Genomic DNA, 54,677 nt, shown 5'->3' on the forward strand with positions numbered 1-54,677 from the left:
CAGCCGTACCCCAACCAAGGGCGGCATGACCACGCTCATTTCATGGCCTACTGTCAGGTGATAACCATCTCAGCACAAGTAGATGTTTATTTCGGACAGCGATCAGTGATTTTTTGTCGGGCTTCTTAAAGCCCCTCCGGAAATTTTGGGGTTGTGTTGAAGTCAGGAGGGGGGCGTGCTGTACGGGGTGGCGTTAATGCTAGAAAATCTGGTCGCGATAGATCGTTTCCGCAATGAAAAAGGTCGTTGGAATTTCTTCCAACGACCTAAATTTCTTGGCGTCCCCAAGGGGATTTGAACCCCTGTTGCCGGCGTGAAAGGCCGGTGTCCTGGACCAGGCTAGACGATGGGGACTAAAAAAATGGCTGGCGGACAAGGACTCGAACCTTGACTACAGGAGCCAGAATCCTGCGTCCTGCCAATTAGACGATCCGCCAGCAGGGAAAAAGGGAATTACAGTCTCGCAATGGGACTGTCAAGCCCTGATTCGACGTTGTGTGTCGCGCCCTACGCGTTGGCCGCGGACAGGCGGCGGGTGCGCTTCTTGAGCTTGTTGATCTTCTTGCGCAGGATCTCGCGCTGGGCGCGTTCCTTGGACTCGGCCTTGGCGGTGCGCAGGCCGTTGATCTTGCGCTTGATGCCCAGGATCTGGTCCTTGTAGGGGTTGGACTGCTCGCCCTCTTCCTCGACGATGCCCAGGACCTCCTTGATGGCGGGAAGAAGCTCTTCCTTGCTCATGCCCGAGGCGCCGGTGATCTGCGGGATCTTCTCCATGCACAGCTCGCGCAGCTCCTTTTGGGTCATCTTGTCCAGGGGCTTCTTGAGGTCCAGGCTTTCCAGGGTGAGTTCGTCACTCATGTGTATGTCCTCCTTGGGGAATGTCGTTGTTGGGCGGCTTTGGGCCCGGCCCCTCTTCCTTGCGGGCGAAAAAACCCACATAGGCCCGGTAGCACCGGCCTATGGGGGAATCGGGGTCCAGCCGTTCCAGGAGCCCGCCCAGCCGCGTCGGACGTTCGGGCTCCGGGGACCACGCCCCGGGCGCCTGCCCGGGAAGCGAGTCCAATGAAACGTGGTTTCCTATCAGGTCCACGTGCACCTTGTCAAAGAAATTCATGCCCAGGTACGCGTTGGCCTGCTCCATGAGGGCCGGGGAATAGTAGACCATCTCCTGCATCAGCATCTGGTCCTCCACGCCGATCAAGAGCGTGGTGCCCCGGTGGCCCATGGGCCGGGCCACGTCCGCGATCTGCGGGCCCACGGCTTCGGCCCAGTTCCGCCAGAGCCTGCTCAGGTGGTACTGGGTGCCTTTCTCGTCCCGCTTGGACAGGAATTCGCCTATGGCCGAGGAAAACCGCTTCATGTCCGCTCCCGCGCTGCGCGCGCCATCAAAAGCATAACATGGCCCCCTGGGCAAGGCGAATCCCTCGCCCCGGGCTTGACCTCTTGGATATCGATCTATATAAAGATATCTCAATATATGGATGAAGCCGTGAGCGAAGCGCAGATAACACAATATTTCAAGGCTCTTGCCGACTCGACCAGGGTGCGCCTGATGCGCATTCTCCTGGAGCACGAGTTGTCCGTGGGCGAGCTGGTGGAGGTGCTGGGCATGTCCCAGCCCCGCGTGTCGCGGCATTTGAAGATCCTTGCCGAGGCCGGGCTGGTGACCCCCCGGCGCGACGGGCAGTGGGTCTTCTACCGCGCGGCCGAGGAGGGCCCGGGCCGGGGCTGGCTCCTGGCCGTGGGGCCGCTTTTGGCCGCCGAGGGCGAGCTGGACGCGGACGCGGCTGCCGCGGCTTCGGCCGTGGCCGGGCGGCGCGGCCGCTCCGAGCGCTTTTTCGAGCGCCACGCCGATTCCTGGGACCGTCTCTGCCAGGAGACCCTGGGCGGGTTCGACCTGGCGGAGGAGCTTGTGCGGCGCATGCCCGAGGTGGCCACGGCCGTGGACCTGGGCTGCGGCACAGGGCGGCTGCTCGCGCGCATGCGCGGGCGCGCCGGGGCGCTCATCGGCGTGGACAGCTCCCAGCCCATGCTGGAGCGCGCGCGCGCCAACCTGGGCGGCGACGGGCCGGGCCTGAGCCTGCGCATCGGCGACCTGGAGCATCTGCCCCTGGCCGACGGCGAGGCCGACCTGGCGGTGATGAGCCTGGCCCTGCACCACCTGCCCTCGCCCCAGGGCGGCATCCGCGAGGCCTGGCGCGTCCTGGCCCCGGGCGGGACGTTCCTGCTGGCGGACTTCGAGCCCCACCAGCGGGAGGACCTGCGCGAGCACGCCGGGGACCACTGGCTGGGTTTCGAGCCGAGTCGCGTATCGGGCTGGCTACAAGGCGAAGGATTCGTTATAAGGAAAAATGACCGTCTCTCCCTGCCGTCCGGGCTTGTCCTGCGGCTCTTCGAGGCGGAGAAACACAGCACCAAGGAGTGACAACCATGGCAGACGTGAAATCCCTGGACCTGAGTCTGGAATACAAGGTCGCGGACATGTCCCTGGCGGACTTCGGCGCCAAGGAGATGCAGCTTTCCGAGCGCGAGATGCCCGGGCTGATGGCCATCATCGAGAAGTACGGCCCCGAGAAGCCCCTGGCCGGGCTGCGGGTCACCGGCTCCCTGCACATGACCATCCAGACGGCCATGCTCATCAAGACCCTGCACGCCCTGGGCGCGGACATCCGCTGGGCCTCGTGCAACATCTTCTCCACCCAGGACCACGCGGCCGCGGCCGTGGCGGCCCAGGGCCTGGCCAAGGTCTTCGCCTGGAAGGGCGAGACCCTGGAGGACTACTGGTGGTGCACGGAGATGGCCCTGACCTGGCCCGACGGCACCGGCCCGGACCTCATCGTGGACGACGGCGGCGACGCCACGCTTCTGGTGCACCAGGGCGTGAAGGTGGAGAAGGACCCGTCGCTGTGCGGCAAGGCCTATGACGTGCACGAGTTCCAGATCATCATGGACCGCCTGGCCGCCTCGCTCACGGCCGCGCCCGGCAAGTGGGCCGCCATGGGCGAAAAGATCCGCGGCGTGTCCGAGGAGACCACCACGGGCGTGCACCGCCTGTACCAGATGCAGGAGAAGGGCGAACTGCTCTTCCCGGCCGTGAACGTCAACGACTCCGTGACCAAGTCCAAGTTCGACAACCTCTACGGCTGCCGCGAGTCCCTGGCCGACGGCATCAAGCGCGCCACGGACATCATGATCGCGGGCAAGGTCACGGTGGTCGTCGGCTACGGCGACGTGGGCAAGGGCTGCGCCCAGTGCATGCGCGGGTTCGGCTCGCGGGTGCTGGTCACGGAGTGCGACCCCATCTGCGCCCTGCAGGCCGCCATGGAGGGCTACGAGGTGACCACCATGGACAAGGCCGTGGAGCAGGGCGACATCTTCGTCACCTGCACGGGCAACTACCACGTGATCACCGGCGCGCACATGGAGCGCATGAAGGACGAGGCCATCGTCTGCAACATCGGGCACTTCGACTCCGAGATCGAGATGAGCTACCTGGAGAAGAACCCCAAGTGCTCCAGGCTGGAGATCAAGCCCCAGGTGGACAAGTGGACCCTCGAATCCGGCCGATCCATCATCGTCCTGGCCGAAGGCCGCCTGGTGAACCTGGGCTGCGCCACCGGGCATCCGTCCTTCGTGATGTCCAACAGCTTCACCAACCAGGCCCTGGCCCAGCTCGACCTGGCCGCCAACGACTACGAGCCCTGCGTCATGACCCTGTCCAAGAAGCTGGACGAGGAAGTGGCGCGCCTGCACCTCTCGCGCATCGGCGTGGAGCTGGAGGTCCTGACCAAGGAGCAGGCCGACTACCTGGGCGTGCCCGTGGAGGGGCCCTTCAAGCCGGACCATTACCGCTACTAGAACGCCCGGCAACCGCCGCGTACGAACGCGCCCCGTCCGGCCGAGCCGGGCGGGGCGCTTGTTTTTCCGCCCCTGCGCCGGGGTGGAATTTCGCTGTTGACTTCCCCTTGCCCCGGGTCTACTGACTGCTCAACAGTTAACAAGTTGAGAGAGACCATGGACAGATTCAAGAGCCATCGGGCCGGAGCCGTGTCCCACCGCGTGGCGCTTTTGCAGCGCATGAACCAGGCGCTGCTGGACAATTGGCTGGAGGAACTGGGCCTGCGCTACGGGCAGATGCCCTTCCTGTGCGCCGTGCTGGAATGCGGGGGCATGAGCCAGGACGAGCTGGCCGCCCGCGCCTCGGTGAGTTCGGCCTGCGCGGCCCGGGCCCTGTTCTCCCTGGAGGAGACGGGCTTCATCATACGCGAGGAGAACCCGGACAACCGTCGCCAGAAGCTGGTGCATCCCACCTCCCGGGCCCGGGAGATGCAGGAGGCCCTGTTCGAGATCAAGGACCGCCTGAACGAGCAGCTGCTCGCGGGCTTCGGCCCCGAGGAGCGCGCCCTGGCCCTGGAGTTCCTGGACCGCATGCTGGCCAACGCGGAACGGGGCGAGGGAGGTGCGCGATGAGCATGACGCCGGAACAGCGCGCGGGCCTGTTCGCCATCACCGTGACCCAGTTCGCCTTCGTGTTCATGCTTTCGGCCCTGGCCGTGGCCGTGCCCGCCCTGGGCCAGGAGTTCGGGGCCAAGGCCGCGCTCCTGGGGCTGGTGGAGTCCAGCTACATCGCGTCGGTGGCCATGCTCATGCTGCCCGTGTCCCGCCTGGCGGACATGTGGGGGCGCGGGTTCGTCTTCGCCCTGGGCCTGGCCGTGTTCGACGTCATGAGCCTGCTCTTGACCGTCTGCCCCAGCGTGGGCTGGCTGATCTTCGTGCGCATCCTTCAGGGCATCGGCGCGGCCATGATGGTCTCCACGGGCCTGGCCATCCTGGCGGACATCTTCCCGGGCAAGGGCCGGGGCAGGGCGCTGGGCATCTCCACGGCCGGGGTCTACCTGGGCATCTCCGCCGGGCCGCTCCTGGGCGGGCTGATCACCACCCACATGGGCTGGCGCTGGATCTTCTACCTGGGATCCCTGCCCTGCGTGGTGAGCCTGGTCATGACCGTCAGGGCCCTTAACGTCCGCCCCTCGCGCTCGGGGCGCGGCCGGGGTTTCGACTGGATCGGGTCCGTGCTGGTGGCTCTGGGCATGATCTGCCTGACCCAGGGCGGCTCGCACTTCGCGGACCTGTCGGGCAAGCTGCTCCTGGCGGGCGGGCTGGTTTCCCTGGCCCTGTTCGTGACCTGGGAGGCCCGGGCCGACGAGCCGCTGTTGAACCTGCGGCTGTTCGCGGGCAACCGCTCCTTCGCCTACGGCAACCTGGTGCAGTACATCAACTACGCCTCCACCTTCGGCATCACCTTCCTGCTCAGTCTGTATCTGCAGATCGTGCGCGGTATGAGCCCCGGGGACGCCGGGCTGCTGCTGGTGGCCCAGCCCCTGCTCATGGCCGTGCTCGCGCCGTTCGTGGGCAACATGGTGGACAGGACGCCGGCGCACCGCCTGGCCGCGGCGGGCATGTTCCTGAGCACCCTGGCCCTGGCCATGGCCGCGACCCTGGGCATGGAGGCCGGGCTCTGGCGCGTGGTCCTGGTGCTGGTGGCCTGCGGCGCGGGCACGGCCCTGTTCGCCACGGCCAACATGAATGTGATCATGGGCAGCGTGGGCCCCACGCACTACGGCGTGGCCTCGGCCATGGTGGCCTGCATGCGCACCACGGGCATGACCTCGGGCCTGGTGATCATCAGCGTGGCCCTGTCCCTCATCGTGGGGCCCCAGCAGATGACCGCCGAGAGCGCCGCGCCCTACATGACCGCCATGCACCTCGTGCTGGTCTGCTTCGTGGTTCCCTGCGCCCTGGGCGTGTATTTCTGCCTGCGCGCGCCTGAGCGCGGGACGCCGGACGATGTTTCGTGAATTGAAGCCGGGCCGTTGCGGATGTTTCCTGGTTCTGCAATGATGCATCATGCTCCGGTTTCCGACATTGTCCGCACTCGTCTTCGCGGTACTGCTGGCGTCGCTTGCGCTGCTGGTCGTTCCGCCCGCGCCGTGCCTCGCCGGGGGCGGCACCCTGACGGTCTACTACTTCGAACGGCCCCCGTATTACTATACCCACGACGGACACCCCGCGGGCTTCCTGGTGCTGCGCGCCAGGGAGATGTTCGAGGCCGCGGGCGTGCCCGCGCGCTTCGAATCCACGCCCTCCAAGCGCATCCTGCACCGCCTGCGGGCCGGGGAGCCCTGCTGCTCCGTGGGCTGGTTCAGGACGCCCGGGCGGGAGGAGTTCGCCTGGTTCACGGAGCCCATCCACCGGGACAAGGAGCTGGTGGCGCTGTTCGGCCGCGGGGTCGCCTCCGCCGTGTACGGCCACGCGGACGTCGCGTCCCTGGTCTCGGACCGTTCCCTGGTCCTGGGCGTGGTGGACGGGTTTTCCTACGGCCGGGTCGTGGACGAACTCCTGCGCCGGCTGGCCCCGCCCGTGGAACGGGTCACGGCCACGCAGCGCCGGATGGTGGCCATGATGTGCCAGGGCCGCTTCGACTACATGTTCGTGGCCCCGGAGGAGGCCGACGTGCTGCTCAGCGAGGCCTCACCGCGCCTGGGCGCGTTGCTCCTGCATCTCCTCGCGGGCGTGCCCGAGGGCAACACCCGGCACATCGTCTGCTCCAAGTCCGTGCCCGCCGAGGTCCGCAGACGCTTGGACCGCGCCATCAGGGCCCTGCACCCGGACGCGCGCTGAGCCTTCCCGCCATAAACGAACAGGGCCGCCCCGAAAGGGACGGCCCTGATGTTTTTTCCGCTGCGCCGGAGGGCTACGCCTTGCAGGCGGCCTTGAGGGCGTCGACCATGTCCCTGACTTCCCAGGTGAACTCCGGACGCTCGCGGCCGAAGTGGCCGTAGCAGGAGCTGGCCTTGAAGATGGGACGGCGCAGGTTGAGCTTCTTCTCGATGAAGTAGGGCCGCAGATCGAAGACCTCGTTCACGGCCTTGGTCAGGATGTCGTCGGGGGTGTCCGCGGTGCCCTCGCTGGTGACCAGCACGCTCACGGGCTCGGCCACGCCGATGACGTAGGCGATCTGGACCTGGCATTTGGGGGCCAGGCCCGCGGCCACCACGTTCTTGGCGATGTAGCGGCCCATGTACGCGCCCGAGCGGTCCACCTTGGAGGGGTCCTTGCCCGAGAACGCGCCGCCGCCGTGGGCGCCCATGCCGCCGTAGGTGTCCTGGATGATCTTGCGGCCCGTGAGCCCGCAGTCGCCCATGGGTCCGCCGATGACGAAGCGGCCCGTGGTGTTGATGAACACGCGGGTCTTCTTCTTGTCCACGAACTCGCCGGGCAGGGTGTTGAAGATGACCTCCTCGCGGATACCGTCCACCAGGTCCTGGTAGGCCACGTTCTCGTCGTGCTGGGCCGCGATGACCACGGTGTCGATGAATTTGGGTTTGCCGTCCTCGTAGGTGAAGCTGACCTCGGTCTTGCCGTCCGGGCGCAGGAAGTCGAGGATGCCCTCCTTGCGCACGTAGGTCAGGCGGCGGGACAGCTTGTGCGCCCAGTAGATGGGCGCGGGCATCAGCGTCTCGGTCTCGTCGCAGGCGTAGCCGAACATCATGCCCTGGTCTCCGGCGCCCTGCTCCTCGGGGGCCTTGCGGTCCACGCCCTGGGCGATGTCCGGGGACTGCTTGTCGATGGTGGACATCACGGCGCAGGTGTCCGCGTCGAAACCCATCTCCGAGCTGGTGTAGCCGATCTCGCGGATGGTATCGCGCACGATCTGGGGCAGGTCGGCGTAGCCCTTGGTGGTGATCTCGCCGGCGATCATGGCCAGGCCGGTGGTCACCAGGGTCTCGCAGGCCACACGGGATTCGGGGTCCTGCTCCAGCAGGGCGTCGAGCACCGCGTCCGAGATCTGGTCGGCGACCTTGTCGGGATGGCCCTCGGTCACGGACTCGGACGTGAAGTGGTAGGTTCCCTTGCTGCAGATCATGGTTTTCCTCCTTGATTGTTGTGCTCTTCCGGCTGGATGATCCCTCCCGAGATGAGAATCTTGAAGGAGTCCTCCACGCTGATGTCCAGGGGAATGACATCCTCCTCGGGCACCAGAAGGTAGAAGCCCGAGGTCGGGTTGGGGGTCGTCGGCAGGAAGAGGTTTATGACGTGTTTGCCTGTTTTTTCCTGAAATTCCTTGTAGGTGTCGCCCGTGACGTAGGCCAGGGCGTAGACGCCTTTTCTGGGGTACTCCACGAGCACCACGCGCTTGAAGTCCTTGCCCCCGCCCATGAGCACGGCTTCCACCAGTTGCTTCACCGAGTGGTAGACCTTGTTCACCAGGGGGATGGATTCCATGATCCGTTCGCCAAGGCGCACCAGGGTCCGGCCCAGGATGTTGCGGACAAGGACGCCCAGGGCGAAGAGCAGGGCCAGGAGCAGGATGATGCCCAGGCCCGGGATCCTGAAGGGCAGGTAGCTCTCGGGCCTCAGCGCCGGGGGCACCAGGAGCAGGATCTTGTCGCCCCACCTGAGGATCAGCCCCAGCAGGAAGACGGTGGCCGCCAGGGGCGTGGCCACGAGGATGCCCGCGATGAGGTTGGCCTTGAGGGCGGCCTTGATGCGGGCGGCGAGGCCGGCGTTCGGATCCTGGCTGCACATGGCGCTAGTCCCCCGGCTTGATGAGCAGGTTGTCGATGAGCCTGGCCTTGCCCAGGCGCACGGCCACGGCGGCCAGCACCGGGCCCGCGACGAGCTCCACGGGCCGGATGGCGTCGGGGTCCACCAGCTCCACGTAGTCGATCTCGCCGTCGGGCACGTGCCTGGCGTAGTAGGCGGCGAGGGCCTCCTTGAGCCGGTCCGCGTCGCGTTCGCCGCCCTGGACCAGCCCTTCCAGGACGAGCAATCCTCGGCGCAGGCCCGGGGCCTGGGCGCGGTGGGCCGGGGTCAGGTACACGTTGCGCGAGGACAGGGCCAGGCCGTCGGCCTCGCGGGCGATGGGCCGGCCCTCGATGCGCACGGGCATGTGCAGGTCGCGCACCATGCGCCGGATGAGCGCCAGTTGCTGCCAGTCCTTTTGCCCGAACACGGCCACGCTGGGCTGGGCCAGGTTGAGGAGCATGGTCACCACCGTGGCCACGCCCCGGAAATGCACCGGGCGGCTGGCCCCGCAGAGGTGCTCGGCCAGGGGCGGCACCTGGACCCAGGTGGCGTGGTCCGGGGCGTAGAGGGTCTCGGGCGTGGGCGTGAACAGCACGTCCACCCCGGCCTCCTCGGCCAGGGCAGCGTCCCGCTCCAGGTCGCGGGGATAGGCCGCGAGATCCTCGTCCGGGCCGAACTGCGTGGGGTTCACGAACAGGCTGACGTAGACCCTGTCCGCGTTCTCCCGGGCCCAGCGCATCAGCGACAGGTGCCCGTCGTGGAAAAAGCCCATGGTCGGCACCAGCGCCGTGGTCAGGCCCTGGGCCCGATGGTCCATGGCCTGGCGCTGGAAGGCCGCGGGGTCGTTGAGGCGTTGCATGTGCGTTCCTTGCGGGCCGCGCCCGCGAAATAAAAAAACCCTCCCCGAGAGGGAAGGGTTAACGAAAGTTCGTTTTCCATCATGGTCCCTCGCGGGCTGGCGGGAGCACCTTGCCCTCATGGGGACAGGTTGCCGGGCGGTCGACGGGCCAGTTCCCTCGCGCCTCTCTGCATGATTTTGTCAAAAGTCCGGACGGCGGGACCGCCCAGGCACAAAAGTGTTAGCTCAAACTGATTCGGCGGGCAAGCAATTTTCTTTAGGGCGGCGTCAGGCCTAGGGGTAGGCCTTCTTCAACCGCCGGGCGCGTCCCGGGCGGACAGTGCGGCGCAGGGCCGGGGGCGCGGACGCCTTTCCCTCCCCCGGGATCAGCGTGATGCGCCGGCGTATCTCGCCGAGCAGGGCCACCGAGGGGTCCCGTTCCAGGGTCGTGCGGATGTCGCCCACGGCCTGGGGCGAGAGGGTCGCCGTTCCGCTGGCGCACAGTTCCGAGTTCTTGTCGTCCGTGACGGCCAGGAAGTCGAAGACGGTGCGTATGCCCCTGTCCCGCAACTCTTCCATGGCCTCCGGGGCGTGCACGTAGAGCTTGGCCTGGGTGATCCAGTCCATGATCTTCCAGGGGTTGTAGGGCGTGCGCAGGAGCATCTCCACGAAGTTGGCCTCGGCCAGGTTCTGGGCGTTGTCCACGCCCAGCTCGGAGAGCCTAGTCTTGGTGAAGAGGTCGATGCCGTCGATCTTGTCCAGGGGCAGTTTGCGCCGCCGCTGGGCCGCGCCCAGGGTGCGGGCCATTTTCTCCCTGAGCAGGCGCATGCCGCGCTGCGGGAACATGCCGATGAAAAAGGCGATGCTCGGCAGGGCGTTGACGTCCGCCGGGAGCAAATGACGCACGGCCAGGGCGATGAACGAGGCGTAGACCATGCGCGTGGCCACGGCGAAAAAGGCGTTGGGCGTCAGGTCCAGGGCCGAGAGCCTGCGCCCGATGTACTGGATGGACCAGACATAGCAGCCCAGCCCGGCCATCAGGACCACCAGCAGGCTGCCCCAGGCGTAGTTGTCGGGCCGGGTTTCGTCGTTGGCCTTTGATAAGGCCCCGGCGGTTTCCTCCGCCCCCTGGGGCGCGTTGCCCGGGGCGTCGGCCTCCGCGTTCCCCGCGCCCCGGGACAGGGTGTATGTCTCGCCGCCCAGGGTCAGCGTGATTTTTCCGGGCCCGTCCGCCCTGGACGGGGAGACGGGGGCGAGGTGCTCCACGCGCTGCAGCAGGAAGTTCGGGGTCCCGTCCCTGAGGACGTGCGTGTAGAAGGTGCTGTCGAACAGCAGCCAGATGGCGACGAAGGAGTAGATGCTGCAGAACAGGATGGGCAGGGCGTAATCCAGGATGGACGTGTCCTCGTAGGTCTTGAACAGGCCGTAGGGGCAGGACTTGAGGTTGGAGGACAGGCGCAGGGCCTGACAGATGTTTTGCAGCTCCTCGCGTTTGCGCGGCAGGCGCATGGTGGTGAAGCTGTACGCGGCGGCCGGAAAGAACAGGGCCATGGCCGCGGCCGTGAACACGGCCAGGAGCGAATAGGTGTCCGCAGGCATGGGCCATCCTCCTTTGGGTTCGATGGATTCGGCGCGCCTGTTCTGGACAGCTGGGGGCGTAATCGTCAGGCGGGAGAAGCGTGAAGAAACGGATCGTCTATTGTCGTATAGGATAGCGCGATTTCGTGGTCAAGGGGCGGCGTTCAGGAATCGAAGTCCAGGATGCGGCCGCTGTCCCCGGGAATCGGCGTGTAGCCGTCCTCCCCCTGCGAGGCGGAGGAGATGAGGTTGCTGAAGAGCGTGTAGGGGCTTTGTTCCGGGCGCGGGGCGTCGGTGGCCGCCGCCACCACCTGTTGCAGGGCGTCGAGCTTCGCCAGGCCCACGTCCCGGGCCGGGCTGGGCAGGGGCGGCAGCTGCGGCGCTGCCAGGGAGGACCTGAGGGCTTGGCCCGTGCTGGCTTCGGCCAGGGCCGCCAGGCGCGGCGCAAGGCCGCCGGGGGCGTCGTACAGGGCGGCCCGGGCCCGGGCGGGGTCCTGGACCAGGGCCTGGGCGAATTCGTCGCGTCGCACCCAGAGGTTGCCGCTGGTGTCCAGCCGCGAAACACCCAGCCAGTCCAGTTCGCCGGAAAGGTCGAGGACGGGTGCGCTCCAGGAGCGCACGAAGGCGGGCTGCAGGATGTCCGCGTTGGATTGCAGGAAGTTCTGCAGGCCGTTGTAGGCGTCGGCCAGGTCCAGGAACTGCTCGCGCGCCAGGGCGTAGCCTTGGGTCACGGACAGGGGCAGGGCCTCGCCCGACGAGGCCGTGACCTCCACGGCCAGCCGCCCCTGCTCCAGGCTGAACACGCCGGTCTCCGAGACCATCTCCCGGCCGTCCACCAGGGCCGTGGCGTCGGCCCCGGGCGCGGACGTGGCGTTGAGCCCCAGGGCGCGCGCCAGGGTCCCGGAAGGCGTTTGGGACCAGGCCCCGCCGTCCAGGAAGTAGTCCGCGCCCTCGTCCGCGTTGTACACGGCCGCCGCGTCCCCCGTCTGGGTCTCGGTCCAGGCGGAGCCGTCGTATTCGTAGACGTTGCCCTCGGTCCAGCCGTTGGCCGTGGCCGTGGCCAGATAGCGTTCGCCGCCGTCGACCCAGTTGGGCAGCCCTGAGGAGGGGTCGTGCATCCCGTCCACGTCCGCGAGCCACGGGCCGCCGTATTCGCGCACGGAGAGGCGCTGGCCGAGCTTGGGCGCGTCCAGGGTCAGCTCCAGGGCCACGGCGCGCTGCGTGGCCGGATAGAGCAGGCCCGAGTCCGCCTCGCCCTGCACCACCCGGGCCGTGACCCGCTCGTCGGCCGCGCTGATGTTCAGCGCCAGGCTCGTGAGCAGGGTCTCCCAGTCCATGTCCGCGTCCACGGCCACTTCCACTTCCACGGACTCGCCGCCCACGTCCAGGAGCAGCCTGTGGTCCCCGGGCTCCAGGTCCACGGCGCCCACGGGGTTCAGGAGGTCGGAGACGAAGGTGCTGGCCGACGCGCGCGAGGACCGCTGCACGGTGTGGCGGCCCGTTCCGGCGGCGGTCAGGGGCGCGCTGGCGGGGGTCAGGTCCAGGCCGTGCAGGAGCAGCCCGTCCGTGTCGGCGAGTTCCACGTCCTGGTCCGCGTGGGCCGGGTTCAGGGTCACCGCCAGCACGGACCCGGTCTTGGACAGGAAGTCCAGGCGCTGGCCCGGCGCGGTCTGGCGCACCACCTCGGCCTGCACGGGCAGGGCCGAGGCGTTGATGGCCCGGGCCGTGAGCTCCAGGGCCTGGCCCCAGGTGGCGTTCGTGGGGATGGAGACGTCGATGTCCTCGGTTTCGCCGCCCTGGGACAGGGTGAAGGTGTAGTCCCCGGCGGCGAGGCCGCTGTCCGCGTCGGCCGAGCGGCCGCGGGAGAAATATTTGTAATACCTTTGGGCGCTCTGGCCCGAGCGCAGCTCCGCCCTGAGCAGGCCCTTGACGTCCGCGCCGTGGGCGTCCACCTGGCGCGCGCCTTCGGTCACGGAGGACGAGGCCACGGGCCAGGAGAAGCGGGCGGCGGCGTCGGCCAGGGCGCCCACGCGGCGGTCCAGCGTCTCCAGCACCAGGTCGCCCAGGCGGGCGTAGCGGCTTTGGCTCTGGGCGTTCTCGAAGCGCCAGGACACGCGCGAGAGCAGCGCGGACCGCTCCAGCGCCGGGTTCACCGTGCTGGTGCTGCCTGTCGGCTCCCGGTCGAGCCCCTGGAATTCGATTGCGGCCATGCCTCCGCCGACGCGCGCCCGAAGCGCGCGGGGTTCCGGCGGAAGGTCAGGCCTCGGGATAGCGCACCGACTCCAGGCACAGGCCCTGGGGCGGAGCGGTGGGGAAGGCCACGTTGCGGTCGCGGCCCTGGATGATCCCGGCCACGTCTCCGGGGGAGAAGCGGCCCCTGCCGATTTCCACCAGCAGGCCGACCATGTTGCGCACCATCTGCTTGAGAAAGCCGTCGGCCGTGAAGCGCAACGTCTGTTCCCCGGGGGACATCCCCGGGACCCGCTCGATGCCCGTGACCGTGCGCACCGTGCTCTTCACCGGGGTGCCCACGTTCTGGAAGCAGGCGAAATCCCGCTCCCCGATCATCCGTCGCGCGGCCTCGTCCACGGCCTCCAGGTCCAGCGGCCCCGTGGTCCAGACGTAGTTCCGCCTTTGCGGTATATCGTATCGGCGTTCGGGCCAGATACTATAGGTGTAGCTCTTGGAGAGGGCGCTGTAGCGGGCGTGGAAATCCCCGGGCGCGGTTTCGGCGCTCAGCACGGAAACGTCGTCGGGGAGCAGGGAATTGAGGGATTTGCGCCAGTCCAGCCCGGCGCGGGAGTCGGGCACGTCCGCGTGCACCACCTGGCCCAGGGCGTGGACCCCGGCGTCGGTGCGGCCCGAGCCGTGGCAGCGGACCTCTGCGCCGCAGATGCGGCCCAGGGCCCGTTCCAGGCAGTCCTGCACCGTGCGTTCGCCCGTGGCCGCCTGGATCTGCCAGCCGTGAAAGGCCGTGCCGTCGTAGGCCAATGTCAGCTTCAGGCGGGGCACGGCTATTCGAAGGGCACTTGCAGCTTGGTCAGGGCCTCGGCCAGGCGCGCGGCCTTCTGGGCGTCCACGAAGGTCAGGATCTCGCCGGCCTGGCGGCCGCGCATGCCCGACAGAATCTTGACGGCCTGGCGCTCGTCCATGGTCTGCAGGACCTGGGCGGCCTGCTTGGCCTTCATGTTGGAGAACACGTCCACCAGGTGGCGGTCCTTCTTGTCGCGCACGGCCGTGGCTTCCTCAAGCATGCGCTCCAGCTGAGCGCGGCGCTTGTCCAGCTCGGCCATGTCCTTGTTGATCTTGCCCTCCAGGGCGTCGAGCTCGCGTTCGCGGCGGTCCAGCTCCTCCTGGCGTTTGAGCAGGGCCTCCCTGGTCAGGTCGTCGGCGGCGGGCTTGGCCACGGCCTTGGCGCGGGTGGGATCCTTGGCGTCGGGCACGGCCTTCTGCTCCTGGGCCTGGGCGGGCGCGGGGGCGGCCAGCCGGGCCACGGCGCGCTGCGGGGTCACCTGGCCCGTGGACAGGGCGTTCCAGCCCACGAAGGCCAGAAGCGCGAGCTTCACCAGGGCCAGAAGCATCAGGCCCTTGAACAGCCTAGACAGCCTCATGCCGGAAACGAACCGTGGCCATTTCATCGGATTCCCTTTGTTCCTTGAGGTTCTCTTCTTGCCGGAAGCGCAATTCCTGGTTGGCCCGCAGGCGTTCCAGGAGCTTTCTGTCCTTGGATCGCGCCACCAGCCTCTGGCGGGCCTTGGCCAGTTCGGAGGCCAGCCCCCGTTCACGGGCCTGGGCCTCTTCGATGTCCTCGGCCAGGCGCAGGCGATAGCGCCGCCAGAGCCAGAGGTCGTTTTCCGTGAGTTCCTTTCCGCTATACAACGATGCCTCGTGTTGCGCCAGTTTCGCGCTCAGGGCGTTGACGATCTGGACCTGCGCCTTGTGCGCGGCCAGGGCCCGGGCCAGATCCATTTTGGCCTGGTCCTCCTGCTGGCGGCGGAAGTCGAGGACCCGTTCGAGGGAAAAGCGGAAAGCCATGCAGTCTCCTTTGGGCGGCCGGGCGCCAAAAACACGCCGAAAGGCCGATCGTCCTGGATCATAAGCAAAATTTAGGCCGACGGTTAACCGAAGAGCAGCGCCATGGCCGCCCCGGCCAGCACCACCCAGAGGATGTCCACGCCCCGGCGCAGGGCCAGGAACGCGGCCACGCAGAGGAGCGCGCCGGGCAGGGAAAAGGGCGCGTCCACGGCGAAGCGCGCGAACACGGCGGCCATGAGCCCGGCCAGGGAGGCCAGGGAGGCGCGCACCGCGCGGCGGAACAGGGGCGAGGCCTGCATGCGGTCGAAATAGGGGGTGGCGGCGGTGAGCACGAACAGGGACGGGGTGAAGGCGAAGACCGCGCCCGTGAGCGCCCCGGCGAATCCGGCCAGATGGTAGCCCACGAAGGCCGAGGTGATGACGATGGGACCAGGGGTGATCTGGCCCAGGGCCAGGCCGTCCATGAACACCTCCGGGCTCATCCAGGCCCGGGCCGTGGTGGTCTCGTGCAGCATCAGCGGCAGGGACGCGTAGCCCCCGCCGAAGGCGAAGAGGTCCACCTTGAACATCACCCAGGCCAGCTCCAGGAGGTCCGGCCGCAGCAGGGCCAGCAGCCCCGTGGCCGCCGCCAGGCCCAGGCCCAGGGCCGCGAGCCTGCGCAGGGGGGAGCCCCCGTTGCAGCAGCCCGGGTCCGCGCCCGGGGGTTCGTGGCCGTAGACAACGAGCCCCGCTGCGCAGGCCCCGAGAATGGCCAAAATGGGGTTGCCGCGCAGGCCCACCATCAGGCCCACGCCCAGGGCGATGGCCGTGTCCGCGCGGCTGCTGACGAATTTTCGCGTGAAGTCCGCGGCCGCGTTGGCCACCAGGGCCACCACCACCAGCTTCAGGCCCTGGAAGGCGGCGGTCATGGCGGCCGCGTCCCGGGTGGCGTGGTAGACGGCGGACAGGGCCGTGATGAGCACGAAGGCGGGCAGGCCGAAGCCCAGGTAGGCGGCCAGGGCCCCGGGCAGCCCCCGGGCCCGCAGGCCCACGTAAGCGGCCATCTGCATGGCCGTGGCCCCGGGCACGGCCTGGCACAGGGCCATGCCCAGGCGGAAGACGTCCTCGGTGAGCCAGGCCCGCTTGCGCACGGCCAGGTCGCGGATGTAGGGCACCATGGCCGGGCCGCCGAAGGCCGTGCAGCCAAGACGCAAAAAGCCCAGGAACAGGTCCGCGAGGGAGGCTGGTCTGGGCATGCGTTTCTCCAGGGTTGGGGGCCGGAATTTCGCGGGCGTCAGGGGCCGAGGTGCGCGGCCAGGGTCCAGCCCAGGAGGCAGGACAGCTCGCCCCAGACGATGGCCAGGCCCAGGAAGTCGCCGTTCAGGCCGCCCATGCGCCGGGCCAGGGTCCTGATCTCCATGAGCCCCGCCAGGCCCAGGGCCAGGGCCGGGACCAGGCCCGCCAGGGGCCGCAGAACCGGGGCCGTGGCCAGGGTCAGGACCAGGGCCGCGCCCAGGGCGGGCAGGGTCGCGCCCGCCAGGGTCAGGCTGCCCAGGCCCGAGCCCCGGCTGAAGGAGCGGCAGGACCAGGCCACGGCCACGCACAGCCCGCGTCCGAAAACAAAGGAAAAGGCTACCGCGCCAACGGCCCCGGCGGCCAGCGCCTCGTGCAGCAGGATGATCTGGCCGCCCAGGCCCAGGACCAGCCCCAGGCCGCCGAAGGCCCCGAGGCGGCTGTCCTTGAGCACCTCCCAGAAGCGCTCGGGCCCGCCGCCCGCGCCCAGGGCGTCGCACACGTCGGCCACCCCGTCCCAGTGCAGGCCGCGCGTCAGCCACAGGGAGCCGCAGGCCACCAGCCAGGCCTGGACCCAGGGCCGCCCGGCGAGGACCCCCAGGTACAGGGGCAGGCAGAGCAACCCGCCCAGGACCATGCCCGCCACGGGAAAGTACTTCACCGACGCGGCGATGGTGCCCTCGTCGTGGATGCGGGCCGGGGCCAGGCGGGTCAGGAAATCCATGGCCGCCATGAGCGGCGTGATTATACGCATGCGTCTCTAGTTCTTGGCCTTGAGCGTGAAGGCGTCGCCCGGGCCGAGGCCGATTTCGGCCGCGGCGTTGGCCTTGTTCATGCACAGTTCCATGTAGCCCTGGCTCCCGGCCAGCAGGCCCAGGGTCTGGCCGGAGAGGTCCGCGTAGGTCTTGACCTGGGTCACGGGCAGGTCCGTGCCCAGTGGCGTGGCCAGGGCCAGGTCGTCCCAGTGGGACAGGAAGTCATCCAGGGCGGACGCGGGCATGTTGGTCAGGCAGTTGCCGAAGCGGTCCACGTGCAAGAGGGCCGCGTGCACGCTCTTGTGGCGCAGGTCCCATTCCGGTTCGGTCCAGGGCAGCATGGTCAGGGATTCCACGGGGATTTCCGTGCCCAGGGCGGCCGGAGACTCGCCGCTGGCCATGGCCGCGGCCAGGGGAGCGAAGATGTCGCGGCCGTGGAAGGTGTGGCTGACCTTGGGCCCGGCCAGGCGGCCCGTGAGGTCGAAGGCCCGGCTCGGCCCCGGGGTCGAGGCCACCAGACCCAGGATGCCGTTGTCCGGGGCCAGGAACGTGCGGCCGTCCTTGACCAGGGCCACGATGCGCCGCTTGGTGCCCACGCCCGGGTCCACCACGGCGACGAAGATCGTCTCCCGGGGGAAGTGGGCGCGGCTGGCCTCCAGGAACAGGGCGCCCTGGGGCAGGCCGAAGGGCGGAATTTCGTGGGTGATGTCCACCAGCATGACGTCGGGGCAGAGCGAGATGAGCATGCCCTTCATCTGCGCGGTGTAGGGATTGGCCGTTCCGAAGTCCGAGAGCAGGGCGATGACTGTGCGCATCAGTATACCTTCCTGTGTGAGAATCTGTGGCCCAGCACGTTCAGGGCGTTGCCGATGATGGTGAACGCCTGCGGGTCGATGGTGTAGATGGTTTCCTCCAGGCGTTTGACCTGGATGTTGTTGACCACTGTGAGCAGGACCTTTTTCTGCTTGCCGGAGTAGGCGCCCTCGCCGTTCAAGAGGGTCACGCCGCGGTTCACGCCGGTCATGATGGCCCGGGCGATGTCCACGCTCTTGTCGGAGATGACGATGACGAACTTGCGCTGGTTGAAGAGGCCCAGGAAGTATTCCGTGACCTGCGCGCAGATGAAGATCATGACCAGGGAGTGGAGCATCCTGTCCACGTCCAAGAAGATCAGGGCGCACAGGAACAGGATCGCGTTGAACGCGAAGGAGACCTGGCCCACGCGGATGTTGTAGCGCTGGTTCAGGGCCACGGCCACGATGTCCAGCCCGCCCGTGGAGCCCAGGGAACGGAAGGCCAGGCCCGCGCCAGCGCCCACCACGGAGCCCGCGGCGATGGCCGCGAGCATGGTCTCCTGGATGGGCGTGGTGTAGGTCACCAGCTCCATGGTCCCGGCCACCACGAACATGCCGTACAGGCTGTAGAAGAAGAAACGCCTGCTGACCTCGAACCAGCCGTACAGGAACAGGGGCACGGAGAGGATCAGCAGCCAGACTCCCGGCGAGAGAAGGCCCGTCATGTAGTAGACCATGAGCCCCACGCCGGAGACGCCGCCCGAGATCAGGCCGTGGGGCACGGCCAGGGCCTTGATGCCGAATCCCATGAGGCTCCCGCCCAGGGTGATGAGCAGGACGTTCCACCACACGGAATAGGTGAAATCGCGGTTCATGAATCTCCTTCAGCCCGGTTCCCGATGCCGCGCGCCGCGTCTTGCGGTCTGGCGCGTAGCCCCGGGAGAAATCCGGTCCTTGATGTTGGTATAGCAGATGGATCGGGCAATAAAAAGCCCGCTCCGCGCGGCCAGGCCGCGCGGAGGAAACTGAACCCGGAGCAGCCGGGCCCTACATTGGGCCCGAGATCATCTGCTATTCCGGTATGTTCAGGGACATGTTGAAGGCCACGGCGTAGAGATGGTGGAAGAAATCCACGTATTCCACGGTGACGTCGTCGGGGACATTGATGCGCGCGGGGGCGAAGTTGATGATGCCCTTGATGCCCGCTTCGGTGAGATAGTTGGCCGCCCGCTGCGCCCGTTCGGGCGGAGTGGTGATGATGCCGATCTCGATGCCCAGGTCGTCCGCTTTTTCCTTGAGGCGGCGGGAGCAGATGACCTCCAGGCCGGAGACTATTTCGCCGATCTTGAAGGGATCGCAGTCGAAGGCGCCCACGATATGGAAGCCGCGCAGGCGGAATTCGCGGTAGTTGAGGAGCGCCCGGCCCATGTTGCCGATGCCCACCACCGCGGTCTTCCAGACGCGGTCCACGCCGAGAGCCTGTTTGATGCTGGTTATGAGGTCCTGGACATAGTAACCCACGCCGCGCACACCGAACTCGCCGAAATAGGCGAGGTCCTTTCTGATCTGCGAGGGGTTGATGTTGCAGGTCCTGGCGAGGAGTTCCGAGGAGACGACGTCTTTGCCGTCGCGGGCCAGGCTTTCGAGGACCTGGATGTAGACGGCCATGCGCTGGATGGTGGCGCGGGGGATGTGTTGGCTTTTGAGGGTCATTGGTATTGCGTGTCGAGGTTAGATTTTACGGGATCAATGCCCTTTACACAGTAATTTGCCCCGCTGTAAACGTCAAGCTACATGTGAAATTTATAACAATTGATCGTAAAAAAAGGGCCGCGCCGGGCGCGGCCCTTTTTATTTAAAACTCTAATTAAACGTAGGGGTTGGCGAAGAGGAGCAGCAGGTTCACGACCAGCGCGTAAATCGCCAGGGACTCCACGAAGGCCAGGCCCAGGATCAGCATGACCTGGATCTTGCCGGAGGCCTCGGGGTTGCGGGCGGTGCCTTCGCAGGCGGCCTTCAGGCCCATGCCCTGGCCGATACCGCAGCCGGCGGCGGCGATGGCCATGCCGATGGCGGTGGCCCACATGATGTTGGACAGGACCTCGGGGGCGGCGTCGCTGGCGAAGGCCAGGGAGGCCACGGAGAGAAGGGCCACGGTGTTCAGCACGGTCAACAGAGCTTTACGCATCAGTAAACTCCTTCATTAAGGTTGTATAAGGTTGGTCTCAGACCATTTCCCCCAAATGTGCGGCGCGTTCTAATGCGCGTGGTCCAGGGAGCCCTTCAGGTAGATCATGCCGAGCATGAAGAAGATGAAGGCCTGGATGAACTTCGCCAGCACGAACAGGAAGTACATGGGCAGGGAGCCCACGATGGGTGCCAGCATGAACATCAGGATGAGGACGATTTCCTCGCCCTTGATGTTGCCGAAGAGTCGCAGTGTCAGCGACAGCGGCCTGGAGAGGTGGGAGACCACCTCGATGATGAACATCAGCGGGGACAGGGCGGGCATGGGGCCCATGAAGTGCTTGATGTAGCCGAAGCCCCACTTCTTGATGCCGATGTAGTTGTAGTAGAGGAACAGGAACAGGGCCAGGGCGGCGTTGGTGTTCACGTTGGCCGTGGGGGCGTCCAGCCCGGGGATCAGCCCGAACCAGTTGCAGGGCAGGATGAACAGGAACAGGCAGCAGATCACGGGGAATATCTGGCGGCCCTTTTCGCCGATGTTGGATACGGTGAAGTCTTCAAGCCCTCCGATGATCAACTCGAAGGCGTTCTGGATCTTCCCCGGCACCATCTGCAGGTTGCGGGTGGCCAGAAAGCCCAGCACGAAGAGCAGGAGCATGGCGACCCAGGTGTAGGTGACGTGGGTGGGGACGTGAATGCCCACGGATTCCAACGCTGCGGGAACGATAAAAAACGGATGAGGTAAACCACCGCCTGCCATTTCAGTAACGCCTCCTTAAACGTGTTTCCGCGCCATCCGGGATGCGCCCCAGATGAAAAGAGTGACCACCACCGTGGACAGACCGGCAATCAGCGCAACCGCCGAGGACCCGGCCCAGACGAGGAGCGCGTAGAGCGCCAGCCCCGTGAACAAAAGCCTTGCGTAGAAGCGCAGGAGCAAACCGGCCACGGCCGCCCGCTTCCTGGCCAGCGTTCGCTGCACGAACGACGCAAGAGAGCAGAAATTCCATGTGGCGAGCAAGGTCCCGGCCGCGAAGTCCAGAAGCTGCGGTATCACCCAGCCCCCGGCCAGCGCCGCGAGGCAGGCCGCCAGGGTCAGGAGCACCTGATTGCGCACCAGCTGCCGCGTGTCCGGGTTCTCGAACCCGCGGCGGTAGAGAGCGGCCTCAATCTTCTGGAGCATCCCGCTGGTCGTTCCTTGTCTCGTCCTCGACTCGTTTTTGCATGCGACGAGCTTGGTCGTACATGTTTTTAAACCCGGCCGCAATTCCCGCCACCAAGAAGATGAGCAGCATCACGGGCTTGGTTCCGAGCCACTTGTCGAGATAATAGCCGATGGCCAGTCCGACGAAGGTGCACGCCACCATGTGCGTGCCGATGGTGCCCACGTCGCCCATCAGGTCCAGGAGCGGCCGTTTGTCTTGCTGTTGTCTTTTTCCAAAGAGCATTGTGACGCCCGGAGCCCCGACCCTGCCGGGTCGGCACCCTTAGTTCAAACGTTCACAAACATTGCGGACCTACCATAGCCGAGTTTGCCAAGTCAACGCAAATTCAGGTTTCCTTGGTCGAAAAAACAGGCCCCCGCCCCGGGCGGGCGCGGGCTTTCGCATGTCCTGCACCTGTTTGGAATACAGGGATTTTCCACGCAGTTGAAGAGAAATGTGCAGGGCTTTTCGGGGCGGAAGAAATGTGCCGCCCCCCGCGCCGGCGGGGCGCGGGGGGCGGCGTGGTTCTAGTAGGCTTCCTCGTAGTCCAGGTCCTTGGCCGTGATCTTGTGGGAGAAGGTCTTGTAGACCCAGGCTTGGTAGCCGATGACCACGGGCACCATGACCAGGGCCACGCCCAGCATGATCTTCAGGGTCAGGGGGCTGGAGGCGGCGTTGTGGATGGTCATGCTCCAGCCGGGGTTGAGGTTCGAGGGCAGGAGCGCCGGGAACAGGCCCACCACCCCGAACAGGGTCACCCCGCCGATGAACACGGCGGAGCTGGTCCAGGCCCGCCACATGTGCCCCGAGCCCAGGGCCGGGCGGATCATGATCAGACCCAGCACCGCGCCCGCCAGGATCAGGAACAGGAGGGGGTTCCGCATGTAGTTGCCGAACAGCCGGGTCTCGATGCCCGAGTAGACCAAAAACAGCACCGCGCCCACCACGGCCACGGGCCAGGTCTTGATGGCCACGGAGCGGGCCTTGTCGTGCAGGGCGCCCTGGGCGCGGATGGCCAGCCAGATGGCCCCGTGCTGCACGAACATGACCACGAAGACCACGCCCCCGAACAGGCCGTAGGGGTTCAGGAGCTGCAGCAGGCCCTCCTGGTTCACGCCCTGGGCGTCGATGGGGATGCCCCGGAAGATGTTGGCGAAGGCTACGCCCAAGAGCAGGGCCGGGGCGAAGCTGCCCACGAAGTGGCAGGCGTCCCAGATCGTGCGCCAGGCGGGGCTGTCCACCTTGCCCCGGAACTCGAAGGACACCCCGCGCAGGATGAGCGCGAAGAGCAGGAGGAACAGGGCGCTGTACATGGCCGAGAACATCACCGCGTAGGCCCCGGGGAAGGCCGCGAAGGTCACGCCGCCTGCGGTGACCAGCCAGACCTCGTTGCCGTCCCAGAAGGGCCCGGCCGCGTTGTAGATGGTGCGGCGTTCGGCCTCGCCGTCCGCGATGAAGGGCAACAGCGTGCCCATGCCCAGGTCGAACCCGTCCAGGATGAAGTAGACGGCCCAGAGCACCCCCCAGAGGAGGAACCAGATGGTTTCAAGTATCATGACCATGCCCTCCTATTGCGGGCCCTTGCGGGCGTAGGTGAACAGCAGGTAGATGTCCACGGCGCCCAGGAGCAGGTACATCAGGCACAGGGCGGTCATGGACAGGGCCACCTGGGACGCGGCCACGGGCGAGACGCCCTCGGCCGTGCGCATCAGGTTGTAGACGATCCACGGCTGGCGGCCCACCTCGGCCACCACCCAGCCCGCCTCGTGGGCGATGTAGGGCAGGGGGATGGACCAGACCATGACCTTCAGGAACCAGGGCGCGGCCGTGAGCCGGTTGCGCAATAGCCAGCCCAGGGCGGCCAGGGCGATGAACAGGGTGCCCAGGCCCACCATCAGGCGGAAGGAGATGAAGGTCAGGGCCACGGGGGGCCGGTCCTCCTTGGGGAAGTCCTTGAGGCCCTGCACTACGGCGTTGGGGTCGTTGTAGGCCAGGATGGAGAGCAGGCTGGGCACGGGCAGGGCCTGCATCAGGTTGCCCTCGTTCTCCTCGTCGGGAATCTGCAAGAGGTACATGGGCGCGTTCGCCTGGGTCTCCCAGTGGGATTCCATGGCCGCCAGCTTGGCGGGCTGCACCAGGGCCACCTCGTTGCCGTGGAAATGCCCCTGGCCCGCAGTGACCAGGGAGAAGATCAGCCCGGCCCACATGCCTATCTTGAAGGAGCGGGTGAAAAAATCCGTCTCGTTGCCGCGCAACAGGTGCCAGGCCGAGATGCCCATGACGAAGAAGGCGCCCACCACCAGCGCCCCGGGCACCACGTGCAGGAATTCGCTCCAGCCGAAGGGGTTGGTGACCACGTCCACGAAGTCGGCCAGCTCGGCGCGGCCGTTGCGCAGCACGTAGCCCACGGGGTTCTGCATGAACCCGTTGGCCAGCAGGATCCACAGGGCCGAGAGGTTGGAGGCGACGGCCACGATCCAGATGGACGCGCAGTGCAGCCTGGGCGAGATGCGGTCCCAGCCGAAGACCCAGACCGCGATGAACGTGGATTCCAGGAAAAAGGCCACCGTGGCCTCGATGGCCAACAGTGAGCCGAAGATGTCGCCCACGTAAGCCGAATAGCGCGACCAGTTGGTGCCGAACTGGAACTCCAGGGTGATGCCCGTGACCACGCCCAGGGCGAAGTTGATGAGGAACAGGCGTCCCCAGAACTTGGTCATGCGCTTGTAGGTCTCGTCGCCGCTGGACACGTATTTCGTTTCCATGACGGCCACCAGGATGGACAGGCCCAGGGTCAGCGGCACGAAGATGAAGTGGAACATCGTGGCCGCGGCAAACTGGAGCCTGGACAAAAATAGTGCGTCCATGGAGCCCCCCTTGCGGTTGCTGGTTGAGGTCTGGAGATATGGGATCCCGGGGCCGCGGGCGCGGCCCCGGGGGTGTTTCGTATTCTAGAGCTTGGCTTTCAGGGCGCGCCCCACGCTGCGCCCCAGTTCAACGCACTCGTCGAGCACGTCCTTGGTGGGCACGTGCTTGACCTTCACCGACGGCTCCACGACCTCGACGTTCGTGTCCGTGAGCCATTGGTTGATGATGTTCACGCATTCCCCGCTCCAGCCGAAGGAGCCGAAGGCCGCGCCGATCTTGTTCTTGGGCTTCAAGCCCTTGACGTAGGTCAACAGGTCCGAGACCAGGGGCAGGATGCCGTTGTTGTGGGTGGGCGAGCCCACCACCAGGGCGCCTGCGTTGAATATCTCGCTCATGACCTCGGAGTGGTGGAAGGACTTGAGCGCCATCACGCGCACGGACACGCCCTCGTCCAGCAGGCCGTCGGCCACGGCCTGGGCCATTTTGGCCGTGGACTGCCACATGGTGTCGTAGACCACCACCGCGCGGTTCTTCCAGTCCTGGGCCGTGAACTCGCGGTAGGTCTCCAGGGCGAAGGAGACCTGCTCCTTGTCGCGGAAGATCAGGCCGTGGTCCGGGGCGATCATGTCGATGTCCAGGCCCAGGTCGGCCACTGCGTCCAGGGTCTTGTCCACCACCTGGGAGTAGGGGGTGATGATGTTGGCGTAGTATTCCGTCATCCGCCGCTTGATGAAGCCCCGGTCCAGTTCGTCCACGTAGCGCTCGGTGGAGGCGATGTTCTGGCCGAAGGCGTCGTTGGCGATGAGCAGCTTGTCCTCGGGGATGTAGGAGAACATGGAGTCGGGCCAGTGCACCATGCGCGCCTCGAGGAACTGCACGCTGCGCTTGCCCAGGCTCAGGGTGGAGCCGGTCTTCATGGTCTCCACGGGCCAGCCGTCCTGGTGGAAGTGGGCGTCCATGGCGCGTTGGCCCATGGGCGAGCAGAAGACCTTTTCGGGTTTGCAGGCCTCCACAAGGCGCGGCAGGGCCCCGCTGTGGTCGGGCTCCAGGTGGTTGGCCACGATGTAGTCGATCTTCTTCGGGTCCACCACCTGGGCGATGCAGTCCAGGAGCTGGTCCGCGAAGGGGGCCTTCACCGTGTCGAAGAGGGTGATCTTCTCGTCCATGACGAGATAGGCGTTGTAGGTGGTCCCGTGGCGGGCCAGGGAATAGCCGTGGAAGTCGATGGTGCTCCAGTCCACGGCCCCGACCCAGAAGACCCCTTCCTTTATTTCAACCGGTCGCATTGGTTCTCTCGCTTGTGTTTCAAGGTCGACGCCCCGCCGGGGCCTTGCTGGTCTCGGCGGGGCGGATGCGGTCTATTCCTTTTCGAACTGGTCCTTGCCGGCCCCGCAGACGGGGCAGACCCAATCGTCGGGAATGTCCTCGAACTTGGTGCCCGGGGCGATGTCGTTGTCGGGGTCGCCCTCGGCGGGGTCGTACTGATAGCCGCAGATGAGGCAAATGTACTTGTCCATGATATATTTCTCGCTTGGTTGATGGTTCGAGGTCCGGGGGAGGGGTTTACGCCTTCCACAGGCCGTGCAGGTTGCAGAACTCGCGTGCGCTGACCTTGTCGGCCTGGACGCAGAACTCGGCCACGGGCTCCTGGCCCGGGTTCAGGAACTGCCTGTAGGCCTTGCCGTCGGCCAACAGCTCGATCCATTCGATCCAGTGCTCGTCGGTCATGGGATGGGCCACGCTGCCCACGCTGACCTTGTAGCCCGTGGCGGTCTTCTCGATGACAGGCACGTGCTTTTCCTTGGCCGCGTCCACGGTGTTCTCCTTGAACAACCGCATGGGCTCGCCGCAGCAGACGAGTTCCCCGGCGCCGCCGTGCACCAGTTCCACGATGTTTCCACACTTGTCGCACTTATAGATTTCCAGCAGTTCAGGCATGGTCTCTCCTTGGTTTACAGGGCTTCCCGGCCCCGTTGGCTAATCGCTAACCATTCTTATTACCTTTTACCAGTTTGTGCAAGCGATTTCGAAATGCGCCTGCGGGTGGACGCAAGCCGGGCAGGTCCCGGGAGCGGCCTCGCCCACGTGGATGTAGCCGCAGTTGCGGCAGCGCCACATGACCTGCTTGCCCGGACGGCGGAAGACCCGGTCCTGCTCGATGTTCTCGATGAAGCCGCGGTAGCGCTCCTCGTGGAATTTTTCGGCCACCGCGATCATGCGCATGGTGTCGGCCACCTCGATGAAGCCCTCCTCCTGGGCGATGTCCGCGAATTCCGGATACATGTGCTCGTGCTCGTGGCGCTCGCCCTCGGCCGAGGCGTAGAGGTTCTCCAGGGTCGAGCCCAGCTTGCCCGCGGGGAAGCCCGCGGTGATGACGGCCTCGCCGCCTTCCAGGAACTTGAAGAGCCGCTTGGCGTGCTCCTTCTCCTGCAGGGCGGTCTCCTGGAAGATGTGCATGATCTGCACGTAGCCGTCATTCTTGGCGATGGACGCGAAGTAGTCGTAGCGGTTTCTGGCCTGGGACTCGCCCGCGAAGGCCGTGAGGATGTTGGCCTCGGTTTTGGTGCCCTTGATGGATTTCATGCGTGTGTCTCCATGATGTTTTGCCCGCCTGGAGCGGGCCTTGAAAGTGGGGGAGAGAGATATAAATCATATACATGCGATATGGGAGGACCGCAACCGCGTAAAAAAGGTTACCCGATATCACAGAGCAGGAAGGTCGGGGGCGGTGGAAGGGGTTTAATCCACCATGCGCTGCAGTTCCGTGACGGTCAAGGGCAGCTCCGGGCTAAAAGCCACGCCGAATTCGGGCTCGGCCACCCAGCGCACGGTGCAGCCGGGAATGGAGTCGAGGAGCGTCCTGTCGAGGAATGAGGGGTCCATGGTCAGGGTCTGGCCCTGGGGCGGGGCCGGTGGGTCGGCGTCGGCCCGCAGGCGCGCCCCGCCGGGGCTGATGTCCACGAGCCTGGCCGTGCGCTTGGAGCCGTTCGACTGGTAGCCGCAGGTGCAGTTTCCGGCGTAGGCCTTGAGAACTATGCGCGGATGGCGCCTGCGGTCGTCCTGGGTGGTGGGTTCAAGCTGTTCTTTTGACACGGGTTTCCTCCTGGGAAGGGATTTCGCCGGATTATGACGATACCACCTCCCCAGGAGGAAATCCAGGTAGGCGTGTTTTAGCTCTTGAACTTCTCCACGAGCGTGTTGAGCTTCTCGGACATCATGGTCACGTTCTGGATGGCTTCGTTGGCCTGGGCGATGCGCTGGGAGATGCTCTGGGAGAGGTCGTTGATGCCCGTGACGTTGATGTTGATCTCCTCGCTGGTGGAGGACTGCTGCTCCGCCGCCGTGGCGATGGAGCGAACCATGTCGGCGATGGAGTCGGACTGGGTGACGATCTCCTTGAGCACCTCGCCGGAGCGCTCCGCCAGTTCCTCGGTGTGGCCCACGCGTTCCCGCGTGTTGGTCATCTCCGTCACGGCCTCCTTGGCGCTGACCTGGATGGCCGTGATGGCGGAGTCCACCTCCTGGGTGGCGCCCATGGTCTTCTCGGCCAGCTTGCGTACCTCGTCGGCCACCACGGCGAAGCCGCGCCCGGCGTCGCCCGCGCGGGCCGCCTCGATGGCCGCGTTGAGCGCCAGGAGGTTGGTCTGGTCCGCGATGTCGTTGATCACGGTCATGACTTGGCCGATGGCCTCGGCCTTGGCCGAGAGCTCGTTCAGGGTCTGGGCCAGGGCCTCGGTGGTCTGGGCCATGGCCCGGGTCTCGCTGACGGTCTTGGCCACCTCGTCGCCGCCCTGCTTGGCCACGCTGGATGCGTTGTCCGAGACCTCGGAGGCCTGCCCCGCGTTCTGGGCCACCTCCAGGACCGTGGCGTTCATCTCCTCCATGGCCGTGGCCACCTGGGAGGTCTGCCCGGCGGTCTGGTGCATGCCGTTGGTGACCTCGTCCATCTGGTTGGAGATTTCCGCCGCCGCGTCGTGCAGCTGGTTGGCCACCCCGGTGACCTCGTTGGCCACCTGCAGGAGGTTTTCGCGCTGGGCGCGGATGCGCTCCTTGTCGCGTTCCTCCTGGGTCAGGTCGATCATCATGCCGATGGCGCCCACGGTGTTGTCCGCGGCGTCCTTCAGCGGCGAGATTTCGTAGTGCAGGGGGAACTCGACCCCGTCGCTGCGCCGGTATTTGATCTGGCCGTTCTTGCTGCGCTTGGCGTTGACGACCTGGGCCACGATCTGCTGCTCCGTCTCGGAGACGAAGATAGTGTTGGAGTCGCGGCCGAGGATCTCCTGCTCGGTCAGGCCCAGAATGTTGCGCAGGGGCGGGTTGATATAGTTGATGCGGGACTTTTCGTCCGTGATGAACAGGGGAATGATGATGCCCTGGAGCACGCTCCTGTTGTACTCCAGCTGGTCCTGCACGGTCTGGACCATGACCTTGAGGTTGTCGGCCAGGCTGGCCAGCTCGTCATGGCCCCGGACCTCGAACTTGGCCTCGTAGTCGCCCTCGCGGATGCGGTCGCTGATCTCGGCGATGGTCACGATCTTACCGATGACGATGCGCCGGATGAACAGGGCCAGGAGCACCAGCAGGAACACGGCTCCGGCCAGGGATATGCCCGCTGTCACGCGCTCGGAGGACGCCACGGCCGCCATCTGGGGGCTGATGTCCTGGAACAGGACCATGGCGCCCAGGATGGGCTGGGTGCCCCCGTGGCAGTGGTGGCAGGCGGGCGAGTTGGGAATGCTGTTCACGGCCACGAAGAAGTGCTTGCCGTTCAGCTTGAGTTGCAGTCCGCGCTCGACGGCGGTCTGCAGCCCGGTTTCGAGGACCGCCTGCAATTCGGGTGCCCCGCGCACCTCGGAGAGGTCCTTGCGCACGCTCTTCGGGTCCGTGGAGTAGGTGATATTGCCCTTGAAGTTGGTCAGGTATACGGACACGTCCTTGTAGTGGTCCGCGACCTTGTTCAACTGTTCCACCGTGCCCTCGTTGTCGCCGATGGCCATGGGCTCCTCGATGGCCGAGAGCAGGATGCTGGCCACCTTGGAGGAGGATTCGTTGATCAGTTCGGCCGTGGCCGAGCGGTGCTGGCGCGAGTTGGTCAGCCCCAGCACGGCGAAGGTGATGACCGTGACGATGGACACGGGCAGGATGATCTTCACGCCCAGGGACTTGCTGATGAAATTCATGGCAACCCCCTAGTGCGCGCCGCCGTAGAGCAGCGGCTTGAAGTTGAAGGCGCCCACGCGCTCCTCGTTGTGGCAGGTCTCGCAGTCCTGAAGCGCCAGGTCGCCCTTGATCAGCGAGGGGTCGCCCCCTTCCTCCACGTGCAGGGAGCCCGGCCCGTGACAGACCTCGCAGCCCGCAATAGCCAGTTGCGGCGTCTTCTCGAAGCTGACGAAGCCGCCGGGCTGTCCGTAGCCTGTTGTGTGGCAGGTGAAGCAGGTCTTGATCTCCTCTTCGGTGAGATCAGAGGCCATCAATTTCACGCTGCGGTCGGAATGTGCCTTTTTGGCGAACTTGGTGAAGTTTTCGTATTCCTGTTCATGACAGTCCTTGCAGGCCTCGGCCCCCACGAACGTGGCCTGCTGGGCTATCGCCGCATCCGGGCCGTGCTGAAGCAACGCCACAGCCACGGCCACGACTGTCAGAGACAGAACGACCCTGATGTTCATGCCAACCCTCCTGTTTATAGCCCCACGCTTGGTTCTATTGCGTTAAACCTCAGTTTTGTCAAATTATCCCGACGAAAACAGATGAAATACCAAGATCTCCAACATGCTGTAGAGACAGGAAGATTTTTGTGCCTTCCCCCTGGAGAATCAGGGATGACCACGGGCGGTCGATGTCCAATTGCGCCTCTGTGATGGGCAAATTCATAAATGCTATGCGAAAAACGATGAATATATAACACAAAATGAAAGGGTCGCTCCGGCATTGCGGAGCGACCCTTGAAGAGCAACGGAAACGCTGTCCGTCTATTTCGCGTAGCCCACTGCCCGCCGTTCGCGGATGCAGGTCACGCGGATTTGGCCGGGGTAGGTGAGGTTCTCTTCGATCTTCTTCGAAATGTCCTTGCAAAGCAGATGGGTCTGGTCGTCGTCCACCTTGTCCGAGTCCACCATGACGCGGATTTCGCGGCCCGCCTGGATGGCGTAGGCCTTGGAAACTCCTTCGAAGTCCGTGGCGATGCCTTCCAACTCCTCAAGACGCTTCACATAGTTCTCCAGGAGCTCCTTGCGCGCGCCGGGCCGGGCCCCGGACAGGCTGTCCGCCGCCTGGACCAGGACCGCCAGGATGGTGGTGGGGGGCTGGTCCTCGTGGTGCGCGGAGATGGCGTGGATGATCTCCTTGCTCTCGCCGTACTTCTTGGCCAGGTCCGCGCCGATGAGGGCGTGGGGGCCTTCCACCTCGTGGTCCACGGCCTTGCCGATGTCGTGCAGCAGGCCGGCGCGCTTGGCCTTCTTCTGGTCCAGGCCCAGCTCGGCGGCCATGATGCCGCAGAGAAAGGCCACTTCCAGGGAGTGCTGCAGCACGTTCTGGGAGAAGCTGGTGCGGTACTGGAGCTGGCCCAGGAGCCGGACCACGTCGGGATGGATGCCGTGCACGCCCACGTCGAAGGTGGCCTGCTCGCCGATCTCCCGCAGCTTGACGTCCATCTCCTGCTCGACCTTTTTGACCACGTCCTCGATGCGCGCGGGGTGGATGCGGCCGTCGCTGATGAGGCGCTCCAGGGCCAACTTGGCCACCTGGCGCCTGAGCGGCGAGAAGGCCGAGAGGACGACGGTCTCGGGGGTGTCGTCGATGATCAGGTCCACGCCCGTGGCCGCCTCGATGGCGCGGATGTTGCGGCCCTCGCGGCCGATGATGCGGCCCTTCATGTCCTCGCTGGGCAGGGTCACGGCGGCCACGGTGTTCTCGGCCACGAAATCGCCCGCGTAGCGCTGTACGGCCGAGGCCAGGACCTCCTTGGTCTTGCGGTCCGCGGTCTCCTTGGCCTCCATCTCCACCTGGCGGATCATCCTGGCCGCCTCGTGCCTGGTCTGGGATTCGATGTCCGCCAGCAGGCGGGCCTTGGCCTCCTCGGCGGTGAGCCCGGAGATCTCCTCCAGCCTGCGCTGCTGTTCGGCGGAGATCTCGTCCAGCTCGACCTCCCGTTCGCCCAGGGATCGCTCCAGGCGCGCGAGGCGCTTCTCCATGGCCACCAGCTCGGAGTCCTTCTGGTTGTTCTTCTCGATCTTGTCCTCGAGGCGCTCTTCCTTTTCCTGGACCTTGCCTTCGCGTTTCTTGAGTTCGGACTCGCGGTCCTTGTATTCGGCCTGCACTTCCTTCTTCAGGGTCAGAACCTCGTCCTGGGCCTGAAGCATGTATTCCTTGCGTTCGGCCTGGGCGTCCTTGCGGGCCTCTTCGAGGATCCGTTCGGCCAGGTCCTTGGCGCCTTCGATGCGCTTGGAGGAAATGTATTTGTGCAGGACGTACCCGCCCCCGGCGCCTGCCACGGCGCCCGCCAGGGCGATGATGATGATGAATGCCACGCTCATGGGCCTACTCCTTTATGGGCTACGGGCACCGCGGACCCGGTACGTTTCGGCGGCCTTCCCCACGCGGGGACGGCGGCCTGCGGCGAGATTTCTTTCAACGAAAGAGCGCCGAAGTCTGGGGCTGCTGGATGCGTTTCCGGAACGCCTGGGGGAAAGCCGAAGGTGCTGACGGGCGGGAAATAAGGCTGTGATAAAGGCTGTCGTCGTCTGCCGGTGCGGGTTTACGGGTTGCCGCGGTATATAAACGTTCCCCGGGAGGTCGTGTTGACGGCCATTTTGAACCTTGCTTGTGCAAGGTGGGCTCCGCTGTGCCCGCCGTCAGGCTCCCCGGTCTAGCGGGTGTGCGCACGGGCGGGTCTTGAGCAAATCCCTTTTCTCGAGTGTTGGCTCAACAATGACCGAACAATCACGAGCATCCCAGGGAGATATTGTTCATGCGCCTGTCGTCAGCTCCTCGGCCTGGTCGATCCTTGAGGCGATGCCTGCGAGCCGGTCTTCCAATTCCTCCAGCCGCCGCATGTTCTGCAAGAGGTCGTCCGCAAGGCCCAGGGCCAGGAAAGTCAGCAGCTTCTCCTTGCTTAAGCGTCTTCCGTGTTGCGTCAGTTCTCTGTATCGTTCTTCAAGAAGTTCCTTTGCCGCCTGGACGCGCTCGTGGTCCGCCTGCGCCTTGAAGGATACGTCAAGATCCAGAACGGAGAGGGTATAGCTCGGCATGGCTGCCTCTCCACTAGGGCGTATCGTCCGAGAGCTTCTTCAGCAGGCCGTCGATCCTGCCCAGGACCTCGTCCTTGGAGCCGCGCTCGCGCTCCAGCTCCTCGCGCAGGCGCGCATTGTCGGCCTTGAGGTCGAATGCGCCGCGCTCGGCCTCCTCCTTCAGGCGCCTGTTTTCGTCTTCCAGGGCCCGGTTTTTCTGGAGCAGGGACTCGATCTTGGATTCCAGTTGGCTCAAAATTTCCATAGCCGAGAATTATCCTGTTCGCCTTGTGAAATCAAGAAATGTTATTTTCTTGGTTTGGGAAGCGATTTTTGTTTGGCCCGCGTCAGCGCGAGGGTCCCGGGCTCGACGTCCTTAGTGATCACGCTGCCAGCGCCCACCAGGGCGCCCTCGCCCACGGTCACTGGGGCCACCAGGGCCGTGTTGCTGCCGATGAAGGCGCGCGCGCCGATGGTGGTCTTGTGCTTGTTCACCCCGTCGTAGTTGCAGGTGATGGTCCCTGCGCCGATGTTGGCCCCCTCGCCCACCTCGGCGTCGCCCAGATAGGTCAGGTGGTTGGCCTTGGCCCCGGGCCTGAGCACGGCTTTTTTCATCTCCACGAAGTTGCCCACGCGCGCGCCGTCCTGCACCAGGGCGCCGGGCCTCAGGCGGGCGTAGGGGCCCACCTGGCAGCCCGCCTCCACGCGGGCCTCCTCCAGGTGGCTGAAGGGGCGGATTTCGCTGCCCTCGCCCACCTGAGAGTCCTTGATCCAGACCTGGGGGCCCACCACGGCGCCCCGGGCGATGTCCGTGGCCCCGAGGATCTCGCAGGGCCCCAGGACCTCGCAGCCAGGGGCCAGGGCCGCGCGCGGGCCGATGACGGCCTGGGCGGGCTGGCGCACCAGGGCCCCGGCCGCGAGATGCGCGGCCACGATGCGCGCCCTGAGCGTCTCCTCGGCGGCCACCAGCTCGGCCGGGCTGTTCACGCCCAGGAGCTCGGGCCGGGCCCCCGCATTGTGCGCGTGCACGGTGAGGCCGCGCTCCACGGCCAGGCCCATGAGGTCCGTGATGTAGTATTCGCCGCCCGCGTTGTCGTTGGTCAAAAGGGCGAGCAGCGGCTCCACCGCGTCCAGCTCCAGGAGATAGATGCCCGCGTTGATCTCCCCGCCCCAGGGGCCGTGCGCGGCCTCGTCGAAGTCCTTGGCCTCCACGATGGCCGCCACCGCGCCGCCCGGCGCGCGCAGCACGCGGCCGAAGGCGCCGGGCTCGGCCGCCTTGACGCTCAGGAAGGTGATGTCCGCCCCCGCGGCCTCGTGGGTCCCGGCCAGGGCGTCCAGGGCGTCCACGGACAGCAGCGGGGTGTCGCCGTTGACCACCAGCACGCGGGAAATCCCTGCCGCGCGCAGGGCCGGCCAGGCCGTGGACAGGGCGTGGCCCGTGCCCAGCTGCTCGGCCTGGAGCACGAAGCCCTCCCGCCGCTGGGGAAAGGCCGCCTCCAGCTCCTGGCTGGCGTGGCCCACCACGGTGAACACGGGGCCGCCCAGGGCGCCCAGGGCGTCGTACACGTAGCTCAGCATGGGTTCGCCAAGCAGGGTGAAGAGGACCTTGGGGCGTTCGCTTTTCATGCGCGTGCCCTTGCCCGCCGCCAGGATCAGGGCCCCGGTCGCGGGGCCTGGGTTGGTCGCAGTCATACAGTCATCCGTGTTCAAGGTTTCAGCTATGCGAAAATCTCTGCCAGATCGTGGAATAAGTCATTTCCCGCAGGTCGTTCACAAATAGTGAGATGCAAGGCGCAAGGAAAATGCAAGCCCGACGCGTACCCCCGTACGCGAGGGTTTGTATTTTCCGCAGCAACGCAGCAGATCGCTGTTTGTGGGCGGCCTGCGCTGGAACTATCGCGGGGCGACGGTCCTTGTCCAGCCCCGGGGCCGCAGACGAACAAGGCGGACCGCTTTCGCGGCCCGCCTTGAATGGGGCAGTAGCCGATGGTCCCGCGCCCTAGTTGTGGGTGCAGGTGCCGGCCGCCTGGGCGCGGTCGCGGCAATTGATGCGCGCCATGGAGCGGGCCAGGGCGGCCTGCACACGCGCGCTGTTGAAGTTGTCCTGTTGCTGGGACAGGCGCTTCTCCGCGCGTTCGCGCGCCTTGCGCGCCCGCTCCACGTCGATCTCCGTGGCCTTTTCGGCGACTTCCGCCAGGATGGTCACCTTGTTGTCGGAGACCTCGGCGAAGCCGCCCGCGACAAAGACGTAGAAGGTCTTGCCGCTGGACTTGTAGTACAGGTTCCCGACCTGCAGGGCCGTGAGGAACGGGATGTGGTTGGGCAGAATGCCGAACTCGCCCTCATATCCCGGGGCACCCACGTACTCCACCTGCTCGCTCAAGACGAGGCGGTCGGGAGTCACGATTTCCAGTTGCAGCGTAGCCATACGGGCCTCCCGGGCTTAAGCTTCGGCTTCGCGCTTCTTGAACTTCTCGACGGCCATGTCGATGCCGCCGACCATGTAGAAGTCGTTCTCGCCGAGGTGGTCGTACTTGCCTTCAAGGATCTCGCGGAAGGCGCGGACCGTGTCCGCGAGGCTCACGTATTCGCCGGGGGTGCCGGTGAACACTTCGGCCACGTGGAAGGGCTGGGACAGGAAGCGCTGGATGCGCCGCGCGCGGTGCACCACCAGCTTGTCCTCGTCGGACAGCTCGTCCATGCCCAGGATCGCGATGATGTCCTGGAGGTCCTTGTACTTCTGCAGCATCTGCTGGACCTCGCGGGCCGTGAAGTAGTGTTCCTCGCCCAGGACGTTGGGGTCCAGGATGCGCGAGGTGGAGTCCAGCGGATCCACCGCGGGGTAGATGCCCAGCTCCGCGATCTGGCGGGACAGCACCAGGGTGCCGTCAAGGTGCGAGAACGTGGTGGCCGGCGCAGGGTCGGTCAGGTCGTCGGCGGGCACGTACACGGCCTGCACCGAGGTGATGGACCCCTTGTTGGTGGAGGTGATGCGTTCCTGCAGACCGCCCAGGTCGGTGCCCAGGGTGGGCTGGTAGCCCACGGCCGAAGGCATGCGGCCCAGAAGCGCGGAGACCTCGGAGCCCGCCTGGGTGAAGCGGAAGATGTTGTCGATGAACAGGAGCACGTCCTGGCCTTCCTCGTCGCGGAAGTACTCGGCGCAGGTCAGGGCGGTCAGGGCCACGCGGGCACGGGCTCCCGGGGGCTCGTTCATCTGGCCGTAGATCAGCGCGGCTTTCTCCAGAACGCCGGCGTCCTTCATCTCGTGGTAGAGGTCGTTGCCCTCGCGGGTGCGCTCACCCACGCCGGCGAACACGGAGATGCCGCCGTGCTGCTTGGCGATGTTGTTGATCATCTCCATGAGGATAACGGTCTTGCCCACGCCCGCGCCGCCGAACAGGCCCATTTTTCCGCCCTTGGGGAAGGGGATGAGCAGGTCCACGACCTTGATGCCGGTTTCCAGCAGCTCGATCTTGGTGGACTGTTCGGTGAATCCCGGAGCCGGACGGTGGATGGGCATGGTCTTGTCGGAGTTGATGGGCCCGAGCTCGTCCACAGGGCGGCCCACGACGTTCATGATGCGGCCCAGAGAGCCCTCACCCACGGGCACCAGGATGGGCTTGCCCGTGTTGCGCACTTCCATGCCGCGGACCAGCCCTTCGGTGGCGTCCATGGCGATGCAGCGGCAGACGTTGTCGCCCAGGTGCTGGGCCACTTCCACCACCAGCTCGGGCGCGTCGGTGTTGTTGGGGTTGGTGATTTCGCATGCGGTCAGGATGTTGGGCAACTGACCGGCCGGGAACTCGACGTCCAAGACGGCGCCGATGACCTGAACGATTTTTCCACTGTTTGCACTCATTGCTATCTACCCCTTGATTATCCTTTCAGCGCCTCGGCGCCGCCGACAATGTCCATGAGTTCGCCTGTAATGGCGGCCTGACGGGTCTTGTTGTAGAGCAGCGTCAGGGAGTCGACCATATCGTCACAAGCTCGGGTCGCGTTGTCCATGGCGGCCATGCGCGCCGCGTGCTCGGACGCGGACGTGGAGAGCATGCCCCGGTACATTTGGACCTTGATGAAGCGCGGCAGCAGCTCTGCGAGCAGCCCGGCCACATCAGGCTCGTAGATGTATTCGGCTCCGCCCCCGGCCTCGCCGCCTTCTTCGGCGACCTCGTCATGGGCGGACATGGGCAACAGCGGCAGGGCCGTGGCTTCCTGCTTGGCGACGCTCACGAACTCGCCGTAGAGCAGGGTCACCTCGTCCAGTTCCCCGGCCAGGTAGCCGCCGATAATCTCCATGCCCACCTCGTTGGCCAGCGTGAAGTCAAAGGTGCTCATGGCGTCGGTCTTGCCCATGGCCAGTTCGAGGTCCGTCTTCTTGAAGAAGGAGGTGGCCTTCTTGCCGATGCAGTACATCTTGATGGACTTGCCCTCGGCCTGCTTCTCGGCCGCGAGCTTTTCGGCCAGCTTGATGAGGTTGGAGTTGAAGCTGCCGCACAGCCCTCGGTCGGAGGTGACCAGGACGATGGCGGCCGTCTTGATCTCCTCGCGGACCTCCAGCAGGGGATGCGCGTCCCCGTCGGCGCGGCCGGCAAGGTCGCCAAGCATCTCGTAGAACTTGTCCGCGTAGGGCCGGAAGCGCTCGATGCGCGACTGGGCGTTGCGGAGCTTCGCCGAGGCCACCATGTTCATGGCCTTGGTGATCTGCTTGGTCTTCTTGACGCCTTGTATCTTCAGTTCAACGTCTTTGAGCGAAGGCATATGCTTCTCCTCCGCCTTAGGCCTGGAAGGTCTTCTTGAACTCGTCGATGGCCGCGCGCAACTTGGCCTCGATGTCGTCGTCGATGACAGCCTTTTCTTTGATGGCGGCCAGGATGTCAGCCTTGGAATTGCGCATGAACTCGAAGAACTCCGTCTCGAAGCGGGCGATGTTCTCCACGGGCACGTCGTCCATGTAGCCGCGGGTGGCGGCGAACATGGAGGCGACCTGCTCCTGCACGGGCTGCGGCTTGTACTGGGGCTGCTTCAAGAGCTCCACCAGGCGCGCGCCGCGGTCCAGCTTGGCCTTGGTGGCCTTGTCCAGGTCCGAACCGAACTGGGCGAAGGCCGCCAACTCGCGGTACTGGGCCATGTCCAGACGCATGGTGCCGGCCACCTGCTTCATGGCCTTGATCTGGGCCGCGCCGCCCACTCGGGACACGGACAGGCCCACGTTGATGGCCGGCCGCACGCCCGCGTTGAACAGGTTGGGCTCCAGGTACACCTGGCCGTCGGTGATGGAGATCACGTTGGTCGGGATGTACGCGGACACGTCGCCGGCCTGGGTCTCGATGATGGGCAGGGCGGTCAGGGAACCGGCGCCCAGGGAGTCGTTGACCTTGGCCGAGCGCTCCAGCAGGCGGGAGTGCAGGTAGAAGACGTCGCCCGGGAAGGCTTCGCGTCCCGGCGGGCGGCGGAGCAGCAGGGACATCTGGCGGTAGGCCGTGGCCTGCTTGGAAAGGTCGTCGTAGATGATCAGGGCGTGCTTGCCGTTGTCGCGGTAGTGCTCGCCGATGGTCGCGCCGGTGTACGCGGAGATGAACTGCAGGGGCGCGGGCTCGGAAGCCGTGGCCGAGATGATGGTGGTGTACTCCATGGCGCCGTGCTGCTTGAGCACGTCGGCCACCAGGGCCACCGAGGCCTTCTTCTGGCCGATGGCCACGTAGATGCAGTGCACGTCCGAATCTTTCTGGGCCAGGATGGCGTCGATGCACACGGCGGTCTTGCCGGTCTGGCGGTCGCCGATGATCAGCTCGCGCTGGCCGCGGCCGATGGGCGTCATGGCGTCGATGGCCTTGAGGCCGGTGTACATGGGCTCATGCACGGACTTGCGCGCGATGATGCCGGGCGCCTTGAGCTCCACCGGGCGGAGGTCCGGGGCGTCGATGGGCCCCAGGCCGTCGATGGGCTGGCCCAGGGGGTTGATGACGCGGCCCATGACCGCGTCGCCCACGGGCACGGAGAAGATCTTGCCGGTACGCTTGACCGGGTCGCCTTCCTTCACGCCCGTGTCATCGCCCAGGAGCGCGACGCCGACGTTGTCCTCTTCAAGGTTGAGGGCCATGCCCATCAGGCCGCCGGGGAACTCCAGGAGCTCCATGGCCATGACGTTCTCGACGCCATGGACGCGGGCGATACCGTCGCCCACGTAGAGGACGGTGCCGGTCTCGGACATCTCAACCTTGGACTCGTAATTCTGGATCGAATCCTCGATGATCTTACTGATCTCTTCAGCTTTGATCTGCATCGCCTACTCACCCCTTTTGATCTGTTCTTTCATAGCGTTGAGCTGTGCCTTGAGACTCGCGTCCAAGATCTTGTCCCCAACCTTCAGCACGACGCCGCCCAGGATATCGGCGTCGGCCGTGAAATCCAGAATCAGCTCTTTGCCCAGCTGCGCGGCGAGCTGCTTCTTGACTTCCTCCTGCTTGGCGTCCCCGAGCTCGATGGCCGTGACGAGCTGGCCACGGACCACGCCGTTGGCCTCGTCCAGCAGAGCGCCATAGTACGCTTCGATTTCGGGCAACTTGGACAGCCTGTCCTTGTCGGCCAGAAGGAAGCAGAAGTTCTTGGTGGTGGCGCTGGGGGCCAGATGGGCAAGCAGCTTGTCCACGATGGCCTTCTTCTCCTCGACGCTGAACAGCGGGTTCTTGAAGACCCGCAGGAGCTCGGGATTCTCCGTGAGCGTCGCGGCGATCTCGGCCAGGTCCTTGCCGTACGCCTTCATGTTGGCGTCGCCCTGGCTCTTCGCAATGGAGAAGAGCGCGCGGGCGTACCTGCGTGCAACGATGTCGGCCGTCAATTGAGCACCACCTTTGTTAAGTAGTCATCGATCAGCTTGTTGTGCTCCTCGGCGGTGAGCTTGCCGGCCAGGGCCTTTTCGGCGGCCTCGATGACCAGCTCGGCGATCTCGGCGCGCACGGCCTTCAGCGCCGCGTTGCGCTCGTTGGCCGCGGTCATGGTCGCCTGCTCCTTGATGCGCTCGGCTGCCTGGTGCGCATTCTCGATGATGGCGGCCTTGAGGGCCTCGCCCTGCTTGGTGAAGTCCGCCAGGATCTGCTCGCGTTCGGCCTCGATGCCGGCGATGCTCGCCTCCACCTCGCCCAGGCGCTTTTCGGCGGCCTGCTTGCGTTCCTCAAGTTCCCCGAGCTGGGACTGGATGTTCTTGCGCCGCCCGCCGAACATGTTGGCGATTGCGCCGCGCCCGAACCACCAGATGATGCCGATGAAAAAGAGGAAGTTCACGACCCGCAGCAGCGTGGTCGTCATGCTCTCGTGCGCCGCGTGCGCCCCGCCCTCTGCGGCCGAGGCCACCGCCGCGGCAGCGAGCACGAGAAGCATCGCGGGCAAAAGTCGTCTGAGAATTGTCAACGCGGGACCCTCCTTCTTCCAACCGTTTCTTAAGCGTCAAATAGAGCAAGGCGAAACCACGGCCGAGCCGGGTTTCGCCTTTACTGTCTTCAGCCGAGCACCTTGTCCGCGACTTTTCCGGCCAGCATGTCCACCCGGCCCTGAAGCTCGCCCATGGCGGCGGACATCTCCGTGGCCACGGCCTCGCGCTCGGCCTTGAGGGCGCCGGCGGCTTCCTGGCCGGCGGCGGAGAGGATGTTCTTCTCCTGGGCGGAGCCTTCGTCCTTCAATCCGTTGCGCCGTTCGGTGCCGGCCGCGCGGGCGTCGTGGAGCTGCTTTTCGTAGTTCTTGAGCTTCGCTTCGGCGTCGGCGGCGAATTCCTCCGCGTCGTCCACCATCTTGGACATATGGGAGTTGCGCTTGGAAATGATGTCCCGGATGGGGCGAATAAGGAGGAAATTCAGAACCGCCAAAGTGACGATGAAGTTCACGAACTGAATGAAGAACGTGTAGTCCAGATCAATCATACTCGCCCTCTCGGAGGTTGTGAATTAATGAGCAAAGTCAAACGGGCTTTAGCTAATTTAGCTAGCCCTGTCAAAGACTTTTTCCTGTCTGCCCGGCTAGTTAGCGATATAACTAACTATCTGATATAACTACAGAAATATTATTTCCCGTCGGCCTGGGCCGCCTTGGGAAAGGCCGGTTTGGCGGCCGTCTGGGCGGGCGCGGCGGCCTGGGGTCCGGGCCCTGACGCCGCCGTCGGAGCGCCGGCGCGGGGGGCCTTGGACTGGGCCTTGGTGCCCATGGTGATCTCGCCCTCCAGGACCGCGCCCTCCTCCATGACCAGCACCGGGGTGTTGACCCGGCCGAGGATGTTGGCGGTCTTGTGCAGCACGACCTTTTCCAGGGCCTGGACCTCGCCCTCCAGCTTGCCGCTGATGATCAGCTGGCCCACCTGGACCGAGCCCTCGACGTTGGCGTCCTTGCCCACCACCAGGGTGCCCTTGGAGGTCACTTCGCCCTTGAACTTGCCGTCGATGCGCACGGACCCCTGGAAGTCCAGCTTGCCCTGGTATGTGGTTCCGGTTCCGAGGAAGGCGTTTATCTCATCCCGTGCCATGTCTGGTCTCCTTGGGATCTGTGTGAAAAAAGGTTCGAGGTCGTGGTTCGAACCTGAGGGGGTCAGGACCGTTTGAACACGAAGCGGCGCATGGAGACGTTCATCACCACGCCCACGAGGCAGAGGTTCACGACCATGGCGCTGCCGCCGTAGCTGATGAACGGCAGCGGAATCCCCACCACGGGCATCAATCCGAGGACCATGCCCATGTTGATGAGGATCTGCCAGAAAAAGTAGAAAAAGACCCCGGCCGCCAAAAAGCTTCCGAATCTGTCCTTGGCGTCCTGTGCTGTGAGAAAAATTTGATACAGAAAGAGGCTGAAAAGTGAAAGCAAAATTATGCAGCCGATGAATCCCCACTCCTCGCCGAACACCGCGATGGCGAAGTCGGTGTGCTTTTCGGGCAGGAACCGGAGCTGGGACTGGGTGCCCGCCAAAAAGCCCTTGCCCCACATCCGGCCGGAGCCGATGGCGATCTGGGACTGCAGGATGTGGTAGCCGCTGCCCAGGGGGTCGCTGCCCGGGTTCAGGAAGGTCAGGATGCGCTGCTTCTGGTAGTCGTGCAGAAAGAACCAGCCCAGGGGCAGGAGCGCCGGAACCGTGATCAGCAGGGTCTTGAGCACCCCGCGCTGCAGGCCGCGATAGAGGATCAATCCGCCCAGCAGCATGAGCACGGACAGGCCCGATCCCAGGTCCGGCTGGAGCACAATGAGCCCGGCGGGCACTAGGCCCACGCAGACCACGCCGAACAGCCCGGCCCAGCCCAGGGGGCGCTGGCCCTTGGACAGCAGCTTGGCCCCCAGGAGCAGGATGCTGATCTTGGCCAGTTCGCTGGGCTGGAAATTGAAGAAGCCCAGGTCCAGCCAGCGCCGCGCGCCGTAGATGGTCTTGCCGAACAGGGGCACGCAGGCCAGAAGCCCCACCGTGATCCAGAACAGGGGCCAGGCCATGGTCTTCAAGTGCCGGTAGTCCAGGAAGATGCAGGCCAGCATGCCGCCCAGGCCGATGAACCCCCAGGCCAGCTGCTTCTGATAGTAGGGGTTCAGCGCCACGCCCGTCTCCATGCGGAACCCGCTGGCCGAGTACAGGTTCAGGACGCCCGTGGCGAAGAGCATCAGCGCCAGGCCGAACAGGGCCCAGTTGATGTGGTGGATCATGCGGCGGTCGATGAGGGTCATGGCATCTTCTCCGAGAACAGATAGTCGTAGACCTTCTTCAGCACGGGCCCGGCCGCGGAGCCGCCGTGGCCCCCGTGCTCCACCATGCACACGGCCACATAGGTCTTGCCGTCCTTTTCGCCGAAGGAGGCCAGCCAGGCGTGGTCGCGTTCCTCGTAGGCCATCTCCTCCAGCTTGCGGCGCTCGTCGCCTTCCTTGAGTTTCAGGCGCACCACCTGGGCCGTGCCGGTCTTGCCGCCCATGCGCGCGCCCTTGCGCTTCAGGCGCCTGGCCGTGCCGCTTTCAACGGTCTCCTCCATGGCCCGGACGATCATTTGGCGGGTCTCGTCGCTCATGGGCAGGGCGCCCATGGCCTCGGGCTGTTCGTCCTCCAGGAGCAGGGGCCGGTACAGGGTGCCGCCGTTGACCAGGGCGGCCACGAAGCGCGTGACCTGCAAAGGGGTGACCAGGTTGAAGCCCTGGCCGATGGCCATGTTCAGGTTGTCGCCGCCCACCCAGGGCTGGCCGAAGCGCTTGCGCTTCCACTCGGGGGAGGGCACCAGACCGGCCTTTTCGTGGGGCAGGGCGATGCCCGTTTTCTGCCCGAAGCCGCAGCCCTTGGCGAAAGGCGACATCTTCTCCACGCCCAGGCGGTCGCCCATGGTATAGAAATACACGTCGCAGGAATCGACCTCGGCCTTCATGAAGTTCACGTGGCCGTGGCCCCGCTTGCGCCAGCAGCGGAAGATGCGGCGGCCGAGGCGCATCTGGCCATTGCAGAACACGGTTTCCTCGGGGTCGATGCCGTTTTCCAGCACCGCGCCGCCCACCACGAGCTTGAAGATGGAGCCCGGCGGGAACATGCTCTGGATGACCCGGTTCTGCAGGGGATGCCTGGGGTCGTCGCGCAGGGCGGCCCACTGCTCCTGGGACAGGCCCGTGACGAACATGTTGGCGTCGTAGGAGGGTTGGCCCACAAAGGCCAGGATGCGGCCCGTGAAGGGGTCCATGACCACGATGGCCCCGGCCTGGTCCTTGAGCAGCTGCGCCGCGTGGGCCTGCAGCCCGAGATCGATGGACAGGGCCATGTCCTGTCCGGCCACGGGCTCGCGCAGGACCATCTGGTTCAGGCGGCGGCCAGTGGCGTCCACCTCCACCTGCCTGAGGCCCTTGGCCCCGCGCAGGCGGTCCTCCAGCACCAGCTCCAGGCCGCCCTTGCCGATGTCGTCGCCCAGTGCCAGCTCGGAGTTGGCCTCCAGCTCCTCCTCGTTGGCCTCGGCCACGTAGCCCAACACGTGGGCCAGGAGGTCCTGCTGGGGGTAGTAGCGCTTGGGCCGGACCACGATCTCCAGGCCCGGCCAGAACAGGGCGTTGGCCTCGATGCGGGCCAGGGTCTCGAAGGACAGGTCGTGGGCCAACAGCAGGTGCTCGAAGGGCTTGACCCGGCCCTTGCCCTTTTTGTAGCGGGCGTCCAGCTCGGCCCGGTCGATGCCCGTCCACTCGCTGACCTTGTTCAGGGTGGCGTCCAGGTCGCGCACGTCCTCGCGCACCAGGCCCAGGGCGTAGGAGGGCTCGTTCACGGCCAGGAGCTTGCCCTCGTGGTCGCGCACCAGGCCGCGCGGGGCGAACAGGGCCTCCTGGCGGAGCTGGTTGTCCCGGGCCTTGGCCGCGAACTCCTCGCCCTTGTAGATCTGCAGGAACCAGAAGCGCAGCACGAACACGCAGAACAGGCCCCAGACGCACGCCTGGAGCAGGATCAGTCCGCTGGCGGGAGGGGACTGGCCTTCCGGTTCATACTGTGCCGGCATCGGGGACCTTGCTGCGGTAGAGGTTGAAGGCCAGGGCCCAGATCAGGGGGAAGAGCACGGCCTGCTGCACGCTTTCCACGAACAGGGCGTGCTCGCCCACCTCCAGGCCCTGGAGCCCGGCCATGAGCTGCACCAGGACGAAGCGCCAGCCGCCCATGACCATGCCGATGATCAGGACGAAGACCACGTTGCGCGACTCGAACAGCCAGCGTCCGATGACGAACACGGCGGAGAGGCCCGCATACCAGAGGATCATGGAGCCGAAGGGTATGTTGCCCGCGCCTTCCTGGATCATGATCCACAGGGGCAGCAGCCAGCACAGCTGGCGCAGGCGGCGCTCCTGCAGGCAGACCACCACGGCCGGGGCGAAGAAGTCCACGCCGGGCAGGACCATTTGGGCCCAGACCCCCGCGATGGTGTAGATGAGCCAGAAGGTGACGGGGTGCACGGTCAGCCCCCGGGGGTTTCGGGCGGGGCCGCTTCCATCGCCGGGGCCCCCGGCGCGTCGTGCGTCCGGTGCAGGAGCAGGACCTCCTCCAGGTCGCGCAGGTCGACCAGGGGCGTGGCCCGCACCGTGAGGAACAGGGAAATCTCGGAGCGCTCGATGGACGAGACCCGGGCCACGGGCAGGCCCTTGGGATAGATGCTCGCCAGGCCGGAGGTCAGCAGCAGCTCGCCCAGGGCGATGGGCGCATTGAGGGGCACGTAGCGCACCTCGAGGTCCCCGGGGCCCCGGCCCGTGAGGATGCCCGTAGTGCGGTTGGTTTCGCCGAGCACGGGGATCTTGCTGTTCTGGTCCGTGAGCAGCAGCAGGTTGGAGGACGTGAACCCGGCGCGCAGCACGCGGCCCACCAGGCCTTCGGGCGTGGCCACGGGGGTGTTCACCGCGATCCCGGAGGACGTGCCCTTGTCCACCATCACCGTGTCCAGCACGGCGTTGGGGCCCAGGCGCTGGGCGATGACCCGCGCGCCCGACGTGGTCCAGCGCACGGGCGGGGGAAAGTCCAGGAGCCTGCGCAGGCGCAAGGCCTCGGCGGCCTGCTCGCGCAATCCGGCCAGCTCCAGGGAGAAGTCGTCCAGTCTGCGGCGCAGGAATTCGTTCTCCTGGCGCAGGTCAACCAGATAGATGTAGCGGTTCCAGGTCGTGACCACCTGGTCCGAAACCCAGCGGCCCGGGCGCAGGACCCAGGCCACGAATTCCAGGCCGGAACGACTGGATAGGGTATCGAGAGCGCCCGTGCGGGCGTTCCACGTATACAGGCTCAGGTACGTCGACAGAGCCAGAAGAAGGGCGATGACGACGCCCTTGGTGGAGCGGAGGCTAATCGATGGTGACCTCCTTCAGCACGTCGAGATTGTCCAGGGCCTTGCCGGAGCCGAGGACCACGGTGGACAGGGGGTCGTCGACGGCCGTGATGGGCAGTCCGGTCTCTTCGCGCAGAAGCTGGTCCAAACCTTTGAGGAGCGCGCCGCCGCCGGTGAGCACGATGCCGCGGTCCACGATGTCCGCGGCCAACTCGGGCGGGGTCTGCTCCAGGGCGATGCGGCAGGCCTGGACGATGGCGTCCACCTGCTCGGATATGGCCTTGCGCACCTCCTCGGAGGTGATGGTGATGTTCTGGGGGATGCCCGAGACCAGGTCCCGGCCCTTGACCGCCATCTCCACCTCGCTGTCGCAGGGGTAGGCGCTGCCAGCCTGGATCTTGATCTGTTCGGCGGTGCTTTCGCCGATGAGCATGTTGTACTTGCGCTTGACGTGCTGCATGATGGCTTCGTCCATCTTGTCGCCACCCACGCGCACGGACTTGGAGTAGACCACGCCGGACAGGGAGATGACCGCCACCTCGGTGGTGCCGCCGCCGATGTCCACCACCATGTTGGAGGTAGGTTCGGTGATGGGCAGGTTGGCGCCGATGGCCGCGGCCATGGGCTCCTCGATGAGGTAGACCTCGCGGGCGCCCGCGCTCTCGGCGCTCTCCTTCACGGCCCGCTTCTCCACCTGGGTGATGCCCGTGGGCACGCAGATGATGATCCGGGGCCGCACCAGGCGGCGGGAGTTGTGCACCTTGCGGATGAAATAGCTGAGCATCTTCTGGGTGATGTCGAAGTCCGCAATGACGCCGTCCTTCATGGGCCGGATGGCCACGATGTTGGCCGGGGTGCGCCCGAGCATCTGCTTGGCCTCGTTGCCCACGGCCAGGACCTTCTGGCCGCCGCGTCCGTCCTGTTTCACGGCCACGACACTGGGCTCCCGCAGCACGATTCCCTGGCCCTTGACGTAGACGCAGGTGTTGGCCGTGCCGAGGTCGATGGCCAGATCGTTGGAGAAGAAGCCTAGTACGGAATCCAAAACTCTGGACATGTGCTCTCTCTTGGGTCAACTCATTGGTGGGTCGAACAGCGTGGAATCTTCTCTGTTTCCGCCTTTGATGTCAAATAAAGTGGTGATATCCAAAACGGTTTTTCATGGCAAGCATAGCCGTGAAACGTTCAAAAAACCCGGAATTTCGGAGTGTTCAGGCACTATTCCCTGTCCGCGTATTTTCGCAGGCGGTTCGGGCGCAGAATCCGGAAAATCCCTCTTGACGCCGGGGCCAGCTGCCCCAACCGGGACGGGACCCTTTCGCTGCGGGGGTGCTCCTTCTGCAACGAGCTGGGCTCGGGCACGGGCCAGTTCGGCCGGGGCGTGGACCTGGAGGGCCAGTGGGAGGCCTGGCGCGCCCGTTCCCGGAACCCCGAGGGGCCGTTTCTGGCCTACCTGCAATCCTTTTCCAACACCCACTGTTCGCCCGAGCGGCTGCGCGGGCTGCTCGCGCGCCTGGCGGCCCTGCCCGCCCTGGCCGGGGTGGCCGTGGGCACGCGGCCGGACTGCCTGGACGAGGAGCGCCTGGACGTGCTCGCGGACGCAGGGGTGGACGAATTCTGGCTGGATCTGGGCCTGCAGTCCGCGGACGACGCGGTGCTCGCGGGCGTGAACCGGGGGCATACGGCCGGGGACTTCGCCCGCGCCGCGCGCGCGGCCGCCGGCCGCGGGCTCAAGGTCTGCGCGCATCTTGTGGCCGGGTTGCCCGGGGAGCGGGAGGGCGGCTTCGAGGCCAGCGTGGAGTTCGTCAGCGCCCTGCCCGTGGCCGGGATCAAGCTGCATAACCTCTACGTCTGCAAGGGCGCGCCCCTGGCCCGGGATTTCCTGGCCGGGGACTACGCGCCCCTGGAACAGGCCGCCTACGTGGAGATGCTGGCCCGGGCCCTGCCCCGGCTGCGCCCCGACATGGTGGTCCACCGCCTGGCCTCGGATCCGCGTCCCGGGGAGCTCTTGGCCCCGGACTGGGCCGCGCGCAAGTCCGAGGTCCTGCGCGATCTGGCCGCGATCCTCAAGGAGCGGGATGTGTGGCAGGGATGCGAGGCCGGGGCTCCGGACGCCGTCCCCGCCTGGTTCAACCCCGAGCACCCGCGCGCAACGCAAAGCAAGGAGTCGTCATGAGCGAGACCTGGAAGACCGAATGCCTGGTGGCCGGAGATCTGGCCCTGGAGCTCACCTGGCGCGGCGAGGTGCTGGCCGGGACCCACATCCTGCTGGCCGCCGGTCACAAGACCACGCCCCAAGGGCATTCCGGAGCCCACGCCGGGCTGCGGGAGGCCTTCGCGCGCTACGCGGCGGGCGAGAAGACGGAGTTCTCCGGCCTGCCCATCCCCTGGGAGGAACTGCCCGGGTTCACGGGTCGGGTGCTGCGCACCCTGCACGAGGAGGTGGGCTTCGGCCGGGTGGTGAGCTACGGGCGGCTGGCGGCCATGGTCGGTTCCCCGCGCGCGGCCCGGGCCGTGGGCCAGGTCATGGCCCGTAATCGCTGGCCTCTCGTTGTTCCCTGCCACCGGGTGCTGGGCTCGGACGGAAGCATGACCGGCTTCTCGGGCCAGGGCGGGGTGGGGCTCAAGGAGCACCTGCTGCGCCTGGAAGGGGCCTTGCCCGCCGGAAATTAGTCCTTTTCGGGATCCGGGGCGAAGGCTTCGACCTTGTTGCGGCCCGTCTGCTTGGCCCGGTACAGGGCCTGGTCCGCGCGTTTGAGCAGGGCCTCGACGTCCTGGACGTCGTCCGCCAGCACGGCCACGCCGATGCTCACGGTGATGCGCAGCTCACCGGCCGGGGTTTCCAGGGCCGCTGCCTCCACGGCCGCGCGCAGCCGTTCGGCGGCCAGGGCGGCCGTTTGGGCTTGGGCCTGGGGCAGGATGACGCCGAATTCCTCGCCGCCCAGGCGGCCCAGGATGTCGATGTCCCGGAACGTGCCGACGGCCAGATCCGAGAGGCCGCGCAGCACCGCGTCGCCCGCGTCGTGGCCGTGGGTGTCGTTGACGTTCTTGAAGTGGTCCACGTCGAACATGATCCCGGCCATGTGGGTGTCGAGACGCTGGGCCTGGCGCATGGCGCGGTGGGCCAGCTCCATGAAGTGGCGGCGGTTGTTCAGCCCCGTGAGGCCGTCGATGGTGGCCAGCTCCACGAGGCGGGTCTCGTTCTCCTTGCGCTTGGTGATGTCGCGGACGCTGCCCACGGCGTACCATTTTTCACCGCGCTGGAAGGCCGCCACCGAGAGCTCGACGGGCACCGCGCTTCCGTCTCTGCGCCTGGCGTTCATCTCGCGCGTGGTGCCCACCACCGCCCCCGTGCCGGTGGTCTGGAAATCCCTGAATCCTTCTGCGGCCTTGGCCGCGTCCTCGATGGAGGCCACCAGATCGTGCACGGGCTGGCCCATGACCTCCTCGGCCTTGAACCCGAAGAGCCGTTCGGCCGCGGGGTTCCAGAGCACGACCCGGCCTTCGGCCTGGATGGCGATGAAAGCGTCGTTGGAGGCCTGGCTCATGGCGCGCAGCATGCCTTCGCGTTCCTCGAGCTCCAGCCGGTTGAGCATGCTTTCGTTGATGTCCTGGATGGTGCCGGACAGGCCGATGATGTCGCCGTTTTCGTTCCGGCAGGCCTCGCCCCTGGCCTCCACCCAGATGGTCTGGCCGCTCTTTGTGATGAACCTGTGGCGGTCCACGTAGCTGCCGCCTTGGGCCATGGTCTGTTGCAGCACCTGGCGCAGGCGGTCTCCGTCCTCGGGGTGCAGGCTTTCCAGGTACGCTTCGGCGTCGGGGGACGCTTCTGAAGGTTCCAGCCCGTAGATGCGGTACATCTCGTCGGACCAGATGGTTTTGCCGCTGGCGACGTCCAGGTCCCAGCTTCCCAGTTTGGCGATGGCCTGGGCCTGGGCCAGATTCTTGCGGGAGATGGCCAGCTGTTCCTCGGCCTGTTTGCGGTCGGTGACGTCGGTCTGGGTGCCCACGGCGCGCAAGGGGCGTCCCTCCCTGTCGCGCTCCGCGACCCGGCCCCGGACCTGGACCCAGCGGTAGCCGCCCGCGCGCGTCGTCACGCGGTGCGTGAATTCGAAGTGCGGCGTCTTTCCCCGGAGATGCTCCTCCAGGATCGCGAAGATCCGTTCCCTGTCTTCGGGGTGGACCAGCATGGCCCACTCCTCCCGCGACCCCGGGCCCTCGTCCTGTGCGTAGCCCAGCATCTCCTTCCAGCGCGGGGAGAGGTTCACCACGTCCGTGGGCACGTCCCAGTCCCAGACCCCGTCCCGGGCCGCCTCCAGGGCGAAGCTCCAGCGTTCCTCGGAGCGTTTCAGGGCCAGGGTGGATTGCAGGACCCGGCTTCTGGCCCTGGCCAGGAGCAGGGACAGCGCGGCCATCACGGCCACGGTTCCCCCCAGGGACGCCCAGCCGACGCCCAGCCAGGAGGGCTGGAGCCTGTGGACGGGCAGCACGGAAACCAGGGTCAGAGCCTCCCGGGTGCTTGGCGAGATCGTGAGCTGCCGGTTCAGACTCAGGGTGCGGTGGGTGAAAAGGCCTTCGGAGGTCAGCGTCTGGCCCCGCCTGGAGGCGTTGATCTCATTCCAGACCTTGGGCTGGGTTTTGGCGAAGCCCGGGGCCTTGTCCCCGGAAAGCAGGAAATGGAAATCCAGGTCCCGGCTGGGGGCCAGTATCCACCCTCCCTCCGCGTTGAGAAGCTGGAAGCCGCCGGTGGCGGCGTTGGAGGCCTCGAGAAGCCGGGTCAATGTCCGGCGGCAGTCGTAGTTCAGGACCAGGAGTCCAACGGGCGAGGCCTTGGGGTCGCGGACGATGCTGGTGAAGCGCAGGGTGGGCCTGTAGGGCGTCTCCACGACGCCGCGCTCCACGTTCAGGTCCAGCCGCGACATGAAGATGCCGCTTTCGGCCGCCATGCCGCGCTTGAAATAGTCCCGCTCGGACTTGTCCTGAAGCTCGTTCCGGGGGCGGATCAGGGGCTTGCCGCTTCGCAGGTCCACGCGCGCCCGTTCATGGCCGTCCAGGCCCAGGAAACGCAGTTGGTCGTATTCGAACCGGACCCGGCCCAGTTCGGAGAAATCTCCCTGGATGACGTCCTGGGCGATGCCGAGCCCCTGGTCCACGAGGTGCGACTCCGCAAGGCGGGTCAGGAACAGGAGGTCCCGCACGGGCACGATGAGTTCGCTCTCCAGGAGTTCCGCTTCCCGATCCACGAGGATGCGCTCTTCCGTGCGCAGGGCCTGTTCGTGGATCGTGGTCTGGAGCCGGATGATGAAAACGGCCACGGAACACGCGACCAGGCATACCGGCACGAAGATCCACAGGAACTGCCTGAGCGTGGTGCTGTGTCCGTCGCGTTTCATGCGTCCGTCCCCGGGGTCGAGCGTTGCATCCGTGAAGCAGAGGGAAAGAGGGTAGGACACTGTAGCATTGCCGGGCCCCCGTTGCCAAGGAAGGGCGGCGACGATTCATCGACTCCGGGGCGGAAGGGAAAAATCGGGTCCGGGGAGCGGCCGGGAGATCACTGTTTTCCGTCGTCCTCCACCAGGTGGGTCAGGATCAGGCCGTGGAATCCGTCTCCGGAGGGGGTCCTGAAGCGCCAGCCCATGAGGGCGTCGCAGGCCCGGCAGACGGCGATCTGCCAGGTATGCCCCGGGAACCAGGTGAACTCCCAGGATGGCGCCCCTTCGTGGGAACAGCCCGGGGCCGCGGAAAAACAGCCCACCTGGTAGACGTAGCCCGCCGGGTTGACCAGCACGTGCTCGTGCTGGCCCTGGACGGTGATGCGCAGGGTTTCCAGGGTGATGGGCGCGCGGCAGCCCCGGCAAAGGAGCCTGCGGCCCGCGTCCTGGGCGTCCTCCTCTGTCCTGCCCTGGACGGCGCGCGCCGGCCGGCCCGGGGCCTCGCGCAACAGCAGGAGCGCCGGCCCGGGCGGCGGATACGGGGGCGCATGCCCGATGCGGAAGGGGGAGCCGTGCATGGTTCCCCATACGACAGCCCCGGGAAGGGGGCAAGGCCGAGGGGGGGTCGCCCTGGTTCGCCGCCCGCTAGAGGCCCAGGAGCACGCCCCCGAACAGGGACACGCCGATGACGCCGTTGACCGTGAAGAAGGCCAGGTTCAGGCGCGAGAGGTCGTTGGCCGAGATGAGGGTGTGCTCCCAAAGGAGCGCGGCCGAGGCCGCTCCCCAGGCCAGCCACCAGCCCAGGCCCAGACCCGCGTCGGCCCCGGCCAGGCCGAAGAAGATGGCCGTGCAGGCATGGCACATGAAGGCCAGGGCCAGGGCGCCCGGCAGGCCCAGGTCCGCGGGCAGGGAATGCAGGCCCTCGGCGCGGTCGAAGTCCGCGTCCTGGCAGGCGTAGAGGATGTCGAAGCCCGCCACCCAGAAGGTCACGCCGAAGAAGAACAGCCAGGCCGTGACCGTGAACGCGGGGCTCACGCCCAGCCAGGCCGCCACGGGGGCCAGGCCCAGGGTGGAGCCCAGCACGAAGTGGCACAGGGGGGTGAAGCGCTTGGTGTAGCTGTAGGCCGCGCCCACCACCAGGGGGATGGGGCAGAGGTACAGGCAGAGCCGGTTCAGGCCCGCGCAGCAGAGCACGAGGACCAGGGCCGAGATCACCACCACGGCCCAGGCCTGGCCCTTGGAGACCTCGCCCGTGACCAGTTCGCGGCCCTGGGTGCGCGGGTTCTTGGCGTCGATGCGCAGGTCCGCCAGACGGTTGAAGGTCATGGCGTAGGTGCGCATGGCCACCATGGCCACGGTGATGAGCGTGAAGGGCGCGATCCCCGGCCAGCCCCCGGCGGCCAGGACCATGCCGATGTAGGCGAACGGCAGGGCGAACACCGAGTGTTCGATCTTGACCATGCGCAGCAGGGCCGCGGCGTTGATCTTCCGGGGCTGTTCACTGTCCGGCATGGCTTGCCTCCCGGCTGGTGCGTTGGCGGTACATGTCGGCCAGCAGGCGCGCGTACTCCCTGCCGCCGACATCGTTCATGTGCGGGCCGTCCCAGAAATAGGTCTTGGTCATGGCGAAGGCCTCCAGCCTGGGGTCGTCGTGGTCCGTGAGGTCCGTGGGGCGGGCCGGGGCCAGGGCCTCGCGCAGGCCTGCGTACAGGAGCCTGTTGACGTCAAGGTGTTCCCGCACCTGGCCGTAGACCGGCGAGGAGAAGGGAACCAGTTCCACACCGAGGCGCTGGGCGTCCTCGGCGATGTCCCTGAGGGCCTGCATCGCGTCGGGGTCCAGGGCGTGGGGCGGCCCCTCGGGGGCCTTCGCGGGAGTGAGCTCGTGGTGCTGCCCCGGATACCAGGAATAGAGGCTGTCCTCCGGGGGCTTGGGGAACAGGTATTGGCGGATCATGTTGAACAGGCCGTTGTGGTGCGGGAACAGGCCCGAGAGGTATTCCACGGCCCGGATGCGGCGCAGAGTGCCCAGGCGCTGGCGCAGGTGCGCATCTTTGCGGATGCGCGGGTACACTGCCCAGAGGTGCTTGAGGGTGGGCGTCTTCAGCCCGTTCGTCAGGTCGAGGGGATCCACGCCCAGGAACACGCGCTTCAGCCGCGTGTCCTGAGGCAGGGCGCGCAGGACGGCGGCGCAGTAGAACAGGGACTGGCCGTTTTCCGCGCCGTTGCGGGTGCCGGGCAAAAACGTCTCGGGGTTGACGGCGTAGCGGGCCGTGGAGGAGCCCAGGACCAGGTTTTCGGGGTCGGCGTTGACGATCCGCCCCACGGGCGAGGCCGTGGACCGGGGGTAGATGGAGTCCATGACCAAGCCGCACGCCTGGTCCACCGCCAGCACGAAGAGCACGGTCAGGGCGATGCCCCAGAAGGCGCTAGAAGCGGAAATAGATGAAGTTTTGTGCGGCATGGTATTCATTGGAATAGGTGAAGAGCAGGATGCCCAGGGACAGGGCGGCCATGGCGCAGCAGCGCCGCCAGACGCCGGTTTCCAGAGTCAGGCGCGGCGCGAAACGCCTAGCCGCCTCCACGCCCAGGACCAGGGCCAGGAGCAGCGGCGTGTACTTGCCCAGGTCGATGTCCAGGGTGTCCGGAGCCAGGGTCAGTATCGAGTGGAGCATCTGGCCGTAGGCCCCCAGGGAGGGCGCGCGCAACAGGCCGAAGGTCAGGCAGACGAAGAGGAGCGTGGCCAGCATGCCCAGGGCCGTGCGCCAGGGCGCGGCCGAGGGGCGGCGTCCGGGGCGGGTGAAGCGCTTGAGCAGGATCATGGTCAGGGCCTGGGACAGGCCGAAGGTCACGTAGACCATGGTCGCGCCGTGCCACAGGCCCATGGCCGTCCAGACCACCAGCAGCGTCAGGGCCTCCTGCTGGAAGCGGGAGAGCCCCTTCTCCCTGACCAGCCGCCGGGCCAGGGGGCGGTACAGGTAGTCGCCGATCCAGCGCGTCAGCGAGATGTGCCAGCGCTGCCAGAACTCCACGAGGTTGGCGGAGAAGAACGGCTGCTTGAAGTTCTGGGTCAGGCGCACGCCGAACAGGGCCGCCGCGCCCAGGGCAATGAAGCTGTAGCCCGCGAAATCCGCAAACAGCTGCAGGGTGAACGTGGCGCAGCCCAAGAGGGCCTCGCCCGCGCCGAGCACGTCGATGTTGCCGTATATCTTGTCCACCTGGATGGCTATCCGGTCCCCCAGCACGAGCTTCAGGAACAGGCCGTAGAGCAGCATGGTCAGGCCCGAGAGCAGCATGTCCGGGCTGGGGCGCTTGATCGTCTTGAGTTGCGGCGCCAACTGGGCGAAGCGCTCGATGGGCCCGGCCAGAAGCTGCGGGAAAAAGGACAAAAACAGGGCCACGTGGGCCAGGTTGGCCTCGGGGTCGTAGGCCCGGCGGTGGATGTCGATGAGGTAGCCGATGGCCTGGAAGGTGAAGAAGGACAGGCCAACGGGCACCAGCACGTCGCCGTAGCCCCCGAAATAGAGGTCCGACTTGGGCAGGAAGCCGGCGGCCGCCGGGAACCAGACCAGGAGGTACTTGTAGAAGGCCAGGGGCGAGGCGGCCAGGACCACGCACAGCCCGGTGACGGTCTTGGACTGCCCGCTTCTCTGGATGGCGAACCCGCCGCCCCAGGTGACCAGGATCACGCCCAGCAAGAGGGGCAGGAAGGCCCAGTTGAAGCTGCCGTAGAAGGCCAGGCTGATGGCCAGGATCAGATACGGCCGCAGCGTCCCGGGCAGGATCGCGCTCAGGGAGGCCAGGGCGAAGACCAGGCCGATGAATTCAGGGGAAACGAGGTTCATGGCTTTTCAAGGAGTTTCTGGAACAGGATGCGGTCGTGGACCTCGCCGTCCACCGCGAAGGCCCGTTCGATGACGCCCACCTCCCGGAATCCGGCGCGGCGCATGCAGGCCAGGGACGCCTTGTTGGGCGTCCCGGCCCAGGCCGTCACCGAGGCCAGGCCCAGGGGGTTGGCGTCCAGCAGGGCGCTGATGGCCGTGTGGGTCAGGCCCCTGCCGCGCAGGCCCGGCTCGGCCAAGAGGAACCAGAAGTTTGCGATGCGGTCCACCATGTCGAC

At 66.2% G+C, this 54,677-nt stretch carries 58 protein-coding genes, 2 tRNA genes, 1 other RNA gene and 1 riboswitch (1 of these 62 running past the window's edge); of the genes, 7 read left to right on the forward strand and 54 right to left on the reverse strand.

The window, feature by feature from the left end:
* Positions 1 to 276 precede the first annotated feature (276 nt).
* The 4 genes from ACYYG1_RS07180 to ACYYG1_RS07195 all read right to left on the reverse strand — a co-directional run bounded on the left by ACYYG1_RS07180 (position 277) and on the right by ACYYG1_RS07195 (position 1,360).
* Positions 277 to 354, reverse strand: a tRNA-Glu gene (locus ACYYG1_RS07180).
* 8 nt (positions 355 to 362) lie between these two features.
* Positions 363 to 437 (reverse strand) — tRNA-Gln (locus ACYYG1_RS07185).
* Positions 438 to 507: 70 nt separating this feature from the next.
* Complete coding sequence (locus tag ACYYG1_RS07190; RefSeq protein WP_461209613.1) at positions 508 to 858, reverse strand: hypothetical protein; 351 nt, start codon at positions 856 to 858, stop codon at positions 508 to 510.
* A complete protein-coding gene (locus tag ACYYG1_RS07195) occupies positions 851 to 1,360 on the reverse strand; it encodes a DciA family protein (RefSeq protein WP_461209614.1) in 510 nt (169 codons plus the stop codon). The genes ACYYG1_RS07190 and ACYYG1_RS07195 overlap by 8 nt, the downstream gene beginning before the upstream one ends.
* A gap of 129 nt (positions 1,361 to 1,489) precedes the next feature.
* Here ACYYG1_RS07195 and ACYYG1_RS07200 point away from each other — a divergent pair, with 129 nt between their 5' ends.
* The 5 genes from ACYYG1_RS07200 (at position 1,490) to ACYYG1_RS07220 (ending at position 6,681) form a co-directional block, all read left to right on the forward strand.
* Positions 1,490 to 2,425 (forward strand): ArsR/SmtB family transcription factor, encoded by a 936-nt coding sequence (locus ACYYG1_RS07200; protein ID WP_461209615.1) that lies wholly within the window; start codon positions 1,490 to 1,492, stop codon positions 2,423 to 2,425.
* Positions 2,426 to 2,430: 5 nt separating this feature from the next.
* Positions 2,431 to 3,858, forward strand: a complete 1,428-nt coding sequence (gene ahcY / locus ACYYG1_RS07205) for an adenosylhomocysteinase (protein WP_461209616.1) — start codon at positions 2,431 to 2,433, stop codon at positions 3,856 to 3,858.
* Between the two features lie 156 nt (positions 3,859 to 4,014).
* Complete coding sequence (locus ACYYG1_RS07210; RefSeq protein WP_461209617.1) at positions 4,015 to 4,470, forward strand: MarR family winged helix-turn-helix transcriptional regulator; 456 nt, start codon at positions 4,015 to 4,017, stop codon at positions 4,468 to 4,470.
* Entirely contained in the window at positions 4,467 to 5,858 is a 1,392-nt protein-coding gene (locus ACYYG1_RS07215) for an MFS transporter (protein ID WP_461209618.1), read from the forward strand. The genes ACYYG1_RS07210 and ACYYG1_RS07215 overlap by 4 nt, the downstream gene beginning before the upstream one ends.
* Before the next feature lie 49 nt (positions 5,859 to 5,907).
* Positions 5,908 to 6,681, forward strand: coding sequence for a substrate-binding periplasmic protein (locus tag ACYYG1_RS07220; protein WP_461209619.1), 774 nt, complete (start codon positions 5,908 to 5,910; stop codon positions 6,679 to 6,681).
* A 73-nt stretch (positions 6,682 to 6,754) separates the two neighbouring features.
* On the opposite strand, the gene metK is transcribed toward ACYYG1_RS07220, so the two are convergent.
* The 44 genes from metK to ACYYG1_RS07440 all read right to left on the reverse strand — a co-directional run bounded on the left by metK (position 6,755) and on the right by ACYYG1_RS07440 (position 46,185).
* Positions 6,755 to 7,927, reverse strand: a complete 1,173-nt coding sequence (metK, locus tag ACYYG1_RS07225; RefSeq protein ID WP_461209620.1) for a methionine adenosyltransferase — start codon at positions 7,925 to 7,927, stop codon at positions 6,755 to 6,757.
* A complete protein-coding gene (locus ACYYG1_RS07230; protein WP_461209621.1) occupies positions 7,924 to 8,589 on the reverse strand; it encodes a DUF502 domain-containing protein in 666 nt (221 codons plus the stop codon). Before ACYYG1_RS07230 ends, metK begins: the two co-directional genes overlap by 4 nt.
* 4 nt (positions 8,590 to 8,593) lie before the next feature.
* Positions 8,594 to 9,448, reverse strand: coding sequence for a pantoate--beta-alanine ligase (gene panC / locus ACYYG1_RS07235; protein ID WP_461209622.1), 855 nt, complete (start codon positions 9,446 to 9,448; stop codon positions 8,594 to 8,596).
* A gap of 76 nt (positions 9,449 to 9,524) precedes the next feature.
* Positions 9,525 to 9,626: riboswitch (SAM riboswitch) on the reverse strand.
* A gap of 95 nt (positions 9,627 to 9,721) precedes the next feature.
* Positions 9,722 to 11,026 carry a hypothetical protein gene (locus tag ACYYG1_RS07240; RefSeq protein WP_461209623.1) on the reverse strand — a complete coding sequence of 435 codons (1,305 nt, stop codon included), beginning with the start codon at positions 11,024 to 11,026 and terminating at the stop codon, positions 9,722 to 9,724.
* Between the two features lie 143 nt (positions 11,027 to 11,169).
* Complete coding sequence (locus ACYYG1_RS07245; protein ID WP_461209624.1) at positions 11,170 to 13,215, reverse strand: hypothetical protein; 2,046 nt, start codon at positions 13,213 to 13,215, stop codon at positions 11,170 to 11,172.
* A 46-nt stretch (positions 13,216 to 13,261) separates the two neighbouring features.
* The gene (gene truA, locus ACYYG1_RS07250) at positions 13,262 to 14,017 is read right to left on the reverse strand and encodes a tRNA pseudouridine(38-40) synthase TruA (protein WP_461209625.1); all 756 of its coding nucleotides are present in this window, start codon (positions 14,015 to 14,017) and stop codon (positions 13,262 to 13,264) included.
* Between the two features lie 2 nt (positions 14,018 to 14,019).
* Entirely contained in the window at positions 14,020 to 14,616 is a 597-nt protein-coding gene (locus tag ACYYG1_RS07255) for a MotE family protein (protein WP_461209626.1), read from the reverse strand.
* Positions 14,603 to 15,040 (reverse strand): flagellar export protein FliJ, encoded by a 438-nt coding sequence (fliJ, locus tag ACYYG1_RS07260; protein ID WP_461209627.1) that lies wholly within the window; start codon positions 15,038 to 15,040, stop codon positions 14,603 to 14,605. Before fliJ ends, ACYYG1_RS07255 begins: the two co-directional genes overlap by 14 nt.
* Before the next feature lie 83 nt (positions 15,041 to 15,123).
* On the reverse strand, positions 15,124 to 16,275 hold the full coding sequence (gene chrA / locus ACYYG1_RS07265; protein ID WP_461209628.1) for a chromate efflux transporter: 1,152 nt from the start codon (positions 16,273 to 16,275) through the stop codon (positions 15,124 to 15,126).
* A 38-nt stretch (positions 16,276 to 16,313) separates the two neighbouring features.
* Complete coding sequence (locus ACYYG1_RS07270; protein WP_461209629.1) at positions 16,314 to 17,066, reverse strand: adenosylcobinamide-GDP ribazoletransferase; 753 nt, start codon at positions 17,064 to 17,066, stop codon at positions 16,314 to 16,316.
* A gap of 6 nt (positions 17,067 to 17,072) precedes the next feature.
* The gene (locus tag ACYYG1_RS07275) at positions 17,073 to 17,882 is read right to left on the reverse strand and encodes an SAM hydrolase/SAM-dependent halogenase family protein (RefSeq protein ID WP_461209630.1); all 810 of its coding nucleotides are present in this window, start codon (positions 17,880 to 17,882) and stop codon (positions 17,073 to 17,075) included.
* On the reverse strand, positions 17,882 to 18,736 hold the full coding sequence (locus tag ACYYG1_RS07280; protein ID WP_461209631.1) for a YitT family protein: 855 nt from the start codon (positions 18,734 to 18,736) through the stop codon (positions 17,882 to 17,884). Before ACYYG1_RS07280 ends, ACYYG1_RS07275 begins: the two co-directional genes overlap by 1 nt.
* Before the next feature lie 196 nt (positions 18,737 to 18,932).
* Positions 18,933 to 19,574, reverse strand: coding sequence for a redox-sensing transcriptional repressor Rex (locus ACYYG1_RS07285; RefSeq protein ID WP_461209632.1), 642 nt, complete (start codon positions 19,572 to 19,574; stop codon positions 18,933 to 18,935).
* A 154-nt stretch (positions 19,575 to 19,728) separates the two neighbouring features.
* Positions 19,729 to 20,049, reverse strand: a complete 321-nt coding sequence (gene atpE / locus ACYYG1_RS07290; protein WP_461209633.1) for an ATP synthase F0 subunit C — start codon at positions 20,047 to 20,049, stop codon at positions 19,729 to 19,731.
* A 69-nt stretch (positions 20,050 to 20,118) separates the two neighbouring features.
* Positions 20,119 to 20,808 carry a F0F1 ATP synthase subunit A gene (atpB, locus tag ACYYG1_RS07295; RefSeq protein ID WP_461209634.1) on the reverse strand — a complete coding sequence of 230 codons (690 nt, stop codon included), beginning with the start codon at positions 20,806 to 20,808 and terminating at the stop codon, positions 20,119 to 20,121.
* Positions 20,809 to 20,823: 15 nt separating this feature from the next.
* Complete coding sequence (locus ACYYG1_RS07300; protein ID WP_461209635.1) at positions 20,824 to 21,231, reverse strand: ATP synthase subunit I; 408 nt, start codon at positions 21,229 to 21,231, stop codon at positions 20,824 to 20,826.
* Complete coding sequence (locus ACYYG1_RS07305; RefSeq protein WP_461209636.1) at positions 21,215 to 21,496, reverse strand: AtpZ/AtpI family protein; 282 nt, start codon at positions 21,494 to 21,496, stop codon at positions 21,215 to 21,217. The genes ACYYG1_RS07300 and ACYYG1_RS07305 overlap by 17 nt, the downstream gene beginning before the upstream one ends.
* Before the next feature lie 284 nt (positions 21,497 to 21,780).
* Entirely contained in the window at positions 21,781 to 22,809 is a 1,029-nt protein-coding gene (gene cydB / locus ACYYG1_RS07310; RefSeq protein WP_461209637.1) for a cytochrome d ubiquinol oxidase subunit II, read from the reverse strand.
* 12 nt (positions 22,810 to 22,821) lie between these two features.
* Complete coding sequence (locus ACYYG1_RS07315; protein WP_461209638.1) at positions 22,822 to 24,120, reverse strand: cytochrome ubiquinol oxidase subunit I; 1,299 nt, start codon at positions 24,118 to 24,120, stop codon at positions 22,822 to 22,824.
* Positions 24,121 to 24,204: 84 nt separating this feature from the next.
* Positions 24,205 to 25,407 carry an FprA family A-type flavoprotein gene (locus tag ACYYG1_RS07320; RefSeq protein ID WP_461209639.1) on the reverse strand — a complete coding sequence of 401 codons (1,203 nt, stop codon included), beginning with the start codon at positions 25,405 to 25,407 and terminating at the stop codon, positions 24,205 to 24,207.
* 72 nt (positions 25,408 to 25,479) lie between these two features.
* Positions 25,480 to 25,638, reverse strand: coding sequence for a rubredoxin (gene rd, locus ACYYG1_RS07325; protein ID WP_461209640.1), 159 nt, complete (start codon positions 25,636 to 25,638; stop codon positions 25,480 to 25,482).
* A gap of 46 nt (positions 25,639 to 25,684) precedes the next feature.
* Positions 25,685 to 26,059: a desulfoferrodoxin gene (locus ACYYG1_RS07330; RefSeq protein WP_461209641.1), complete on the reverse strand. Its 375-nt coding sequence runs from the start codon at positions 26,057 to 26,059 to the stop codon at positions 25,685 to 25,687.
* Between the two features lie 66 nt (positions 26,060 to 26,125).
* Positions 26,126 to 26,704, reverse strand: a complete 579-nt coding sequence (gene rbr, locus ACYYG1_RS07335) for a rubrerythrin (protein ID WP_461209642.1) — start codon at positions 26,702 to 26,704, stop codon at positions 26,126 to 26,128.
* 156 nt (positions 26,705 to 26,860) lie between these two features.
* Entirely contained in the window at positions 26,861 to 27,214 is a 354-nt protein-coding gene (locus tag ACYYG1_RS07340; RefSeq protein WP_461209643.1) for a PilZ domain-containing protein, read from the reverse strand.
* A 77-nt stretch (positions 27,215 to 27,291) separates the two neighbouring features.
* Complete coding sequence (locus ACYYG1_RS07345) at positions 27,292 to 29,301, reverse strand: methyl-accepting chemotaxis protein (protein WP_461209644.1); 2,010 nt, start codon at positions 29,299 to 29,301, stop codon at positions 27,292 to 27,294.
* Positions 29,302 to 29,310: 9 nt separating this feature from the next.
* Complete coding sequence (locus ACYYG1_RS07350) at positions 29,311 to 29,787, reverse strand: cytochrome c family protein (RefSeq protein WP_461209645.1); 477 nt, start codon at positions 29,785 to 29,787, stop codon at positions 29,311 to 29,313.
* 303 nt (positions 29,788 to 30,090) lie between these two features.
* Complete coding sequence (gene rny / locus ACYYG1_RS07355; RefSeq protein ID WP_461209646.1) at positions 30,091 to 31,653, reverse strand: ribonuclease Y; 1,563 nt, start codon at positions 31,651 to 31,653, stop codon at positions 30,091 to 30,093.
* A 244-nt stretch (positions 31,654 to 31,897) separates the two neighbouring features.
* Positions 31,898 to 32,080: non-coding RNA, 6S RNA (gene ssrS / locus ACYYG1_RS07360), on the reverse strand.
* A 5-nt stretch (positions 32,081 to 32,085) separates the two neighbouring features.
* Entirely contained in the window at positions 32,086 to 32,367 is a 282-nt protein-coding gene (zapA, locus tag ACYYG1_RS07365) for a cell division protein ZapA (RefSeq protein WP_461209647.1), read from the reverse strand.
* A 13-nt stretch (positions 32,368 to 32,380) separates the two neighbouring features.
* A complete protein-coding gene (gene zapB / locus ACYYG1_RS07370) occupies positions 32,381 to 32,611 on the reverse strand; it encodes a cell division protein ZapB (RefSeq protein ID WP_461209648.1) in 231 nt (76 codons plus the stop codon).
* Positions 32,612 to 32,652: 41 nt separating this feature from the next.
* Positions 32,653 to 34,038, reverse strand: a complete 1,386-nt coding sequence (gene glmU / locus ACYYG1_RS07375) for a bifunctional UDP-N-acetylglucosamine diphosphorylase/glucosamine-1-phosphate N-acetyltransferase GlmU (protein WP_461209649.1) — start codon at positions 34,036 to 34,038, stop codon at positions 32,653 to 32,655.
* A 307-nt stretch (positions 34,039 to 34,345) separates the two neighbouring features.
* The gene (locus ACYYG1_RS07380; protein WP_461209650.1) at positions 34,346 to 34,774 is read right to left on the reverse strand and encodes a F0F1 ATP synthase subunit epsilon; all 429 of its coding nucleotides are present in this window, start codon (positions 34,772 to 34,774) and stop codon (positions 34,346 to 34,348) included.
* Positions 34,775 to 34,789: 15 nt separating this feature from the next.
* A complete protein-coding gene (atpD, locus tag ACYYG1_RS07385; RefSeq protein WP_461209651.1) occupies positions 34,790 to 36,205 on the reverse strand; it encodes a F0F1 ATP synthase subunit beta in 1,416 nt (471 codons plus the stop codon).
* A gap of 17 nt (positions 36,206 to 36,222) precedes the next feature.
* Complete coding sequence (locus tag ACYYG1_RS07390; protein ID WP_461209652.1) at positions 36,223 to 37,107, reverse strand: F0F1 ATP synthase subunit gamma; 885 nt, start codon at positions 37,105 to 37,107, stop codon at positions 36,223 to 36,225.
* A 16-nt stretch (positions 37,108 to 37,123) separates the two neighbouring features.
* On the reverse strand, positions 37,124 to 38,632 hold the full coding sequence (atpA, locus tag ACYYG1_RS07395) for a F0F1 ATP synthase subunit alpha (RefSeq protein ID WP_461209653.1): 1,509 nt from the start codon (positions 38,630 to 38,632) through the stop codon (positions 37,124 to 37,126).
* Positions 38,633 to 38,635: 3 nt separating this feature from the next.
* Positions 38,636 to 39,187 (reverse strand): ATP synthase F1 subunit delta, encoded by a 552-nt coding sequence (atpH, locus tag ACYYG1_RS07400; RefSeq protein WP_461209654.1) that lies wholly within the window; start codon positions 39,185 to 39,187, stop codon positions 38,636 to 38,638.
* Positions 39,184 to 39,654 (reverse strand): F0F1 ATP synthase subunit B, encoded by a 471-nt coding sequence (atpF, locus tag ACYYG1_RS07405; protein ID WP_461209655.1) that lies wholly within the window; start codon positions 39,652 to 39,654, stop codon positions 39,184 to 39,186. The genes atpH and atpF overlap by 4 nt, the downstream gene beginning before the upstream one ends.
* Before the next feature lie 191 nt (positions 39,655 to 39,845).
* Positions 39,846 to 40,262 (reverse strand): F0F1 ATP synthase subunit B, encoded by a 417-nt coding sequence (locus ACYYG1_RS07410; RefSeq protein ID WP_461209656.1) that lies wholly within the window; start codon positions 40,260 to 40,262, stop codon positions 39,846 to 39,848.
* 140 nt (positions 40,263 to 40,402) lie between these two features.
* On the reverse strand, positions 40,403 to 40,858 hold the full coding sequence (locus ACYYG1_RS07415) for a bactofilin family protein (protein ID WP_461209657.1): 456 nt from the start codon (positions 40,856 to 40,858) through the stop codon (positions 40,403 to 40,405).
* A 62-nt stretch (positions 40,859 to 40,920) separates the two neighbouring features.
* On the reverse strand, positions 40,921 to 42,036 hold the full coding sequence (rodA, locus tag ACYYG1_RS07420) for a rod shape-determining protein RodA (protein ID WP_461209658.1): 1,116 nt from the start codon (positions 42,034 to 42,036) through the stop codon (positions 40,921 to 40,923).
* Positions 42,033 to 43,823 (reverse strand): penicillin-binding protein 2, encoded by a 1,791-nt coding sequence (mrdA, locus tag ACYYG1_RS07425; protein WP_461209659.1) that lies wholly within the window; start codon positions 43,821 to 43,823, stop codon positions 42,033 to 42,035. Before mrdA ends, rodA begins: the two co-directional genes overlap by 4 nt.
* Positions 43,807 to 44,271 (reverse strand): hypothetical protein, encoded by a 465-nt coding sequence (locus ACYYG1_RS07430; RefSeq protein WP_461209660.1) that lies wholly within the window; start codon positions 44,269 to 44,271, stop codon positions 43,807 to 43,809. Before ACYYG1_RS07430 ends, mrdA begins: the two co-directional genes overlap by 17 nt.
* Before the next feature lie 2 nt (positions 44,272 to 44,273).
* Positions 44,274 to 45,017 (reverse strand): rod shape-determining protein MreC, encoded by a 744-nt coding sequence (mreC, locus tag ACYYG1_RS07435; protein ID WP_461209661.1) that lies wholly within the window; start codon positions 45,015 to 45,017, stop codon positions 44,274 to 44,276.
* 127 nt (positions 45,018 to 45,144) lie between these two features.
* Entirely contained in the window at positions 45,145 to 46,185 is a 1,041-nt protein-coding gene (locus tag ACYYG1_RS07440; protein ID WP_461209662.1) for a rod shape-determining protein, read from the reverse strand.
* Positions 46,186 to 46,335: 150 nt separating this feature from the next.
* On the opposite strand from ACYYG1_RS07440, the gene mnmL reads away from it, so the two are divergent.
* Positions 46,336 to 47,304 carry a tRNA modification radical SAM protein MnmL/YtqA gene (mnmL, locus tag ACYYG1_RS07445; RefSeq protein WP_461209663.1) on the forward strand — a complete coding sequence of 323 codons (969 nt, stop codon included), beginning with the start codon at positions 46,336 to 46,338 and terminating at the stop codon, positions 47,302 to 47,304.
* A complete protein-coding gene (locus tag ACYYG1_RS07450; protein ID WP_461209664.1) occupies positions 47,301 to 47,801 on the forward strand; it encodes a methylated-DNA--[protein]-cysteine S-methyltransferase in 501 nt (166 codons plus the stop codon). The genes mnmL and ACYYG1_RS07450 overlap by 4 nt, the downstream gene beginning before the upstream one ends.
* On the opposite strand, the gene ACYYG1_RS07455 is transcribed toward ACYYG1_RS07450, so the two are convergent.
* The 6 genes from ACYYG1_RS07455 to ACYYG1_RS07480 all read right to left on the reverse strand — a co-directional run.
* Complete coding sequence (locus tag ACYYG1_RS07455; protein ID WP_461209665.1) at positions 47,798 to 50,521, reverse strand: PAS domain S-box protein; 2,724 nt, start codon at positions 50,519 to 50,521, stop codon at positions 47,798 to 47,800. The genes ACYYG1_RS07450 and ACYYG1_RS07455 overlap by 4 nt on opposite strands.
* 158 nt (positions 50,522 to 50,679) lie before the next feature.
* Positions 50,680 to 51,138 carry a cereblon family protein gene (locus ACYYG1_RS07460; protein WP_461209666.1) on the reverse strand — a complete coding sequence of 153 codons (459 nt, stop codon included), beginning with the start codon at positions 51,136 to 51,138 and terminating at the stop codon, positions 50,680 to 50,682.
* A gap of 67 nt (positions 51,139 to 51,205) precedes the next feature.
* Entirely contained in the window at positions 51,206 to 52,072 is an 867-nt protein-coding gene (locus ACYYG1_RS07465; protein ID WP_461209667.1) for a UbiA-like polyprenyltransferase, read from the reverse strand.
* Entirely contained in the window at positions 52,059 to 53,021 is a 963-nt protein-coding gene (locus tag ACYYG1_RS07470) for a hypothetical protein (protein WP_461209668.1), read from the reverse strand. Before ACYYG1_RS07470 ends, ACYYG1_RS07465 begins: the two co-directional genes overlap by 14 nt.
* On the reverse strand, positions 52,987 to 54,402 hold the full coding sequence (locus ACYYG1_RS07475) for an MBOAT family O-acyltransferase (protein ID WP_461209669.1): 1,416 nt from the start codon (positions 54,400 to 54,402) through the stop codon (positions 52,987 to 52,989). The genes ACYYG1_RS07470 and ACYYG1_RS07475 overlap by 35 nt, the downstream gene beginning before the upstream one ends.
* A protein-coding gene (locus ACYYG1_RS07480) for a GNAT family N-acetyltransferase (protein ID WP_461209670.1) crosses the window boundary here: on the reverse strand, positions 54,399 to 54,677 show its 3' portion. It continues 258 nt past the right edge of the window; the window shows 279 of its 537 coding nt (coding positions 259-537); its start codon lies beyond the right edge, outside the window; the stop codon is at positions 54,399 to 54,401. The genes ACYYG1_RS07475 and ACYYG1_RS07480 overlap by 4 nt, the downstream gene beginning before the upstream one ends.

Source organism: Desulfocurvus sp. DL1XJH-121 (genome assembly GCF_054819825.1).

Coding starts and splice junctions, on each gene's coding strand:
- ACYYG1_RS07190 (WP_461209613.1), bottom strand. CDS start 858: ATGAGTGACGAACTCACCCTGGAAAGCCTGGACCTCAAGAAGCCCCTG.
- ACYYG1_RS07195 (WP_461209614.1), bottom strand. CDS start 1,360: ATGAAGCGGTTTTCCTCGGCCATAGGCGAATTCCTGTCCAAGCGGGAC.
- ahcY (WP_461209616.1), top strand. CDS start 2,431: ATGGCAGACGTGAAATCCCTGGACCTGAGTCTGGAATACAAGGTCGCG.
- ACYYG1_RS07210 (WP_461209617.1), top strand. CDS start 4,015: ATGGACAGATTCAAGAGCCATCGGGCCGGAGCCGTGTCCCACCGCGTG.
- ACYYG1_RS07215 (WP_461209618.1), top strand. CDS start 4,467: ATGAGCATGACGCCGGAACAGCGCGCGGGCCTGTTCGCCATCACCGTG.
- ACYYG1_RS07220 (WP_461209619.1), top strand. CDS start 5,908: ATGCTCCGGTTTCCGACATTGTCCGCACTCGTCTTCGCGGTACTGCTG.
- metK (WP_461209620.1), bottom strand. CDS start 7,927: ATGATCTGCAGCAAGGGAACCTACCACTTCACGTCCGAGTCCGTGACC.
- ACYYG1_RS07230 (WP_461209621.1), bottom strand. CDS start 8,589: ATGTGCAGCCAGGATCCGAACGCCGGCCTCGCCGCCCGCATCAAGGCC.
- panC (WP_461209622.1), bottom strand. CDS start 9,448: ATGCAACGCCTCAACGACCCCGCGGCCTTCCAGCGCCAGGCCATGGAC.
- ACYYG1_RS07240 (WP_461209623.1), bottom strand. CDS start 11,026: ATGCCTGCGGACACCTATTCGCTCCTGGCCGTGTTCACGGCCGCGGCC.
- ACYYG1_RS07245 (WP_461209624.1), bottom strand. CDS start 13,215: ATGGCCGCAATCGAATTCCAGGGGCTCGACCGGGAGCCGACAGGCAGC.
- ACYYG1_RS07255 (WP_461209626.1), bottom strand. CDS start 14,616: ATGAGGCTGTCTAGGCTGTTCAAGGGCCTGATGCTTCTGGCCCTGGTG.
- fliJ (WP_461209627.1), bottom strand. CDS start 15,040: ATGGCTTTCCGCTTTTCCCTCGAACGGGTCCTCGACTTCCGCCGCCAG.
- chrA (WP_461209628.1), bottom strand. CDS start 16,275: ATGCCCAGACCAGCCTCCCTCGCGGACCTGTTCCTGGGCTTTTTGCGT.
- ACYYG1_RS07270 (WP_461209629.1), bottom strand. CDS start 17,066: ATGCGTATAATCACGCCGCTCATGGCGGCCATGGATTTCCTGACCCGC.
- ACYYG1_RS07275 (WP_461209630.1), bottom strand. CDS start 17,882: ATGCGCACAGTCATCGCCCTGCTCTCGGACTTCGGAACGGCCAATCCC.
- ACYYG1_RS07280 (WP_461209631.1), bottom strand. CDS start 18,736: ATGAACCGCGATTTCACCTATTCCGTGTGGTGGAACGTCCTGCTCATC.
- ACYYG1_RS07285 (WP_461209632.1), bottom strand. CDS start 19,574: ATGACCCTCAAAAGCCAACACATCCCCCGCGCCACCATCCAGCGCATG.
- atpE (WP_461209633.1), bottom strand. CDS start 20,049: ATGCGTAAAGCTCTGTTGACCGTGCTGAACACCGTGGCCCTTCTCTCC.
- atpB (WP_461209634.1), bottom strand. CDS start 20,808: ATGGCAGGCGGTGGTTTACCTCATCCGTTTTTTATCGTTCCCGCAGCG.
- ACYYG1_RS07300 (WP_461209635.1), bottom strand. CDS start 21,231: ATGCTCCAGAAGATTGAGGCCGCTCTCTACCGCCGCGGGTTCGAGAAC.
- ACYYG1_RS07305 (WP_461209636.1), bottom strand. CDS start 21,496: ATGCTCTTTGGAAAAAGACAACAGCAAGACAAACGGCCGCTCCTGGAC.
- cydB (WP_461209637.1), bottom strand. CDS start 22,809: ATGATACTTGAAACCATCTGGTTCCTCCTCTGGGGGGTGCTCTGGGCC.
- ACYYG1_RS07315 (WP_461209638.1), bottom strand. CDS start 24,120: ATGGACGCACTATTTTTGTCCAGGCTCCAGTTTGCCGCGGCCACGATG.
- ACYYG1_RS07320 (WP_461209639.1), bottom strand. CDS start 25,407: ATGCGACCGGTTGAAATAAAGGAAGGGGTCTTCTGGGTCGGGGCCGTG.
- rd (WP_461209640.1), bottom strand. CDS start 25,638: ATGGACAAGTACATTTGCCTCATCTGCGGCTATCAGTACGACCCCGCC.
- ACYYG1_RS07330 (WP_461209641.1), bottom strand. CDS start 26,059: ATGCCTGAACTGCTGGAAATCTATAAGTGCGACAAGTGTGGAAACATC.
- rbr (WP_461209642.1), bottom strand. CDS start 26,704: ATGAAATCCATCAAGGGCACCAAAACCGAGGCCAACATCCTCACGGCC.
- ACYYG1_RS07345 (WP_461209644.1), bottom strand. CDS start 29,301: ATGAATTTCATCAGCAAGTCCCTGGGCGTGAAGATCATCCTGCCCGTG.
- ACYYG1_RS07350 (WP_461209645.1), bottom strand. CDS start 29,787: ATGAACATCAGGGTCGTTCTGTCTCTGACAGTCGTGGCCGTGGCTGTG.
- rny (WP_461209646.1), bottom strand. CDS start 31,653: ATGAGCGTGGCATTCATCATCATCATCGCCCTGGCGGGCGCCGTGGCA.
- zapA (WP_461209647.1), bottom strand. CDS start 32,367: ATGCCGAGCTATACCCTCTCCGTTCTGGATCTTGACGTATCCTTCAAG.
- zapB (WP_461209648.1), bottom strand. CDS start 32,611: ATGGAAATTTTGAGCCAACTGGAATCCAAGATCGAGTCCCTGCTCCAG.
- glmU (WP_461209649.1), bottom strand. CDS start 34,038: ATGACTGCGACCAACCCAGGCCCCGCGACCGGGGCCCTGATCCTGGCG.
- ACYYG1_RS07380 (WP_461209650.1), bottom strand. CDS start 34,774: ATGGCTACGCTGCAACTGGAAATCGTGACTCCCGACCGCCTCGTCTTG.
- atpD (WP_461209651.1), bottom strand. CDS start 36,205: ATGAGTGCAAACAGTGGAAAAATCGTTCAGGTCATCGGCGCCGTCTTG.
- ACYYG1_RS07390 (WP_461209652.1), bottom strand. CDS start 37,107: ATGCCTTCGCTCAAAGACGTTGAACTGAAGATACAAGGCGTCAAGAAG.
- atpA (WP_461209653.1), bottom strand. CDS start 38,632: ATGCAGATCAAAGCTGAAGAGATCAGTAAGATCATCGAGGATTCGATC.
- atpF (WP_461209655.1), bottom strand. CDS start 39,654: ATGACGACCACGCTGCTGCGGGTCGTGAACTTCCTCTTTTTCATCGGC.
- ACYYG1_RS07410 (WP_461209656.1), bottom strand. CDS start 40,262: ATGATTGATCTGGACTACACGTTCTTCATTCAGTTCGTGAACTTCATC.
- ACYYG1_RS07415 (WP_461209657.1), bottom strand. CDS start 40,858: ATGGCACGGGATGAGATAAACGCCTTCCTCGGAACCGGAACCACATAC.
- rodA (WP_461209658.1), bottom strand. CDS start 42,036: ATGACCCTCATCGACCGCCGCATGATCCACCACATCAACTGGGCCCTG.
- mrdA (WP_461209659.1), bottom strand. CDS start 43,823: ATGCCGGCACAGTATGAACCGGAAGGCCAGTCCCCTCCCGCCAGCGGA.
- ACYYG1_RS07440 (WP_461209662.1), bottom strand. CDS start 46,185: ATGTCCAGAGTTTTGGATTCCGTACTAGGCTTCTTCTCCAACGATCTG.
- ACYYG1_RS07450 (WP_461209664.1), top strand. CDS start 47,301: ATGAGCGAGACCTGGAAGACCGAATGCCTGGTGGCCGGAGATCTGGCC.
- ACYYG1_RS07455 (WP_461209665.1), bottom strand. CDS start 50,521: ATGAAACGCGACGGACACAGCACCACGCTCAGGCAGTTCCTGTGGATC.
- ACYYG1_RS07460 (WP_461209666.1), bottom strand. CDS start 51,138: ATGCACGGCTCCCCCTTCCGCATCGGGCATGCGCCCCCGTATCCGCCG.
- ACYYG1_RS07465 (WP_461209667.1), bottom strand. CDS start 52,072: ATGCCGGACAGTGAACAGCCCCGGAAGATCAACGCCGCGGCCCTGCTG.
- ACYYG1_RS07470 (WP_461209668.1), bottom strand. CDS start 53,021: ATGCCGCACAAAACTTCATCTATTTCCGCTTCTAGCGCCTTCTGGGGC.
- ACYYG1_RS07475 (WP_461209669.1), bottom strand. CDS start 54,402: ATGAACCTCGTTTCCCCTGAATTCATCGGCCTGGTCTTCGCCCTGGCC.